Below are 55,653 nucleotides of genomic sequence, written 5' to 3'. Positions count from 1 at the left end.
GCGCTGGCGCTGGCCGCCGGACAGCGCGGCGGGCTTGCGGGACAGGAACTGCTCAAGGCCGAGCATCTTGGCGGCCTCGTGGACCTTCTGCTTGATCTCGGACTTGGGCGTGCCGCGCAGTTTGAGGCCGAACGCGAGGTTCTGCTCGACGGTCATGTGCGGGTAGAGGGCGTAGTTCTGGAAGACCATGGCGATGTCGCGGTCCTTGGGGGCCAGGTCGTTGACGATCTGGTCGCCGATGGAGATCTTCCCGTCGGTGATCTCCTCCAGCCCGGCGATCATGCGCAGCGCGGTGGACTTGCCGCAGCCGGACGGGCCGACCAGCACCATGAACTCGCCGTCGCGGATCTCCAGGTTGAGGCCGTCCACGGCCTTGACGCCGCCGGCGTACACCTTGTCGACCCGGTCCAGCACGATCTTCGCCATCGGAACCTCTCATGGAAACGTTTCCAGTAGCCCCTGTCGAGCAGGGGTTTTGCCCAATAAGTGGAGTAAACATCATGGAAACGTTTTCATGGCAGCTAGGATCGGAAGAAGATCAACAGAGGGGGCGAATCGGGGCATGACGGACGGGCGACCCGCGACGATCAAGGACGTGGCGGCCTCGGCGGGCGTCGGCATCGCGACGGTGTCACGCGTGTTCTCCGGGGCGGGCTCGGTCAGCGCCGCCACCCGCGAGCGCGTGCTCGCCGCGGCCCGTGCGCTGGACTACCGGCCGAGCGCCCTCGGCCGCGGCCTCAAGACGGGCGGCAGCGGCGGGATCGGGCTGGTCGTCCCCGACGTCACCGACCCGTTCTGCGCGGAGCTGGTCGCGGGCGTGCTGGCCTGCGCCCGGACCCTCGGCGAGCACGTCATCGTGGACGCCGCGGGCGGCGACCCGGCCCGCGAGGCCGAGATCGTCGAGCGGCTCACCGAGCAGCGGGTGGACGGCATCATCGCGATGCCCGCCGGGGACGAGGCCGACTGGCGCGCCGCCGCCCGGGTCTGCTCCAGCGTCGTGTTCGCCGGACGCGCCCTGGCGGGGCCACCGAGGGTGCCGGGGGTGCCGTCCGTCCTGGCCGACGACGCGGGCGGCGTCCGGTCCCTCACCGAGTACCTCGCCGGGCTCGGGCACCGCCGCATCGGGTTCCTGGGCGCCGCGCCCGGCGGTTCCGCGCGGGTGCGCGAGCGCGCGTTCCGCGACACCCTCGCCCAGCTCGGCGTGCCGGTGGAGGAGGACCTGGTCGTCGCGGCCCGGCCCGCCCGCGACGCCGCCTACGCGGCCGCCGCCGGGCTGCTCCAGCGCCGCGCCGACGTGACCGCCGTCCTGGCCGCCGGGCACCTGCTCGGCGAGGCCGCCGTCCTGGTGGCCCGCGAGCTGGACCTTCGGGTGCCCGCGGACGTGTCCATCGCGATGGTCGACGACGTGGCGTGGGCGGAGCTGTGCGACCCGCCGCTGACCGCCGTCGCCCGGCCGGGCCGCGACATCGGCTACCGGGCCTGCGAGCTGCTGCTGCGCGAGCCGGGACGGCGCGGCCGGGCGGGCCCGGTGCTGCTGCCGACCGAGCTGGTCGTGCGCGGCAGCTGCGGGCCCCCGCGCGCCCAGCGCCGCTGAATCGGCCCGAAGCGCGCAGATAAGGCCGATCCGTGACCTGAGTGGGCCCGGGCAGCGACCCCGGCGCGCTAGATTTCCCGCGTGGAGGAGATCGATCGTCAGATCATGGCGCTGCTGGCCGACGACGGGCGGATGAGCTTCACCGATCTGGCCAAGGAGACGGGCCTGTCGGTGTCGGCGGTCCACCAGCGCGTGCGGCGGCTACAGAAGCGCGGGGTCATCACCGGGTTCGCCGCCCAGCTCGACAGTACCCGGATCGGGCTGCCGCTGACCGCGTTCATCTCGATCAAACCGATCGACCCGGCGGCGCCGGACGACGCGCCCGACCGCCTCGCCCATCTGCGGGCGATCGAGGCGTGCCATTCGGTGGCGGGGGACGAGAGCTACATCCTCAAGGTGCGCGTGGCGTCCCCCAACGAGCTGGAGGACCTCCTGCAGAAGATCCGCGCCGCCGCGAACGTCGCGACGCGGACGACGGTCGTCCTCAGTACGCCCTGGGAGTCGCGCCGCCCCCCGCTCTGAAGAACGTCAGCCGGGCCGGCGGAATCCGGTGCGGAGCGTGTCGTGGGCGGCGGGCGGGGCGCCGGTGTGGTCCAGGGCGAGGAGCGCGGCGCCGAGCAGCGGGGGGTCTTCGGGGACGAGGAGCCGGGCACGGGGCGCGAGGTCGGCGTAGCGGGCGGCGACGGCGTCCATCAGCAGCGGACGGCGCGCGGCCAGCACCCCGCCGCCGAGGACGACGTCGGCCGGTTCGTCCAGCAGGTCCAGGCGGCGCAGCGCCACCGACCCGAGCACCGCGACCTCGTCGGCGAGCCGGGACACCACCTCGCGCGCCACGGCGTCGCCGTCCTCGGCGACGTCGAGCAGGACGGGCGCGAGTTCGGTGAGGCGGCCCTCGTCGAACTCGCCGAGATGGATGCCGAGACCGACGTCGATGGCGCGGGCGACACCGAAATAGGCGGCGACCGCGCCGGTCAGCGCCGTCTCGGGGCCGCGTCCGTCCTCTCCGCGGATGCCGTGCCACAGCGCCGCGCGGCCCAGCGAACCGCCGCCGCCCCAGTCGCCGGTGTGGTGCCCGAGCGACGGGAAACGGGCGGTGCGGCCGTCGGGCCCGACGCCCGCGCAGTTGATGCCCGCCCCGCACACGACGGCGACGCCCCAGCCCGCCGTGACGGCGCTGCGCAGCAACGCGAACGTGTCGTTGCCGACGGCGACGTTCGCCGCCGCGCCCCGGCTGAGCAGCAGTTTCTGGAGACGTTCCTCCTCGCCGGGCAGGTCCACGTTGGCCATGTAGGCGGCCAGGTGCGTCACCTCTCCGGGCAGGGCGCCCGCGCGGCGCAGCGCGGCGTCGATGACGGCCGACAGCGCGTCGAGCGCGGCGTCCAGCCCGGTGGTCTGCGGGCGGAACCCGTCGCCGCGGACGGTGGCGAGCAGCTCCCCGCCGGACCCGACGACGGCCGCGTCGGTCTTGCTGTTGCCGCCGTCGACGGCGACCAGCACGCCGCCCGGCGTCTTCTCGTCGACGTCCATCACACGGCCCAGGGGAGGTGGGCGCGGTTGGCGGCCACCAGGTCGCGGGCGAGACGGTCGGCGACGTCGGTCTGCCCGATCAGGGGGTGCGCGAGGAGCGCCGCGGCGACACGGTCCACGCCGCCGCGCAGGGCCGCGTCCAGCGCCAGCTCCTCGTAGGCGGACACGTGCGCGATCAGCCCCGCGAACAGCGGCTCGATGGGCGGGACGGGCAGCGGCACCGCCCCCGACGCGGTGATCCGCGCCGGGACCTCGATGACCGCGCGGTCGTCCAGGAAGGGGAGCGTGCCCCGGTTGCGGACGTTCACGACCTGCGCGTCCCCGCGTCCCGTCAGCAGGGACGCGGCGAGCTGCACGGCGGCCTCGGAGTAGAACGCGCCGCCGCGTTCCTCCAGCCGCGCGGGCTTGGTGTCCAGCGCCGGGTCGGCGTACAGGGTGAGCAGGTCGCGTTCGAGCGCGGCGACCTGCTCGGCCCGCGACGGCGCGCCCCGCTGCTCCTCCACCACACGGTCGTGCTGGTAGAAGTACCGCAGGTAGTACGACGGGACGGCGCCCAGCCCCCGCAGGAACTGCGCGGGCATCCCGGACAGCTTCGCCAGGTCGTCGGGATGGTCGGCGAGGATGTGCGGCAGGACGTCCTGACCGTCCAGCAGCACCGACCGCACCCACGTGAGGTGGTTGAGGCCGGCGTGGCCGAGGCTCACCCGGTCGGCCGGGACGTCCAGCAACGCGGCCGCGCGCCGCTGGAACCCGATCGCGACGTTGCACAGCCCGACCGCGCGGTGGCCCGCGTCCAGCAGCGCGCGGGTGACGATGCCGACCGGGTTGGTGAAGTCGACGATCCAGGCGTTCGGGGCGAGGTCGGCGACGCGGGCGGCGATGTCCAGGACGACCGGGACGGTCCGCAGGGCCTTGGCGAGCCCGCCGGCTCCGGTCGTCTCCTGCCCGACGCAGCCGCACTCCAGGGGGAGCGTCTCGTCGACGTGGCGGGCGGCCTGCCCGCCGACGCGCAACTGCACCAGCACCAGCGTCGCGTCGGCGACGGCCTTGTCGAGGTCGGACGTGGTCGTCACGGTCGCGGGATGCCCCGCGCGGGCCAGCATCCGGGCCGCGACGCCGCCGACGAGCCCGAGCCGTTCGGCGTCCGGGTCGTGCAGCACCAGCTCCGACACCGGCAACGCGGTGTGCGCCCGCGCGAGCCCGTCGACGAGTTCCGGGGTGTAGGTGGACCCACCCCCGATGACAGTCAGCTTCAACCCTTCACTCCCGTCAAGGTCACACCCTGGATGAACACGCGCTGGGCGAGGAAGAACACGATCAGCACCGGCAGGATCGTCAGGAGCGTCGCCGCCATGGTGAGGTTCCACTCGACGCGGTGCGCCTGGCGGAACGTGGCGACGCCGATCGCGAGGGTCCAGTGGTCGGGGTCGGCGTAGACGAGCGGCCGGAAGTAGTCGTTCCAGCAGTAGAAGAACTGGAACAGCGCGACCGCCGCCAGCGCCGGTTTCGCCATCGGCAGGACGACCCGCAGCATCGTGCGCAGCTCCCCGCAGCCGTCGACGCGGGCCGCGTCGGCGTACTCGCCGGGGATCGTCACGAGGAACTGGCGGAGCAGGAAGATGGAGAACGCGTCCCCGAACAGCTGCGGGATGATCAGCGGCCACAGCGTGCCGGTCAGGTCGAGCCGCGCCCACACGATGTACAGCGGCACCATCGTGACCTGCGGCGGGAGCATCATCGCCGAGATCACCACGACGAACGCCGCGTTGCGGCCGCGGAACCGGAACCGGGCCAGCGCGTACGCGACCGGGACGCTGGACACCAGCATGAACACCGTCGACAGGCTCGCGTACACGAGGCTGTTGACCGTCCAGCGGACCATGTCGCCGCTGAACACGTCGACGAAGTTCCCGAAGTGCCACTCACGCGGCCACAGGTCGTCGCTCAGCGCCTGCCGGTCGCTCATCACGGCCGTCAACGCCATGAACACCAGCGGCGCCAGGAACATCACGGCGATGGCGACGGCGGTCGCGTGCACCGCGACCCACAACAACATCCGGCGGCCCCTGCCGCCCGCCCTCAACGAGGCTGAGTGGCTCATCGGGCCTCCTCACCAGCAAAGGCACGGAACCTACGGAGCAGGAAAAGGGTGAACACCATCGCGACAGCGAAGATCACCAGTGCCTGGACGCAGGCGTAGCCCATGTTGAACTGCCGGAACCCCTGGTCGTACAGGGTCTGGGGGAGGGTCAGCGTGGACCCGTCCGGGTAGCCGGGCGCGTACTGGGTGCCGGGCAGGTCCGCGCGCCCGGACGCGACCTTCCCCGCCACCATCGGCTGCGTGAAGTACTGCAACGTCTCTATGACGCCGGTGACGGCGGAGAACGCCAGCACGGGCGAGATGGTCGGCAGAGTGATGTGCCGGAACCGGTGCCACGCGCCCGCGCCGTCGATCGAGGCCGCCTCGTACAGCGAGCGCGGCACGTTCAGCAGCGCCGCCAGCATGATGATCATGACGTCGCCGACCGCCCAGACCGCGAGGAGGGCCAGCCCCGGTTTGGCCCAGGCCGCCTCGTTGAAGAAGTCGGGCAGCGAGATCCCGAGCCGGTCGGTGATCGTCTGCGCCGGGCCGGTGCCGGGGTTCAGCAGGAACACGAACACGACGGTCGCCGACACCGGCGGGATCAGGTACGGCAGGTACAGGATGGAGCGCAGCACGCCCCCACCCGCCTTGATCTTGGTGAGGAGCTGCGCGACGCCGAGCCCGAACAGGACCCGCAGCGGCACCAGCACCACGACCAGCCACAGCGTGTTCCGCATTCCCTCCCACGCCTGGTCGTCGCGCAGCAGGTAGGAGTAGTTGTCCCACCCGACGTACTCCAGCGTGAACAGGTTGTAGCGGGTGAAGGAGAAGTAGACGGTGGCGGCCAGCGGGTAGGCGAAGAACAACCCGAAACCGACCAGCCACGGAGACAGGAACGCCAGCACGCGGAGCCGCCGGCGGCGGCGCGCCCGCGCCGCCGCCGTCCCGGTCCGCGTCCCGCCGGTGAAGGGGAGGCGCAGTGAGCCGGGTGTCACGGATCAGCCCCCGGCGAGCTTCAGCGCGTCGTCGACCTCGCCGTCGAGCTTGGTGAGCGCGGGCTTGAGGTCGCCGACCTTGCCGGGCTCCCATTCCTCCTGGACGAACTTCTGGAACCGCACCACGTAGTCGTTGCCGTTCGGCGTGGGCGGGGTGGTGGTGCTCGCCTGGTGCTTGAACACGTCCAGGAACGTCTTGAACTGCGGCGGCAGCGTCAGCTTCGGCGACGACAGCGACGCGATCGTGGACGGGACGTTGCCCAGCGCGTTGGCGAACGTGACCAGCGCGTCGGTGTTGGTCGTGAGGTAGTTGAGGAACTCCCAGGCGGCCTGCGCGTGCTTGGCGCCGCGCGGGATCCCGATGACGGTGCCGATGACGAACCCGCCCCCGTACGCGGTGGCGCGGGAGTCGGAGACCGGCGCGGGCGCGGTGCCGTAGTCCAGCTTGGGCGCCTCCTCCTGGATGAACTTGGTGCGCCACTCACCGTCGACGGCCATCGCGACCTTCCCCTTCTGGAAGGGGTTGGACGCCTCGAACTCCTGGCCCAGCGACCGCAGGAACTTCTTGACGTTGTCGTAGCCGTACCAGTCGATGAGCTCCTTGTTCCACTTCAGGTACTCGGTGAAGGCGGGGTCGTTGGCGAAGTTCGCCTTGCCCTGACCGTCCAGCCACGTCACGCCGAACTGGGACGCGAGGTGCTGCGCCTGGTGCTCGTAGTACTGCGCGGACGGCATGAACCCGGCGACCTTGATGGTGCCGTCGGGGTTGCGGACGGTGAGCTTCTTGGCCAGCGCGGTCAGCTCGCTCATCGTCTTCGGCGGCTGCTCGCCCTTCATCAGCGCCTTGTTGTAGTAGAGGCCGTAGGCGTCGGCGAGCAGCGGCATCGCGCACCGGGTGCCCTTGTACTCGGTGTACTGCTGGACGGCCTGCGGGAACTGGTTCAGGTCCAGTTTCGACTTGGCGATGTAGGGGCCGAGGTTCTGCCAGGCGCCGCTCTTGCACCACTGCCCGACGCTGTCGGTGGTGAACGACGACACCACGTCCGGCGGGTTCCCGCCGCGGATGGCGTTGGTGATGCGCTCGTCGGTCTGGCCCTTGACGAGCTTGACGGTGATGTTGGGGTGGATCTTGTTGAACCCGGCGACGGCGTCCTCGAACGCCTTGACCTCGTGGGGGGCGTTCCAGCCGTGCCAGACCTCGATGGTCTGCTTCTCGTCGGCCTTCGGCCCCCCGCTGGAGGAGTCGTCGCTGCCCGCCGTACAGGCGGCGGTGAGGCCGAGCGTCACGGCGGCCAGTGCCGCCGTGACCCGGCGCGTGATGGTGGTGGGAGGCACTCCGGTTCTCCTTCAGGGGTGGGACGGCCGTCGCGGTCGTCAGGGGACGGGGGCTCTAGGGGACGGTGCTGGAGAACATCTCGTCGCGGGTCTCCCGGAGCGCCTGTTGCAGCGCCCCGGCCAGGACCGGGTTGCCCCGGACGGTGCTGAGCCGCACCCCGGGGCGGGGGATCGTCAGGCTGTGCAGGTGCTGCTCGACGCGGTCCCGGAGCGGTTCACCCCCCGCGAGCAGGACGTCTCCGGTGAGCACGACGAGGGCGGGGTCGAGGACGCCCACGACGGTGGCGAGCGTGACGCCGAGCCGCGTGGCCAGTTCGGTGAGGGCCCGTTCGGCGCGGGCCCCCGCGTCAGTGGCGGTGCGCCGCGCCCCGGTAGATGTGGTGCCGACGTCGGCGGCGGCGCGGCCGAGCGCGGTGGCGGCGTCGCGGCCGCGGAACCCGTGCTCGCGCATCAGCTTCAGGACGGCGGCGCCGCCGGTGAGGCTGTGCACGGCGCCGGTGTGGGTGCGGCGCACGTCCCGCATCAGCGGGGCGCCGACGGCGGGCATGTAGCCGATCTCGCCCGCGCCGCCCGTCGCGCCGCGGTGCAGGGCGCCGTTCAGCACGATGGCCATGCCGACGCCGTCGGCGACCCACAGCAGCACGAAGTCCCCGGCCCCGGCGGCCTGCCCCCGCGCGCGTTCCGCGAGCGCGGCGAGGTTGACGTCGTTCTCGATCGCGATCCGCACGCCGAGGCCGCCGCCGAGCGTCGCGACCAGGTCGGGGATGTGCCAGCCGGGGATGTGGGAGGCGTAGCCGAGCCGTCCCGTGGCGGGGTCGACGGCGCCCTGGATGCCGATCACGGCGCGGCCGAGGCCGGTCCGGTCCAGCCCGGCCGCGGCGGCGGCGCCGTCGAGCGCGGCGGCCATCCGGGCGACGACGTCCACGCCGGTGCGCTCCGGGGTCGGGAGGGTGTACTCGCCGACGACGGTCCCCTCCAGGTCGGCGACGCTGACGCGGATCCGCGCCGGGGTGACGTCGGCGCCCGCTACGTGCGCGGCGGACCCGTTGATCCGGTACAGCCCGGCGGTGCGTCCCGGGAGGCCCTCCCGGATGCCGTCCCGGACGACGAGCCCCGCCGCCTCCAGCCGCACCAGCAGCTGCGAGGCGGTCGGCTTGGAGATCCCGGTGAGGTCGGAGATCTGCGGCCGGGTCAGCGGCCCCCGGTCCAGCAGCGCCTCCAGCGCCGCGCGGTCGTTGATCGCCCGCAGCAGGCTGGGCGTCCCCGGGACGGGTGCCGGCACGGCGCCTCCGTGATGAGAGTCCGCGTTAAGAAGGTTTCCTAACTATGGAGGGCAAAAGTAAGGACTCTTAACGATCACGTCAACACCCGCGGCCGAATCAGGGCGCGGTGACGATGAAGCTGGAGTTGCCGAATCCGACCTCGTCGCCGGGCCGCACGCGCGACGGGCCGGTCAGCCGCCACCCGTTCACGCGGGTGCCGTTCATCGACCCGAGGTCGGAGATCATCCAGCCCTCGTCGGCGCGGTAGATCTCGGCGTGGAACCGGGAGACGGTGAGGTCGGTGAGGACGAACTGGCAGCCGGGGGCGCGGCCCACGACGATGCGCCGGAGGTCACCGGGCGGCAGCGTGAAGCGGGGCAGCCGCGGCGCCCGCCAGGCCGCCTCGATCCGCGCCGTCACCTGCGACAACGACGACACGATGCCGGTCAGCCGGTTGATCACCCGGTTGCCGGGCGGCAGGTCGTGGACGATGTCGGCCAGCTCGGCCTGGCTGCGGGCCCGCAACACCTGGTCGACGCGGCGCTCGAACGTCTCGTCCGACATCCGGCCCTCGGCGACGCGGTCGCTGAGGGCGCGCAGCGCGCGATCCCGTTCCGTGTCGGACGCTCTCACCGGGAATGAGGGCTGACCGTCCATAGTCGTGAGTATCCAGTCCCCATCGTCGGCTGTCCAGAAATGGCCGTGGCATGGGGGCGCGCGGGCTCTCCGCCCGCCCTCCACCTCTTCGACGCCGGACGCGACCCGAAAGTTCGCGCCACGACCACTCGGCGCGACTACCCGGGGAGGGTCACGACGTCGGCGAGGACACCGCCGCCGGTGGTGAGCCGCTTCGGCGACGGGCTGTCGTAGACGATCAGGACGCGGGTGCCGGGGCCCTCGTCCAGGACGGCGATGCCCTCGGCGTGGTCGTCGCCGTCGCCGTGCGGCAGGTCGCCCAGCACCTCCAGCTCGCCGGCGGGGACGATCTCGGCCGCGTCGGTCCTGGCCGCGTTCCGCCACCGCACGACCCGCACCGGGCCGTCCAGGTCCATGCTGGGGCCGGTGAGGACGAGCAGGTCGTCGCCGTGCGGGCACAGGTCGCGGATGCCGAGGCCGCGCAGGTCGAGAAAGTGCGTCCGGTACAGGTCCCTGCCGTCGCCGACGGGCAGGGGCCGCAGTTTCCGCGGGTCGCTCGGATCCGCACCGGGACGGATCTCGACCAGCACCGCCCAGCCGCGCAGCACCGGCCCGCGCAGCCCGATGTAGAGGCGGTCGCCGTGCGCGGCGACGCCCTCGATGTCGATGCCGTTGTCCTTGCTCGGGATCGACAGGAACGGCGCCAGGTGCGGGTCGTCGGCGAGCAGGTCGGTGATGGAGTCGCCGTCCAGGCCGAGGACGGCGGCGGTGCGGTCGCCGTCCTCGCGGACGACGCGGGGCAGCCCGTCGTCGCCGGTCACCAGGGGGAGCCGCGCCAGGATGTACCGGTTGTCCTCGCGGACGACCGTGGCCAGGCGCTTGCGGGACTTGGCGTCGCTCTGCCCCGGCTTGATCTTCTTGCGCTTGAGGCTGTGCGAGCCGACCGCCCACAGCCAGCCGTTGGACCGGCCGAGGCCCTCGATGTCGGCCTCCTCGTCCGCCCCGGCGGGCAGCGGCACCAGGTCGGCCAGCGCGATCGTGGCCTGGGCGTCGTAGCCGGTGACGCGGCCGTCGGCGTCGACGGTGGCGGTGAGCCGCTCGATGGTGGCGGTCTCGTCGCCCGCCACCCACAGGCAGCGGCCGTCCTGGCGTACGGCGGACAGATTGGTGTGCGTCTCCGCTTCCCGGCTCTCGACTCCGAAGCGCAGTTCGACCTGGCGTTCCACGATCATTCGCAAATGCTCCCATAACGGGGAGGGTCAGGTGTCCCACCGGACATGCAGATACATCGGCTTGCGGAAGACGAGGCCGTGCGGGCGCGCCGGGCGGGACGGGTCGAGCCGGAGGCCGGGCAGCCGGTCCAGCAACGCGGTGAGGGCGGTGCGCGCCTCCAGCCGGGCCAGGGGAGCGCCGAAGCAGAAGTGCGGGCCGTGCGCGAACGCCAGATGGTCGGCGACATTGCTCCGCCGCACGTCGAAGCGGTCGGGGTCGGCGAACACCGCCGGGTCGCGGTTCGCCCCGGCGATCGACACGCGGACGAGGTCACCGGTGCGCACGGCCGTCCCGCCGAGGTCCGCGTCACGGGTGGCGTACCGGTCGAGGACCGACGCGGACGGCTCGATCCGCAGCGACTCCTCGATCGCGGCGGGCAGCAGCTCGCGGTCGGCCAGCACGAGCCGCAGCTGGTCGGGATGTTCGAGCAGGTGCAGCACCGCGTTGGCGATCATGCCCTCGGTGGTGTCGATGCCGCCGAACATCAGGATCGCGGCGTTCGCGACGACCTCCGCCGTGGTCAGGCCCGCCTCGTCCCGCGCGGCCCCGGCCAGCGGCGAGTCGGGACGGGACGCGCGGATCGCGTCCTCCACGGCGGCGGTGAGCAGCTCGTACGCCTCGCCCGCCGCGGGCGGTGCCGTGCCACCGGCGGTGATCGCCGAGACGGCGTCGACGAACGCGCCGTACCAGGCCCGGACGGTCGCCGCGTCCACCCCGTCCAGCCCGAGGGCCTCGGTGACGACCGCGACGGCCAGTGGCCCCGCCAGCTCGCCGCGCAGCTCGGCGCGGCCCGCCGGGGCGAGGCCGTCGACGAGCCGCGCCGTCTCGGCCTCGACGAACGCGGTGAACCGTTCGCGGGTCCTGGCGGGACGCAGCGGGCGGGCGAACGGGTCGCGGTGCCGGGCGTGGACGGGCCCGTCCAGCGACAGCATGCTCGGCCCGACGACCTGCGCGGTGGAGAAGCGGGGGTCGTCCACGGTGAACGTCTCGGCGTCGCGGAGCACGCGCAGCGCCAGCGCGTGGGAGGTCACCAGCCAGCCGCCGAGCGCGGGGAGCCAGGAGACCGGTTCGCGGGCCCGCAGCCGCGCCAGATGGGGGTGCGGGTCGTCCTCCAGTGCGGCGGCGGTGACGGCCGCGCCGAGCGGGAACCGGCAGGTCAGATCGGAGGTCACCGGTCCGAGCATAGGCGTCCCGCTTAATGATCTACAATGTAAAGGCATCGGGCGGTGGGCGCGATCTCACGCGGCCTGGGTCTGGTCCCGCCACCACTCCTGACCGCGCTCCGGAAGCGTGTAGATCGGGTCGTGGTACTCGTACCGGCGGGTCAGCGCGTCCGGGTCGGAGGCCTCCAGGCCAGTGCGGTAGTTCTTCGTCCAGTAGGAGACGCCACGTTCGCGGTCGTACCCGGCGAGCTGGTGCACCCAGCGTTTGCCAACGTAGGGGACGTCGCACACGATCCGCGGGGTGGCGAAGCCGGGCAGGTAACCCATGATCGCGTGCTGGAGTTCCTGGGCCTCCCAGACCGCGAGCCGCCAGTGCTCGCTGTAGGGGATCATGTCGCACATGTACAGGTAGTACGGCATGATCGCGGCCTCGTCGAGCAGCGCGAACGACAGGTCGAGCAGCGCGGCGGGGGAGTCGTTCACCCCGCGCAGCAGCACGCCCTGGTTGCGGACGTCCCGGATCCCGGTGTCGAGCATCGCGCGCGCGGCCTTCGCGACGAGCGGCGTCACCGACTGCGCGGCGTTGACGTGGGTGTGGATCGCGATCTGGGCGCCGCGCTCGTGGGCCTTGGTGGCGAGGCGTTCCATTCCGGCGCGGACGTCGTCCTGGAGCCAGTGCTGCGGCAGGCCCATGAGCGCCTTGCTGGCCAGCCGGATGTCGCGGATGTTGTCGATGTCCAGCAGGGACGCGACGAACGACTCCAGCCGGGGCCACGGCATGTTGGCGACGTCGCCGCCGGACACGACCACGTCGCGGACGCCGGGTGTGCGGCGCAGGTAGTCGAGCATCGCGCCGAGCCGGTCCGGCGGCCGGACGGTGAACTTGTGCTTGTCGACGTTGGCGGTGGAGTTGCCGACGAGGTCCATGCGGGTGCAGTGGCCGCAGTACTGCGGGCAGGTCGGCAGGATCTCGGCGAGCACCTTGGTGGGGTAGCGGTGGGTGAGGCCCTCGACCGCCCACATCTCGGCCTCGTGCAGCGAGTCGCGGGCGGCGTGCGGGTGGGACGGCCAGTCGGTGCGCCGGTCGCTGAACACCGGCAGCATGTAGCGGCGGACGGGGTCGGCGTAGAAGGCGTCGGTGGACGAGACGTCCATCGTGTTCAGCATCTGCGGGGGCAGCAGCATCGACATCGTGGCGCGTTCGGCCTGGTCGCGTTCCAGGTCGGCGTAGAACCGCTCGTCCAGCAGGTCGCCCATGAGCTGGCGGAGCTGCCGCAGGTTCTTCACGCAGTGGGCGCGCTGCCACTGCGCCGACTCCCACTCGTCGCGGGTGACGTCGCGCCATCCGGGCAGGCGCCGCCAGTCGGGCTCCTCCAGGGGGCGCCGCCGGTAGACGTAGGGCTGGGGTTCGGTCCCGTCGGACGGGGCGGTGCCCGCGTCCGGATGCAGAGCAGTGGCCATGGTCGACCGTCTCCTCGCCTCACTAGGTCGCATAAAAATCTTGTATAAGGCCGACGTTACGGGAAGACTTTCGCTGAAACCAGTAGCATCCAGAATATCTTACGTAAGGAGGGGTGGGGGATGGGGATGCGTGACGGCTCCGCCGTGGGCCTGCACCGGGTACTGGAGCCCCAGGGGGTGCTGCCGCAGGCCGCGCTGCGGCTGGACACCGACCCGGCGATCCGTCCGGACGAGGTCCGCGTCGCGGTCGAGCGCCTCAACCTGGACGCCGCGTCCTACCGGCAGTTGCACACCGCGCACGGCGGCGACCCGGACGCGATCCGCGCCGAGGTGCTGCGGATCGTCACCGAGCGCGGCAAGATGCACAACCCGGTGACCGGGTCGGGCGGCATGCTCGTCGGCGTCGTCGACGCGGTCGGCCCGGACTCGCCGCTCGGCCTAGCGCCCGGCGACCGGATCGCCACCCTGGTCTCCCTCACCCTCACGCCCCTCGCGATCACCGACGGGCTGGCCCGCTGGGACGGCCGGTCCGAGCAGGTGCCCGCCGAGGGCCACGCCATCCTGTTCGCCCGGTCCATCGCGGCCGTGCTGCCGGATGACCTGCCCGTCCCGCTGGCCCTCGCCGTGATGGACGTGTGCGGCGCGCCCGCCCTCACCCACCGGGTCGTCGCGTCCCATGAAGGCGGGCCCGTCGTCGCGGTGCTGGGCGCGGCGGGCAAGAGCGGCTGCCTGTCGCTGGCCGCCGCCCGCCGCGCCGGAGCGTCCCGCCTGATCGGGCTGGTGCCCACCGCGGCGGAGGAGGAGCGGCTCGCCGCGACCGGCCTCGCCGACACGGTCGTGCGCGCCGACGCCCGCGACCCCGTCGCCGTCGCCGCCGCCATCGGGGAACCGGTGGACGTGACCGTCGTCTGCGTCGACGTGCCGGGCTGCGAGCACGGCGCGATCCTGGCGACCGCGCCCGGCGGGACCGTCGTGTTCTTCTCGATGGCGACGTCGTTCCCGGCCGCCGCGCTCGGCGCCGAGGGGCTGGCCGCCGACGTCACGATGCTCATCGGGAACGGCTACGTCCCCGGGCACGCCGCCGCCGCGCTCGACCTGGTCCGGTCGGAACCGGGCGTCCGTGCGCTGTTCACCTCCCGGACCGGCGGCGATTCGGCACAATGATCGGGAACGCCCCGGAAGCGGCGGGGTGCACGATCATGAGGGAGACAGCATGGGGAGCATCATCGAGGATCTGCGCGGCCGTGACGCGAAGGCGCGGCAGAAGCAGATCGTCGACGTCCTGGTCGAGACGTTCTCGGACCTGATGGAACGCAGCCCCGCCGAGTTCCGCCGCCGCTTCCGCAAGATGGCCTCCGACCCGTTCGCGTTCTACCGGGGCAGCGCCTGCCTGTTCTACGCCGACATCGTCCACGACGACGACCCGTGGGCCGACGAGCGCACGTCCCGCGTGTGGATCCAGGGCGACCTGCACGCGCAGAACTTCGGCACCTACATGAACGACGACGGCGTGTTCGTCTTCGACGTCAACGACTACGACGAGGCCTACGTCGGGCACTTCACCTGGGACGTCAAGCGGCTCGTGGCGAGCCTGGCGCTGCTGGCGTGGCAGAAGGCGATCTCCGACGCCGACATCCGGCGGCTCATCGAGACCTACGTGCGCGCCTATGTCGACCAGGTCCGCAAGTTCGCGGCGCACGGTGAGGACGACAGGACCGACGAGAAGTTCGCGTTGACGCTCGACACCACCGACGGGTACGTCCGGGACGTGCTGGTCGCCGCGATGGGCGGCACCCGCATCGGGCTGCTGGAGGGCATGACGGTCGTGGACGGCCCCGACCGCCGCTTCCGTGACCGGGCCGGTGTCCGCCGTCTCGGCGACGAGGAACGCGCCAAGGTCGAGGCCGCCTACCGGGAGTACCTGGCGACCATCCCCGCCGAGAAGCGGTTCGGCAGCCTCACCTACGAGATCAAGGACATCGTCGGCGCGTCCGGGTTCGGGATCGGGTCGGCCGGGCTGTCGGCGTACAACATCCTGGTCGAGGGCAACACGCAGGCGCTGGAGAACGACGTCGTGCTGTCGATGAAGCAGGGCAACGTCGCCGCGCCCAGCCGAGTCGTCGACGACCCGCGCATCGCCGAGTACTTCCAGCACCACGGCCACCGCACGGCCGTGTCGCGCCGCGCGTTGCAGGCCAACAGTGACCCGTGGCTCGGCCACACCCAGATCGACGGCGTCGGCTACGTCGTCCAGGAACTGTCCCCCTACGAGGAGGACCTGGACTGGGGCGGCCTCACCGAGCCGGACGAGATGCTGTCGGTCCTGGACGACCTCGGCCGCGCCACCGCGAAGGTGCACTGCGTGTCCGACAGCGACTCCGACCACACCCTGGTCGGCTTCCAGGTCGAGGACGCCATCGACGCCGTCATCGGGCCGGACGAGTCGGCGTTCGTCGAGGCCATGGTCGCGTTCGGCACCGGCTACGCCGACATCGTCCGCGACGACCATGCGTTTTTCGTCGACAGTTTTAGGAATCACGAGATCACCGGCCTGTAGCCCAGGCGCGCCGTCCCGCGCCGCCAGGCCATCGGGCCGTCCCGCGCCACCAGGGCGCCGGGCCAGTCCGTCCCGCCGGGTCAGACGGGGCGGATGAGCAGCAGCGCGATGTCGTCCCGGCCCTGCTGGTCGGACAGCAGGGCCAGGACGCCGTCGGCGGTGTCCTCCAGCTCGGCCGACTGCGAGGCGACCAGCGCCGACGCCAGGCGCGCGATGCCCTCGTCGACGCTGCGGCGGCGGCTCTCGACCAGCCCGTCGGTGTAGAGGGCGAGGGTCGCGCCGGGCGGGACCGCCGCCGGGACCTGCTGGTACGCGGGCGGGTGCGCCGGGTCGGACACGCCGAGCGGGAGGCCGTGCGGGACGGCGAAGTGCCGCACCGTCCCGTCCGGGAGGGCCAGCAGCGGCGGCGGATGCCCGGCGGACGCCACCTCGCAGCGCCGGTTCGCCGGATCGCACACCAGGCACAGGCAGGTCGCGAACTGGGCGGCGCGCAGATCCTGCGCGATCGCGTCGAGGCGCTCCAGCACCTCGGCGGGCGGGAACCGGCAGCCGACCAGGGTGTGCGCGGCGACCCGCAGCTGGCCCATCGCCGCGGCGGCGGTGACCCCGTGCCCGACCGAGTCGCCGACCACCACGGAGATCCGGCCGCCGGGCAGCGCCACCACGTCGTACCAGTCGCCGCCGACGCCGCTGCCCGCGGGCAGGTAGCGGTGCGCGATCTCCAGCCCGGGCGGCGCGGCGATCGCGGTGGGCACCAGGCTCGCCTTCAACGCCGTCGCGGTGCGGTGCTCGCGCCGGAACAGGCAGGCGTTGTCGATGCACGTCGCGACGCGCGCGGCGAGCTCGGCGGCCAGCGCGGTGTCGGCCCCGGTGAACGGCGGGCGGCCGCGTTTGCGGCTGAACACCGCGAACCCCAGTGGCCGCCCCCGCGCCACCAGCGGCACCGCCAGCAGCGACACATGGTCGAGGAGCCCGTCGATGAGGCGGCCGGTGCGGTGCGCGAGGGTGTCCTGGACGGCGTCGCCGCCGAACTCGACCATCCGGCCGGTGGCCAGGCACCGCGCGTACGGCGTGGACGGCGGGTAGACGATCACCTCGTTGACGGGGAACTCGCGGGCCCAGCCGCGCGGGTCGTCGTCGGCGAAGGTCACCGCGATGCGGCGCACGACGGCCGACCCGTCCGCCTCGGGCGCGGGCCCGTCGTCGTCGGCGAGGAGCCGTTCCAGCACGTACACGGCGCAGGCGTCGGCGAACCGGGGGACGGTCACCGCGACCGTCTCGCGGGCCGTCAGGTCGAGTTCCAGGGTGGAGCCGATGCGGCGGCCCGCCTCGGTCAGCAGTTCCAGGCCCCCGGCCCACGGCGGGGTCACGGTCAGCGCGACGGCGACGTCGCCGCCCTCGACGGTCATCGGCTCGCACGCCACCGTCACGCCCTCGGCGGCGCGTCCGGGTGTGCCCGCCGCGCCGCCGTTCGCGCGGCCGTCCGGCGCGTCGCCGTCGTCCGGGGGCAGCACGCCCGTCCAGGGGCGGCCCCGCGCGGCCCGGCCGAGCGCGTCAAGGAGCGGCCCGGCGGCGGCGGGCCCGCACGGCAGTTCGGCCAGCAGGTCGGTGAACGGCGTCCCGACGGCCTCGCCGGGGCTACGGCCGAACAAGCGGGCGGCGCCCTCGCTCCATCCGGTGATCCGGCCCTGCGGGGTCAGCAGCACGGTCACCGGCGCGGCCTGCCGGAGGAGTCGTTCGGACATCGGTGTTCACCGTTCCGGTAGGCCGGGCCCGTCCGGGCGGAACCGCGTACGCTGGGTCCCTCCCGCGAACGGTGCCCCTCGGTCAAAGGGAGACGGATGCATGGGCTCTGAGTGGATTCCACCCGAAGTCGACGGTCAGAGACCCAGCGTCGCACGGGTGTACGACTTCCTGCTCGGCGGTGACCACAATTTCGTGTCCGACCGCGAACTGGCCACCGGTCTGCTGCGCGTCGAACCGCAGGCGCGGGAGCTGGCGCTGGCGAACCGGGCGTTCCTGCGGCGCGCCGTCCGCGTCGCCGCCGAGGCGGGCGTCCGCCAGTTCGTCGACATCGGGTCGGGCATCCCCACGCAGGGCAACGTGCACGAGGTCGCGCAGGGCGTCGACCCGTCCGCGCGGGTGGTGTACGTCGACAACGACGACGTGGCCGTCGCGCACAGCCGCGTGATCCTGACGGGCAACGACCGGGCCACGGTGCTGCGCGCCGACATGCGGCGCCCGGCCGGCATCCTGGCCGACCCCGCCCTGCGGGGCCTGCTCGACCTGTCCGAGCCGGTCGCGTTCCTGCTGGTCGCGGCACTGCACCTGCTCACCGACGCCGACGATCCCGGCGCGGTCGTCGCCACCCTGCGGGACGCCTGCGCGCCTGGCAGCCATCTGGTCATCTCGCACATCACGCACGAGGCGCGGCCGGGGAAGGCCGCGGCGATCGGGAAGCTCTACGACCGGGCCAGCTCCCCGGCGGTGTCGCGTTCCCACGAGGAGATCCTGCGGTTCTTCGACGGCTGGGACCTGCTCGACCCCGGCCTGGTGTACGTCCCGCTGTGGCGCCCGGACGACGGCGAGTCGGTGGCCGAGCCGGAGCGGTTCCTGATGCTCGGCGGCACGGCCCGCCGCTAGCCCCGCCGTCAGCCCCGCGATGGGCCGCGCCGCGCTCATGGCGTTCCGCCGGTGATCATCGCGCCGTGGTCGGGGTCAGCGGGCGAACGCGACGGCGGCGCCCGCGCTGATGACGATCGCGATGACCACCACGACCAGCGTCGTGCGCAGCGGATCACGGCGTTGCGGCGGTTTGCTGTGGGCCTGCGGCATCGTGTGCGCCGCGGTCGTGGCGGGCGGGGACGGCCGTTGCCGCGTCGGCGTCGGCCGTGGGGGAGCGGGCGTCACGGCCACGGCCCGCCGGGTCGGTGTGGGCCGCGTGGTGGGCTGCGGTTCGGTCGGTGGCGGTGGCGGCGGCTTCGTCACGCTCGGCGTCACGGTCGGCGGCGGCGGTGGTGGTGGAGGGATCGGCGTTGTCGGTGGGGGAGGTGGCGGCGGCGGCGGGTGTTGTGGCGGGGGCGGGACGCAGGGGTGCCCGGGATGGTCGGGATGCCCGAGGTGGACGCCGATTCCCAGGTCGATCTCGACGTGGACGCAGATGCTGATCCGCGGGTGCGGGATCGGCTCCGGTCGCGGGTGTGGGTGCGCGTCGGTGGCGAGCGCGGGCGCGGGGAGCGCCAGCGCGGCGGCGGGCAGGACCGTCAGCATCGCCAGGGTGAGGGCACGGGCGCGGGCGCGGCGCACGGTCAGCCTCCCGCCTGGATGCGTTGCAGGTCGGTGTGCAGGCTCGTGAAGGCGTCCGGGCCCACGGCGAGGGCCCCGTTGAACACGTGCGAGATGTCGACCGTCAGGTACGTCCCGGCGGCCAGCAGCGCGGCCATCAGCGACAGCGGCACCAGCGTCATCCCGCGCGGCCGGGCCCCGGAGAAGAACGGCAGCAGCATGACCACGACGCCGGTGGCGATCGTGACGACGAGCAGCCCCGCGGGCGGGGAGGTGTCGGCGTCCACGGCGCGCTGGCGGCGTGCCGCGGAGATCTCGCCGAGGTGGATCAGGACGGTGCCGCGCGCGTCCTTGATCTCGTCGTCGCCGCTCGGCTGGATGGCGATGACGTCGCGGCGCAGCCCGTCCAGCCGCGCCCAGCCCTCGGGGCTCAGCTTCCCGTCGGAGCGCATCAGCTTCCACTCGGGGCCGCGGACGAGGTCGACGTACTCGCGCAGTTCCAGCCGGACGCGCTGGGCGTCGGCCGGAGGCAGCCGCGCGGCGGCCCAGTACGCCTCGGAGACCGCCTGGCTCTCGGTGTAGGTGTTGGACGACGCGGCGTCGGCCGTCGTCCACGGCACGATGACGGCGATGGCGATGGCGAGCAGGAAGAGCGCCGACAGCATCGCGCCGGTGTGGCCGGTGGTGGGGCCGTCGGGGTCGCCGTCGGCGATGCCCGCGCGGGCCCTGCGCAGCAGCACGCTCGCCGTGAGTACGACGCCGACGGCGCAGGTAGCGGCCGCTAAATAGATGATCATTGCTCTCCCTGGGCGGACCCGCCATTACTTCGCGTGATTGTAGTTTTACTTATGGTCGCGGAGGGCGCTTCGGTGCGTTACTCACCAACAGGTGAGGTGACCGGTCAGTCAGGAAAGGGGGATCTGGCCCCTGTTGGCTGTAACGGGGGACCAACTGATAGTTCTTGTTAAATACTGGGTTCATGCCGGAAAATCTTCGGTAGAGATCTCGATATGGCGGATGATTGACGGATCCCGCCCGTTACGGGCGGCCGTGTGAGGGGAGACGGCGATGACGCCCCAGGGAAAGCTGGACCTCGATCCGGAGGCGGTGCGCACCGCCCGGCGGCTGGCCGCCCGCGCCGCCGAGCCCATCATCGAGATGGCCCGCACCCACACCACCGTGTCCGTCGAACGGGCCCTGCTGCGCCTGGCCGGGCTCACCGGCGCCGACGACGCCGGACGCCCCTGGGCCAACCACCTCGCCGACGCCGTCCGCGACCAGGTCGGCCTGGAGCACGGCGTCGCCCTGCCCGTCTGGGACGCGCTGCTCACCGGCCCGCACCGCACCCTCGGCGACCTGGCCGGAGCCGCCGCCCGGGGCCGCGTGTCGTTCCGCCTGCCCACCGGATCCGACGCGACGCGCGCCCACACGGCGGCGACCGGGGCGGCGCGGGCCGGGATCGGCCGCATCGACCGCCGCCGCGCCGAACGCGACCGCCTGCTGCGCGAACTGCCGCCGCCCGACGCCGCCGACCCGCCCCGGCCGCTGATCTACCTGATCGTGGCGACCGGCGACATCTACGAGGACATCCCGCAGGCGCAGGCCGCCGCCCGCGAGGGCGCCGACGTCGTCGCGGTGATCCGCTCCACCGGCCAGTCGCTGCTCGACTTCGTCCCCGAGGGCGCCACCCGCGAGGGCTACGCGGGCACCTACGCGACCCGGGAGAACTTCCGGCTGATGCGGGCCGCGCTGGACGAGGTGTCCCGCGAACTCGGCCGCTACGTGCGGCTGACGAACTACGCGTCCGGGCTGTGCATGCCGGAGATCGCGACGCTCGCCGGTCTCGAACGCCTCGACATGATGCTGAACGACTGCATGTACGGGATCATCTTCCGCGACATCAACCCGCGCCGGACGTTCATCGACCAGCGGTTCTCGCGGCAGATCCACGCTCGCGCCGGGATCGTCATCAACACCGGCGAGGACAACTACCTCACCACCGCCGACGCCGTCGACGCCGCGCACACCGTCGTCGTCAGCCAGTTGCTCAACGAACGGTTCGGCCACGAGGCGGGCCTGTCGGACGCGCAGCTCGGCCTCGGTCACGCCTTCGAGATCGACCCCGCGGTGCCCGAGTCGTTCCGGCTGGAACTCGCGCACGCCCAACTCGTCCGGGAGCTTTTCCCCGCCGCGCCGCTGAAGTACATGCCGCCGACCAAGCACATGACCGGCAACATCTTCGCCGGGTACCTGCTGGACGCCTTCTTCAACCTGGCCGGGGTGCTGACCGGGCAGTCGATCATCCTGATCGGGATGATGACCGAGGGCATCCACACCCCGTGGCTGTCGGACCGCGACCTGGCGCTGGAGAACGTCCGGTACGTCCGCGGCGCCTGCGGCGACCTCGCCGAGGACTTCATGCCCCGCCCGGACGGCATGCTCGTCCAACGCGCGAAGCGGGTGCTGGCCGAGTCGGTGGACCTGCTCGGCCGCGTCGCCGACGACGGCCTGCTGAACGCCATCGCCGAGGGCACGTTCGGCATCACCCGCCGTCCCCCGGACGGCGGCAAGGGCCTGGACGGCGTCGTCCCCCGCGCCGACGGGTACGTCAACCCCGCGATCGAGATCCTCGACACCGAGGACCCGCACGCCGCCCGCCCGACCGCCGCCGACCAGGAGGTGCCCGTATGACCATCGAGAGCCCCGGGCCCGGCCTCGGCACCGGGACGAAGGCCCCCGCCGACCCGGCCGCACCCACCGAACCGGCCGACGCGCGGCAGGTGATCCGCCCCTACGGCGACACCACCGGCGACGGCATGGTGCAGATGTCGTTCACCCTGCCCGTCCCTGCCGGGAAACGCGCCGAGGCCGCCGCGCTGCAACTCGCCGGGAAGATGGGCCTGGAACCCGCCAGCGTCGTCCACAGCAAGCCGATGGGCCCCGACTACACGTTCTTCATCGTGTACGGGAAGGCCGGGCACCTCATCGACTACGCGTCCATCCCCGTCCCACCGGAGCGCGCCTACCCGCTGCTGACGTCCCAGGAGGTGAACCTGGCCATCCGCGGCGCCCTGAACCGGCGGCTGGTCGTCGTGGGCGCCTGCATCGGCACCGACGCGCACACCGTCGGGATCGACGCGATCCTCAACGTCAAAGGATTCGCGGGGGAGAAGGGCCTGGAGTACTACCGCGAGATCCAGGTGGTGAACATGGGCGCGCAGGTGACCGTCGCGGAACTGGTGGAACGCGCGAAGGCCGAGAACGCCGACGCCGTCCTGGTGTCGCAGGTCGTCACGCAACGCAACGCGCACCTGCACAACACCAAGCAGATGGCCGCCGCGTTCCACGCCGAATACCCGACCGCCGTCGCCGGGGGGATGGGACGGCCGCTCCTGGTCGTCGGCGGCCCCCGCTTCGACACCGTCACCGAGGCCGACCTCGGCGTCGACCGGATCTTCGGCCGGGGCACCACGCCCGCCGAGGTCGCCAGCTACCTCGTGCACGCCCTGCTGCCCAGCGAGCCGCGCGAGGACGAGGAGAACGAGGAGGACGCGGGCCAGTGAGCGATCCGCGCGAGGGGCTGACCGTCACGCACCGCCGGTACATCCCCTACTCCCACGCCCACTACGCGGGCGACCTGGTCGACGGCGCCTACGTCCTCGGGCTGTTCGGGGACGCCGCGACCGAGCTGTGCGTCCGCACCGACGGCGACGAGGGGCTGTTCGCCTCCTACTCCGACGTGCAGTTCCGCGCCCCCGTCCGGGCCGGGGACGTCCTGGAGACCAGCGCCGTCCTCGTCCGCGCCGGGACCCGCAGCCGCGTCATGGACTTCGAGGCCCGGGTGGTGTGCCGAAGCCGTCCCGGCGGGTCCGGATCGGCGGCCGAGGCGCTGCCCGAACCGATCGTCGCGGTCACCGCGACCGGTACCGTCGTCGTGCCCCCGCCGGCCAACTGACCACCCGGTCGCATATCATGATCGCCCAGCTCCGGGGGCCAATTCGACCCTCCTTGCGATCATGGTGTTGAGCTGGGAAAACACGGAGTCGCCGCAGAACATGAGGCGGTTGACAAGGTGGCGGAAGCCGGTAGTTTTGCTCCAGTCCAGCACGGGACTCACCGATCGGCTGCCCGAGGCGCCGCCGGGCACCGCGCACGCGACGGGACGGGGATCATGCGAGTGGTCGACTGCCGTGTCCGCCCGAGCCAGCACGGTGTTCCGAGGCCGTGCCCTGGGCGGAGCCGCCCGATCGGGCGGGGGGTTGGACCCGGGAAGGGCCCCGACATCCAGTAGAAAACGGAGCCTCGCTCCCACCGCCTGTGGGACGACTCCGGCCCGATGGATGTCGCGGGCCCTCTTCCGTGTACGCGCGAGGCGGTGCGGTCGCCGTGGTCGCTGTGGGCCGGTAGCGTTCCAGCCATCGGACCGAGCGAACGAGGTGGGACGTGGCCCAGGAGACCCTTCCCGACCGGTCGCCCGCGAAGGGCCCGGACGAGGGCCCAGGCGGCGAACCGGGCGGCGAACCGGGTGCGGCCCGCCCGGGACGGCTCGGCCGCGCGTCCGGCTGGCTTCGGCGTGGCGGCCGCGCGGGCTGGCCCCGCACGCTGCTCGCCGTCGCGTCCGGGCTGGTCATGTGGCTGGCGTTCCCGCCCCACGACCTCACGCCCTGCGCGCCGGTCGGCGTCGCCATGTTCACCCTCGCGCTGCGCGGACGTCCCGCCCGGACCGGCGCCTGGCTCGGCTTCGTCGGCGGCGCCGCGTTCTTCCTGCCCGTCCTGGACGGCATCTCCGCCATCGGCGCGGACGGGTGGATCGCGCTCAGCCTGGTCCAGGCCCTGTACTTCGTGCCGCTCGGCGCCGGGATCTCCCTGGTCACCCGGCTGCGCGGCTGGCCGGTGTGGACGGCCGCGCTGTGGATCGGGGAGGAACTGATCCGCGGGCACGTCCCGTTCGGCGGGTTCCCGTGGGCGCGGCTGGCGTTCAGCCAGACCGCCACGCCCCTGACGCCCTACGTCGCGTACGGCGGCGCGCCCCTTGTCACGTTCCTGACCGCCCTGATCGGCGGGCTCCTCGCCTACGCCGCCGTCACCGTCCGCCGCGCCCAGCGCGCCCGCGCGGCCGGTTCCGAGGCCGAGGGTGACGACGGGCGGCGAATCCCGTGGCGCGTGCTGGTGCCCGGTGGGGTCGCGCTCGCCGTGACGGGCGCGCTCGTCGGGGGCGGCGCGCTGATCCCGACGCCCACGTCGGGGCGTCCGGTGACCGTCGCCGTCATCCAGGGCAACGTGCCGCGTCTCGGCCTGGACTACCTCGGGCAGCGCAAGGCCGTCCTGAACAACCACGTCAACGAGACCCACAAGCTCGCCGAGCAGGTCCGGGCGGGCAAGGTCGCCCGGCCCGCGCTGGTCGTGTGGCCCGAGAACGCCAGCGACCTGGACCCCTACGCCGTGCCCGACGCCTACGCCTCCATCGACGGCGCGGTGAAGGACATCGGCGTCCCCGTCCTGGTCGGCGCGCTCACCGACACCCCCGACGGCAAGAAGGTCGAGAACCGCGGCATCGTGTGGGACCCGCGGATCGGGCCCGGCGACTACTACGTCAAACGGCATCCCGTCCCGTTCGGGGAGTACCTCCCGTTCCGCGACGTCCTCACCAAACTGATCACCCGGTTCAACCGCGTCCCCCGCGACTTCGCCAAGGGCGAACGCTCCGGAGTCATGCGGCTCGGCCCGGTCACCATCGGCGACGTGATCTGCTTCGAGGTCGCCTACGACCGGGAGGTCCGCGACGTCGCGGACGGCAGCCTGCTGGTCGTGCAGACCAACAACGCCACCTACGGCCGCACCAGTCTGCCGCCCCAGCAGATCGCGATGTCCCGGCTGCGCGCGGTCGAACATGGCCGTACGATCTTGGTTGCCGCGACGAGCGGCATCAGCGCGATCGTCGCCCCGGACGGCCGGATGATCGACAAGTCCCGGGAGTTCGTCCCGGATTTGCAGGTCGCGACCGTCCAGGCGCGGACGTCGCGGACGGTGGCCGACCGGGTCGGCGCCGTGCCCGAATGGGCGCTCGCGGCGCTCGGGCTCGGCGCGCTCTGCGCGGCGGCATGGACCCCGGCCCGCCGTCGGGCCGGGAACGACGAGGGGAACTGACGACGATGGAGATCCCAGCCGACCTCGGCCGGGTGCTCGTGATCATCCCGACGTACAACGAGCGGGACAACATCGAGCGCATCGCCGGGCGGGTGCGCGAGGCCGTCCCGGCCGTGGACGTCCTGGTGGTCGACGACGCCAGCCCCGACGGCACGGGTGACGTCGCCGACGCCATGGCCGACCGGGACGAGCAGATCAGGGTCCTGCACCGCGCCGGGAAGGACGGCCTCGGCCCCGCCTACATCGCCGGGTTCCGGTGGGCGGCCGAGCACGGCTACGACGTCATGGTCGAGATGGACGCCGACGGCTCCCACCAGCCCGAGGAACTGCCCCGGCTGCTGACCGCGCTACAGGACGCCGACCTGGTCATCGGGGCCCGCTGGGTGCCCGGTGGCAAGGTTGAGAACTGGCCGAAGCGGCGCGAGGCGCTGTCGCGCGGCGCCAACACCTACGCCCGGCTGATGCTCGGCATCCCCCTACACGACGCCACCGGCGGCTACCGCGCGTTCCGCGCCGCGACCCTCGACAAGATCGGGTTGGACGGCGTCGACTCGCGCGGCTACTGCTTCCAGATCGACCTGGCGTTGCGCGCGCTGCGGCAGGGCCTGCGGGTCGTGGAGGTGCCGATCACGTTCGTCGAGCGCGTCCACGGCACCAGCAAGATGAGCCGGGACGTCATGGCCGAGGCGGCGCTGCGAATCACCCAGTGGGGCGTGTCGGACCGCGCCCGTAAGCTCCGCCCGCCCCGCTGAACCCGTCCCCCCGAACCCGCGCACGCTGAACCCGCGCACGATGAGCTTGCGCCGCCGAACCCTCGCCCTTGGGGAAACGTTCGGGGGGGTCCTGGCGTTGTACCAGGGGAGAGGGATTTTCCCGACCCGAAGCTGGAGTCATGCTGCCGCTGCTACTGGTCCTGGTGCTGCTGGGAATGCCCGTCCTGGAGATCTTCGTGATCATTCAGTTGGGCGGGGCGATCGGTGCCTGGCCCACGGTCGGGCTGCTGGCCGCCGAGTTCCTGCTCGGCGCCTGGATCGTGCGCCGGGAGGGCCGCCGCGCGTGGCGGGCCCTCCAGGACGCGGTGGGCCGCGGCGTGATGCCCGACCGGGAACTCGCCGACGCCGCGCTGATCATGGCGGGTGGCGTGCTGCTGCTGACGCCCGGGTTCGTCACCGACGTGTTCGGGCTGCTGTTCATCCTGCCGTTCACCCGTCCGCTGGTGCGCCGCGCCCTGTCGGGGTGGGCGTCGCGGCGGATGCGGGCGGCCGCCGACCGCGAGGCCTACGCGATCTTCCCGCCGGGCTTCGGCCCCGGCCCTGGTCGCGGCCCCGGACCCGGGCCCGGTTCTGGTCCCGGTTCTGGTCCAGACCGCGACGAGACCCCGCCGGGACCGGTGGTCCGCGGCGAGGTCGTCGACTGACCGCGCCAGGCGCCTCACGGGGCGAGACGCCTGACACGGTCAGGCATCGCGGACGGCGAACAACACCGCGCCGACCAGCAGCGCCGCCGCCGTGTACCCGGCGAGGACCGCGAGGCCCGGCCACGGCCCGATCGGAAGCCGTTCCAGGCCCCGCGTCGACTGCACGGCCAGGCCCGCCGACATCGGCGCGACCTTGTTCAGCCTTTCCCGCCAGGTCTCGTCCCCCACGAACTGGACGATGATCGGCACGATCCACAGCAGCCCCAGCACCGACGTGATCGCCGTCGCCTGCTCCCGCACCGCCACGGCGACGCCCAGGGACAGCAGCGCCACCAGCACCAGGTACAGGACGGTCCCGCCCGCCGCGCGGGCCGTGGCGCCGTCCAGCGGCGACAGCGGCGGGTACCCGTTGGCGGCGGTGAACCCGTTGCGGGGCAGGATGCCCCGGCCCGCCGCCAGCGACGCCAGCACCCCGACCGTGCCCGCGGCGGCGACGGCGGCCGCGACCACGGCGGCCTTGGCGGCCAGGACCCGGCCGCGGCGCGGGACCGCCGCCAGCGTCGCGGTGATCGTCCCGGTGGCGTACTCGCCGCCGACCGCGACGACGCCGAGCACGATCGCGGCGACCTGCCCGAGCCGCACTCCCGACAGCACCAGCTTCGGGGTGTCCTCCTGGCATCCGGCGGGCGTCGGGCAGTGCGCGGTGTCGACCGACCCGGCCATCGCCACGCCGACCGCGACGGTGAGCCCGGCCAGGGCCAGCAGCAGCCACCCGGTGCTCGGCAGCGTGCGCAGCTTCGTCCACTCCGCGTGGACCGTCCCGGCCCTCACGGGTCGCGCCGCCCGTTCAGCCACAGCGCGGCGGCCAGCGCCACCGCCGTGTAGGCGCACAGCACACCGAACCCGGCCCACGGGTCGATGGCCCGGTCGAACCGGTGGACGGTCTGCTGGACGGCGAACCCCGCCGCCGGGGTGATCCGCTCCAGCCACCGCGCTGCCGACAGCGGCAGCCCCGTCGCGACGATCTGCGGAAGCAGCAGGAGCAGCAGCACGATCGTGATCGCGGGCGCGCTGCGCCGCACGATCGACGCGACCGCCACGGCGAACACCGCGATGACGCCGAGCAGCGCGGCCGTGCCGACCATCGCGCGCAGCACCGCCGGGTCCGCCAGCGGCGGCGGCGACACCCCGGACGAGCGCAGCAGCGGCGACGCCAGCCCCATCGACCCGAACGCCGCGACCAGGCCCGCGACCAGCGCCGCCGTCCCCGCCACGATCGCCTTGGCCGCGAGGACCCGGCCGCGCCGGGGGCTCGCCGCGAACGTCGTGCGGAGCATCCCGCGCCGGTGCTCGGACGTCACGAACAGCACCGCCAGCGCGATGATCGCGGCCTGCCCGACCAGCACGCCGGTGAGGGTCATGCGGGTGGTGTCGTCGACGAAGGCGTTGTGGCCGATGTCGCCGGTCCCGGTCAGCGTGAACGTCCCGCCGGACCGGGTGGTCTCGCCCGCGTCGCCCTGGACGGCGGGCCCGCCGAGGGCGCCACGGTCGCGCCACGCCGCGCCGGGCTGTGCCGGGGACAGCGACACGTTGTCGAACGCGGCCCGCGTGTCGGCGGGTTCGGTGCTGACGCTCTCGCCGCCGAACTGCCGCTCGACCTTCGCGGCGTCCGGCGCGGCCACGAACACCCCCGCCAGCGCGGACCGGGGCAGGCCGTCCAGAGTCACCGACCCGACGCGCCGCCAGTCGCGTCCGTCCGCGGACTCGTAGCCGGTCACGGTCGTGCCCGAGCGGGTCAGCCGCAGCCAGCGCGGCGTGGTCGCCACCCCGGGGTTCGCGCGGCCCTGCCCGTCGCCCTTGTAGCCGGTCTGGAGGCGGACGCCGTGACCGGGCGTCACCATCAGCGCCGCGTACGGGGTGGCGCGCTCCGCGCTGCCCCGGATCATCAGCCCGGCCTTCGCCCACGCGCCCCCGCCCTGCTGGGACGTGACCCGCGCGACGACCGCGCCGTCCCCGGCGAGCGGCTGGTAGGTGTACTGCCCGAGGTCGTAGATCTGCACGCGGTCGGGGTCGGCGGTCCCTTCCCCGGACCCGCTCGACTGGGTGGACGTCGCGGTCAGCAGCGCCACCAGCACGGTCAACGCCACCGCCAGCAGCAACGCCAGCATCCAGCGGGGGACGGTCCGCAGCTTCGTCCACTCCGACAGCAGCAGCCGCCCGAACCCGTCGCTCGCGTCCTGCTCGACGGTGCTGCGGTACGGGGTCACCGCAGTGGAACCCGAGGGCGCGGTCACGGTGCCTCCCGTCCGGCCACGGCGCGGAATTCGACGGCGTCGCGGGTGAGCTCCATGTAGGCCTCCTCCAGTGTCGCGCGGTGCTCGGAGATGCCGCTGAACGCCACGCCCGCACCCGTGAGGAGCGTGATGATCCGTTCGGAGCCGAGGCCCGCGACGGTGACCGCGTCCCGGCCGTTCGCCGTGACGGTCGCGCCCGCGTGGGCCAGCACCGTCATCGCCTCCTGCCGTCGCGCGGTGCGCAGCTCGACGCGGCCGCCGGACGCGGCGTCCAGCAGCTCCCCGACGCCGGTGTCGGCGATCAACCGGCCCCGGCCGATCACGACGAGATGGTCGGCGCCGCCCTCCAGCTCGCTCATCAGATGGCTGGACACCAGCACCGCGCGGCCCTCGGCGGCCAGCGACCGCAGCAGGCCCCGGATCCACGTGATGCCCTCGGGGTCCAGGCCGTTCACCGGCTCGTCGAACATCAGCACCGGCGGGTCGCCGAGCAGCGCCGCCGCGATCCCGAGCCGCTGCCGCATGCCGAGCGAGAACCCGCCCGCGCGGCGCCGGGCCGCGCCGGTCAGGCCCGTCAGCTCGATCACCGTGTCGACGCGGCGGGCCGGGATCCCACCCGCGTGCGCGAGCCACAGCAGGTGGTCGCGGGCCCGGCGCGCCGGGTGCAGGGCCGCCGCGTCCAGCATCGCGCCGAGACGGCACAGCGGCGTCCGCAGCGACCGGTACGGCTTCCCGCCGACCAGGGCGGTGCCCCCGTCGGGCCGGTCCAACCCCATGATCATCCGCATGGTGGTGGACTTGCCGGCGCCGTTGGGGCCGACGAAGCCCGTGACCCGGCCGGGGCCGACGGTGAACGACAGGTCGTCCACGGCGACGGTCGGCCCGTACCGTTTGCGGAGGCCCCGCACTTCGATGGTTGCGTCCATGGCCAGGGAGATTACGGACCGTCGCGGCCCGGCGTCGTCCCGCTGCGGAGCCGTTTCCGGCGGCGGGCGTCGGGGGAGGCCCCGTCCCTCCCCGGGGGGACGCCGCCGCGCCGCCGTTCACGCCACAATGACAGGCGTGCGGCGGAGCGGGACGATCACGGGGTGGGGGCTGTGGCCCGCCATCGGCGCCGCGCTGGCCGTGGCGGGGACCGGCGAGGCGGTGTGGCGGACCGGCGGGTCCGGGGCGTTCCTGTCCCTGGCCATCGTGGTGGACGTGTGCGCGACGCTCCCGCTCGTCCTGGCCCGCGACCGGATCACCGCCGCCGCCGCGATCGTCACCGTGGCGACCGCAGCCGCGTGTGTGTTGCACCAGGGAGTGGCCGTCGCGGCGGTCGTCGCGCTGGTCACCGTGTGGTCGGTGCTGCTGCGGCGGCGGATGCTGCGGCGCCGCGCCGACGCCGCCGAGCGGGACGCCTCCCGCCGCCGGTTCGAGCACACGCTGCTGGAGCACACCGCGCGGGGCGAGCGGGCCCGCATCGCCCGCGAGCTGCACGACGTCGTCGCGCACCACATCTCGATGATCTCCGTGCAGGCCGAGACCGCGCGGCTGGCCGTCCCCGGCATGCCCGCCGAGGGCGCCACGCGGCTGCTGGCCATCGGCGACACCGCGCGGACGGCGCTCACCGAGATGCGGCGGCTGCTCGGCGTGCTGCGTGAGGACGCCGGGGCCGAGCCGACGCGCCGTCCCCAGCCGGGTCTACAGCAGCTCCTGGACCTGATCGACGAGACCCGCGAGTCGGGCGCGTCGGGAGTCCGGCTGATCGTGCGCGGCGGTGTCGCCGTCCTGGACCCGGGCGTCGAGCTGGCCGCCTACCGGATCGTGCAGGAGGCCCTCACCAACGCCCGGCGGCACGCGCCCGGCGCCGCCGTCGACGTTGACCTCGACTACGCGCCGGGGGAGCTGCGCGTCAGCGTCCGCGACAACGGCCCCGGCCCCCTGCCCGACCCGGACACCCGGACGGCCGGGCACGGGCTGCTCGGCATGCGGGAACGCGCGGCCGCCGTCGGCGGTGACCTGCGCACCGGCCCCGGCCCGGTCGGCGGTTTCCTGGTGGAGGCGACGCTGCCGGTGGGTGCCCCCGATGAGTAGGCCGATGGGTAGGCGGCCGTGAGCGTGCGCGTCGTGGTGGCCGACGACCAGGAGGTCGTCCGCGCCGGATTCGGGGCGCTGCTCGGCACCCAGCCGGACCTGGCCGTCGTCGCGACCGCCGCCGACGGAGCCGCCGCCGTCCGGGTCTGCGGCGAGCACCGGCCCGACGTCGTGCTGATGGACGTTCGGATGCCCCTGATGGACGGCATCGAGGCCACCCGCCGCATCGCCGCCGCCCCCGACGCCCCGCGGATCCTGATGCTCACCACGTTCGACCTCGACGAGCACGTGTACGACGCGCTGGTCGCCGGGGCCAGCGGGTTCCTGCTCAAGGACGTCACGGCCGAGCGGCTGTTCGACGCCGTCCGGGTCGTCGCGGCGGGGGAGGCGCTGCTGGCGCCCGCCGTGACGCGCCGCCTCATCGGTGAGTTCGCCCGGCTCCGTCCGCGTCCGCCGTCGCACCGGCCGGACGGCATGGACGCGCTGACCCCCCGCGAGACCGACGTCCTGCGCCTGGTCGCCGAGGGCCTCAACAACGCCGAGATCGCCGCCCGGCTCACCGTGGGGGAGGAGACGGTCAAGACGCACGTCAGCCGCGTCCTGCGCAAACTGGGGCTGCGCGACCGCGTCCAGGCCGTCGTCACCGCCTACGAGAGCGGCCTGATCCGTCCCCGCTCGGGCCGCTGACCCCAGCCACTCAGGCCTGCTGCGCGTGGTGGTCCAGGAGGCGGGTGAGGAGCCGCACGAACTGGTCGCGTTCGGCGGGGAGCAGTGGGGCGAGCAGCTCGTCGTGCAGCTCGTCCAGGACCGTGTCGAGGCGCCGCAGCTGCCGGCGGCCCTGCTCGGTGATCGTGATGACGTTGCGGCGCCGGTCGTCGGGATCGGGCGCCCGCTCGACGAGGTCGCGTTCGGACAGCTCGTTGAGGACGCCGACCATGTCGCTGCGGTAGATGCCGGTGCGCCGGCTCAGCGTCGCCTGGCTGCCCGGCCCGTACTCCAGCAACGAGGCGAGCACGGCGTAGTGCCACTTGCGCGCGTCCGCCCGGGCCAGGCCCTCGTTGATCAGCCGATCCGACTGCGCGGACATCAGCGACAGAAGGCGGCTGGTCCGTCGCAGCCTGTCCGGCGTCCTCGTCTCGCCGTCGACGGGCATGTCCGCGGCATCGGCTCTACTGCTCATGACGCCGACCCTACCCCGTTGCGTTAGTCCAACTAACGACCTGCCCGCCCGCCTGGACGCGCGAGAACTGAGACCCCCCGGAAAGCGCGAACGCCACTGGCGGCCGGATGTGGCCGACAGTGGCGTCGACGTTTGGTTCCCCCTTCGGTCGCTCAGGAACTCACGCGGACTTCTTGCGTCCCGCGCGCAGGATCTCCAGCCGTTCGGCCAGGACCTCTTCGAGGTCTTCGAGCGTCCTGCGTTCCATGAGCATGTCCCAGTGCGTGCGCGGTGGTTTGCCCTTCTTCGCCTGTGGCAACTCCCCGTCGACCCGCAGGGCCGTGGCGCCGCAGTTGCGGCATTCCCAGGTCATCGGCACCTCGGCCTCGGCTGCGAGCGTCACGGTGAACCTGTGGCCCTTGGTGCAGGTGTAGTCCACCTCTTGCCGAGGGGCCAGATCGGTGTTGCGATCGTTCTCGTAGCTCGTCGCTCCGAGTCGGGTGCCGCGAAGTGCGCGCTCGGCCATCGTCACGTGCCTCCCAGACGGCTTGCGGTCTTGCCCTTGCCAACGCTGAATCCGGTGACAAGATTCCCCGGGGCGGCATGATCCAACCCTGTCGTTTCCGGTCATGCCACGCCGTGCCGGTGAGATTTTCCGGTGCGGGACGTCAGCGGCGGGCCGTGAGCACCTCGTCGATCAGGCCGTAGTCCTTGGCCTCAGCGGCGGTGAAGTAGCGTTCCCGGTCCAGGTCACGGCGGACGGTCTCGGGGTCGCGCCCGGTCGCCTCCGCCACGATCTCCTCGGTCTGCCGCCGCAGCCGCAGCACCTCCCGCGCCTGGATGTCCAGATCGGTGGCGTAGCCGCTGGACACCTCGATCGCGGGCTCGTGCAGCAGGATCCGCGCTCCGGTCAGCGCCGCGCGGCGTCCAGGCGACCCCGTCGCCAGCAGGACCGCCGCCGCCGACCCGGCCTGCCCCACGCACGTCGTCTCGATCGGCGGACGGACATAGCGCATGGTGTCGCAGATCGCCAGCATCGCCGTCAGCGACCCGCCCGGCGAGTTGATGTACAGGGCGATGGGCCGGTCGGGGTCCATGCCCTCCAGCGCCAGGATCTGCGCGGTGACGTCGTTGGCGCTGATGTCGTCCACCGGCGCGCCGAGGAACACGATCCGGTCCTCGAACAGCTTGTTGTAGGGGTCGGTGTCCTTGCGCCCGTAGGTCGTCTGCTCCTCGAACTGGGGGACGAGGTAGCGCCGCTCGTCCCGCGTGCCGTTCCCGGTCATGTGCCCACCCGGTCGGTGTTGTCGATGACGTGGTCCACGAAACCGTAGTCGCGTGCCTGCTCGGCTGTGAACCAGGCGTCGCGGTCCCCGTCGGCCTCGATCTGCTCGAGCGTCCGCCCGGTGTGGAACGCCGTCCGCTCCGCCAGGGTCCGCTTGAGGTAGAGGGACTGCTCGGCCTGGATCCTGATGTCGGACGCGGTCCCGCCGATCCCGCCGTGCGGCTGGTGCATCATCACCCGCGCGTGCCTCAGCGCGTACCGCTTGCCCCGCGTCCCGGCGCACAGCAGCGTCTGTCCCATGGACGCCGCCATGCCCATCGCGACCGTGGATATGTCGTTCGGGACGAACTGCATCATGTCGTAGATCGCCATCCCGGCGTCCACGACCCCGCCGGGCGAGTTGATGTAGATCGTGATGTCGCGCCGGGCGTCCTGCGCCGCGAGGAGCAGCAACTGCCCGTTGACCCGGTTGGCGACCTGGTCGTCGATCTCGGTCCCGAGGAACACGATCCGCTGGGCGAGCAGCCGCTCGTACAGCTGCGCCTGCGCCAGCTGCGGTACCTCGGTCGCCACGGCCCGCGTCCTGCCCACGAGCGTCTCCGCCGGTTCCATGAACCCTCCCTTGACCGCTATGTATAAAACGTACGTTTTGAGTGTATGACCACCGAGTCGGATTTCCAGGTGTTCGCTATAGGATGAATGATGTGGAAATCGCGGTGACAAAGGCCCGGAAGATCTTCGCGGAGCTGGTCAACCGGGTCGTCTACGGCGGCGAGGAGGTCGTCCTCACCCGGCACGGCAAGACGGTCGCCGGGCTCGTCTCAGCGGCGGACCTGGAGCTGTTGCGGCAGATCAGGGCGGCGCGACTCGACCTGACGCGCGCCGACCTGCCCGTGTCGGAGGAGCGGCCGCGCGGCCTGTCCGAGGAGGCTCCGCTGCCGGTCGCGGCGCGGTACCGTCCGCCCGGCGGTCAGCGCCCCGGCTTCGGCCGCTGATCCCGCGCGAGCCCGGCGCCGGGCCAGTGGCCGCGGGACGCCATGACGTCCCGGAGCGTCAGCAGCTCGTCGGTCATGATTCCGTCGACGCCGAGGTCCAGGAGCCGTTCCATGTCGGGACGGTCGTTGACCGTCCAGGCGTGGACCTGGAGCCCGAGTTCGTGGGCGCGGGCGATGAACGACTCGGTGACGAACGGCAGCGGCCCGAGCCCGTAGGGGACCTGGGCGCAGGCGACGCCGGTGGCGGCCAGGCGGATCAGCTTGGCGGCCGGGCCGCCGTACGACCGGGCCCGCAGCGCCATCACGCCGCGCGGGCCGAGCGCCGTGCACACGCCGCCGTCGGTGAACAGGGGGAGTCGGGCGCGCATCTGCGCCAGCCTGCGGGTGGAGAACGAGGTGAGGCACACCCGGTGCCAGGCCTTCGTGCGGTGCAGCGCGGCGGCGAGCGGGCCGATGACGGGGGCGTCCTTGAGGTCGATGTTGACCCGCGCGTCCGGGAAGGAGCCGAGGAGTTCCTCCAGGCGGGGGATCGGCTCGGTGCCGCCGATGCGGGCCTTGGCGACCTCGGAGTACGGCAGCTCGGCGATGGTCCCGGCGCGGTCGGTCACGCGGTCGAGGGTGCGGTCGTGGAAGGCGACGACGACACCGTCGGCGGTGGCGTGCGCGTCGGTCTCCAGATAGCGGTAGCCGAGGTCGACGGCGCGCTGGAAGGCGGCCATGGAGTTCTCGGGCCGCCCGCCCGCGCCGCCGCGATGGGCGAAGGGGATCGGGCCCGGATGGTCGAGGAACTCGTACGTGCGGCGCACCCGTCCGATTATGGCGGACCCCGAACCCAGCCTTGACCTTACTACGTAAAGGCGACGGGCGGGAACACCCCAGTGCTACCGTCAGCCCGGCAACCGATCAACGAGGGAGCAGGCCAGTGGCGGACGTGAACGACTACCGGGCGACGTTCGAGCTCGTGGACGTGGACGGCGACGGGTACATCTCCACGGCCGAGCTGAAGAACCTGATGACCAAGCTCGGGCAGGACATCACCGAGACCCGCGCGGTCGAGGTGGTCGTGGCCGCCGACGCCAACCGTGACGGCCGGATCTCCCTGGAGGAGTTCACGGCGCTGATGGAGCGGACCGCCGGTCGCTGACGGCCCGCCCCTGGCTCAGCCCCTGCGGCGGAGCTTGAGCGCGTTGTCGGTGCGGGTCATGGTGCGCCCGTCCGGGGCGGTCTGGATCCGCTCGTGCTCGTCGCTGACCAGCACCTCCCACACGTCGTCGGGGAGCCGCAGCGACGCCAGGACCTCGTCGGCCGTGGGCAGGTGCACGCCCGGGTGCGCGTCGGGATCCCACGGCGGTGGCCCGGCGTGCCCGACGACCAGCAGGACGCCGCCGGGCGCGACGGCCGCGGCGGCGGCGCGCAGGATCGCCTCGCGCGGCATGCCCTCCTCGGGGGAGTGCAGGAACGCGGCGGAGACCAGGTCGTAGGTCCCTTCGGGGAAGGACGCGGCAAGGTCGTGCCGCTGGAACTCGATCCGGTCGGCGACTCCCGCGGCCTTGGCGTGGTGGGCGGCGCGATCGAGCGCGACACCGGAGATGTCTGCTGCGGTGACGCCCCAGCCGCGCCGGGCGAGCCAGATGGCGTCGCCGCCTTCGCCGCAGCCGAGGTCCAGGGCGGTCCCGGGTTCCAGGTCGGTGATCTCCCGGACGAGGACGGCGTTGGGTTCGCCGCTCCACAGGTGGTCGTGCTCGGAGTAGCGCCCGTCCCAGAACGCCTGGCCAGTGCTGGTTTCGTCCATGCCCCGATGGTGCCCCCTCCCACCGCCCCCCAGCGAACCTCGTTGCCGTTCCAGCAAACCCGAACCCCGGCAGCAGTCGCGGAAGATCCAACGAACCCGCCTTTGAGGTGGGATTTTCGGGTTCTCAAGACGGGCTACGATCTCCAGCGTCACGGTTCGTGCTGATCCCGGTACGCCCGTTGTCGACAAACTGGAACGTGGCGGTGGGCGGAGCCCGGCGGCGAGGCTTGGGCTGTGAAGGCCGAGGCCAAGGACTCCTCGAAGGCCCGGCGGTAGCCCGGACTACCGGGAGCCCGCCCCATGCCGCTGCTTGTAGAAGGACTCCTCCAGGTAGGCGGCCTCGTGCGGCTGGTAGGGCTCCTCCAGGTAGGCGGCCTCGTCATCGTCGAGTTCGACGTCCACGGCGGCGACCGCGTCGGCCAGCTGGGCCGGCTTGGTGACCCCGACGATGGGCGAGGTCACCGCCGGGTTGCGCATGACCCAGGCCAGGGCGACCTGGGCCGGGGACAGACCCCGCTTGCCCGCGATCTCGTGGACGCGCTCGGCCACTGCCTGGTCCTCGTCGCGGTAGAGGATCTTGCCGCCCTCGTCCGTCTCGGCACGCGCCGTGGCGGTGTCCTGGACCCGAGTCAGCTTGCCCCGCGCCAGCGGGCTCCACGGGATCACGCCAATGCCCTGGTCGGCGCAGAGCGGGAACATCTCCCGTTCTGCTTCTCGGTGAATGAGGTTGTAGTGGTCCTGCATCGACACGAACCGGGTCCAGCCGTTCAGGTCAGCCAGATACAGGGCTTTGGCGAACTGCCAGGCGTACATGGAAGAGGCTCCGATGTAGCGGACCTTCCCGGACTTGACCGCGTCGTGCAGCGCCTCGAGGGTTTCCTCGATCGGGGTGCCGTAGTCCCAGCGGTGGATCTGGTACAGGTCGATGTAGTCGGTCCCCAGTCGCTTCAGGGAGGCGTCGAGCTCGGCGAAGATCGCCTTGCGGGACAGCCCGGCGCCGTTCGGGCCGGGGCGCATCCGCATCCAGACCTTGGTGGAAAGAACGACCTCCTCTCGCCGGGTGAAGTCCTTGACCGCCTGGCCGACGATCTCCTCGCTGCTTCCGGCGCTGTACCCATTGGCCGTGTCGAGGAAGTTGACGCCGCCATTGAGGGCCTGCTTGATGATGTCCCGGCTGGCGTCCGCGCCCAGCGACCAGGGCTCGCCGCCCCGGTCTGGCTCGCCGAAGCTCATGCAGCCGAGGGCGACGGCGGAGACTTCCAGTCCGGTCATTCCGAGTTTGATGTATCGCATGCTCCGGAACCTAGGAGCTGGAGTGCGCTCCGACGCAAATTCGGCGGCGCGGGGCATGTGCACCCTGTCAGGTTCCGACCGTTTGGGTCAGACGTACCAGAGAACCCATTTGGCCAAGGCGCTGAACCTACCCACCCCGGCAGTGCGGAAGCCCGGGGCGGGTGGGTCGAGCTGCCGCGTCCGTCGGCCGTCGGCGCCGGACCGGCCGGGCAGACGCGGATCAGCTACGCCCGCGCCTCCATGAGACCCACCCCACACTTACACCCCTTGCGTTAGTCCGACTAACGACATAGTTTCATTAGTGTCATAAACGTTTGTGAGACAAACGGTTAGGGGTCATCATGACGACCGACGCACGTCCCTTCGGCACCGCGCTCATCGGCCAGACCGAGAAGGCGCTCAACGCGATCCTGGACCGGCACCTCGCCGGGACCGGCATCTCCGAGCCCCAGTGGGTCACCCTCACCCTCGCTGCGGCCAGCGGCGGGACAAACGAACGCGACGACCTGATCCGCCGGGTCATCGGCGCCGCGCGGATCAGCCGGGAGTCGGCGGAGACGCGCATCGCCGAGCTGGCCACCTCGGGTTTCCTGCGCGAGAACGATGGCCGCGTCGAGGTCACCGGCGAGGGCCAGGCCCGGTGGTCGGACGTCCGCGCCGCCCTCGCCCCGATCACCCGCGAGCTGTGGTCCGGCCTGCCGGACGGAGACCTCGCCACGGCGGGCCGCGTGCTGGGCGTCGTCCTGGACCGCGCCAACGCCATCCTGTCCGCCGCCTGAACCCGTCAGCCGCCCGGATCGGTGACGGCCTGGCGCACGCGCGCCGTCCGGTGGACGAGGTTCTCATCGGGATCCCGATAGCAACCGCCGAAAATCCAACGGATAGTGGCCTGACCTGCTCCCCGGGCGGCCGTGGCAGGCGTTGGCGCCGGTGGTGGCCGCCGACCCGGGCCCGGCCGCCGAGCCGATCCGGATCGGGTACGCGCGCTGTTCCACCAAGGGGCAGGAGCTCATGATGTCACCAGCGGTCGAAAGGCCAGGCGGGCCAGACGGTTGATCGCTGGGGCGGTTGGGGCACTCTGTGGCCCGTAGGGGAGCACGAGCCCGGCGGCTCGACGCCGACGTCCCCGCGTTTGCCGGCGCGTCACATGTCCCGGCGTGGGGAGAGGCCGCGGCCGAGGAAGGCCAGCAGCCGCCGGTGTGCGGGTGCGTCTGTGGGCTGGTGGAGTTCGGGGCCGAACATTCCGGGGCGGCGGAAAGCGTCGAAGTCCATGCCACGCATGGTGGTGAGTAGTGCATCGCAGTCCTGCTCGTCGACGAGCCTCTCCTGGGCGGTGGCGATCGCCAGGTCTGCGCCGTGCACCAGGACCTCGGTGAGATGGATGACTGCGGCCATCGGCCCGGGGACGGCGCCGAATCCCAGCCGTACGGTGGTTTCCAGGGCGCCCGGGCGGTGCCAGGCCGCGCGGTCGAGTCGGGCGGCGTCGGCGAAGGCGGCCTGCGGGTCGGTGCCCAGCCAGTCGTCCTCGTGCTCGCCGCCGGGGTCGGTGCCGGTGAGCTCGGCGGCGAAGATGTGCATGCCGCCGACCAGGTGGTTGAGTTCGGTGCGCACGTCCCATCCCTGGCAGGGCGTGGGGGCGGCGAGGTGGTCTTCGGCGATGCCGTTGACGATGGCCGCGGTCCTGTCGATGGCCCGGTCGATAAGGACTCGTCCTCGAAGAGGAACTTCATGGCAGACTCCCGTCACTAACCGAGACGGAACGGGACCGTCTCGACATTGCCCGCACACTAGCCCAACCCTAAGACGAGACGCAACCGTTCCGTCTCGGGTATGCTCGGCGGCATGAGCCGATCGCCAGCAGTCCGCCCGCCCGGCGGGCCCATACTTCAGGACGCCGTCACCGACGCGATCCGCACCGCCTTCTTCGAAGAGCTCGCCGAGGTCGGCTACGGGCGGTTGTCGTTGGAGGCCGTGGCCCGGCGTGCCGGTTCGGGCAAAGCCGCCATCTACCGGCGCTGGCCGTCCAAGGAAGCCATGACCATCGACCTGATCACCCAAGTCTCCATCGCCGCAACCGACACCCCCGACACCGGGACCCTGCGCGGCGACGTCCTGGCCTTCCTGACCGCAGTCGACGCAGCGCTCCGGCATCCGCTGGTGTCGCGAATTCTGCCCGACCTTTTCGCCGCAGGCGTCCACCACCCCAACATCGCCGCCTCCCTGGGCGACAGGGTCGGCGGAGCCCGACGCGAGAAAGCGGTCAACGTCCTGCGGCGGGCGGTGGAACGCGGAGAACTCGCTCCCGGCACCGACTTCGAACTCGGCCTGGACCTGCTGGCGGGACCCCTCTACTGGAGCACCACCATTCGCCAAGCCCCCGCCGACCCGGCTCGCCTGGAACGGCTCGCAGACAAGGTGGTAGCCGCCCTCGCGGCGTAAACGGGCGATCCATCACACCACCCGTGGTGATCATGGTTCAGCATGAAGGTGGTGCCGGTCTCGTTGACGGTGGTGGGACGCAGCGGTCGCCAGCCTTCGATGAGCTTGGCGCCACTACCAGCGGCACAAGTCGGTGTGATCGCGCGCGGTGTGGGTCAGGCGGTCCAGTCGCGGCGGCGGGCCTCGGCGAGCGCGATGGCGGTGGCGACGGCGACGTTGAGGGAGCCGACCCGTCCGACCTGCGGGATGTAGGCGACGGCGTCGGCGGCGGCCAGCAGGGCGGGGGAGCAGCCGTGGTCCTCGCCGCCGACGGCGAGGCAGACGTCGCCGTCCAGGGGCGCCTCATGCAGCGGGACGGCGTCGGAGGTGAGCTCGACGGCGACCAGGCGCAGCCCCTTCGCGCGGACGGCCGCGGCGGCGTCGGTGACGCTTCCGGCGTGTTCCCAGGGCACGAGGCGGGTGGTGCCGAGGGCGGTCTTGTCGACGCCCTTCTGGGTGGGGGGCGTGGCGTTCCCGGCGAGCCACAGGTGCTCGACGCCGAACGCGGCGGCGCTGCGGATGATGGAGCCCATGTTGAACGGCTGGGTCACCGACTCCACCAGAAGGCCGAGGCGGGCGTCGGTGCGGCGCCGCCAGTCGCGGTTGAGGCGTTTGACGTCGGTGCCGCGCAGCTGCCTGCGTCCTTGCGTGGTCGGCTGCGAGCCGTTCATCGGGAACTGCCTTCCATGCGAGGGGCGACGCGCAGGACGCGGTACGCCGATCGCGACGCGATCCGTTCGGTGGGGTGGCCCTGACCGTCCAGCCAACGTTGCAGGGAGTCGGAGCCGAGGTGTTTCTGCACGACGAGGTACGCGAGCCCGGTGGGGGTGAGGCGGGAGAGCCAGGTGAGGAGGAGGTCGTGCAGGGCGTTCTTGCCGATGCGGATCGGTGGGTTGGACCAGATCGTGGCGAAGCGGAGCCCGGGGTCGAGGTCGTCGATCAAACTGAACCTTACATTGTCAAGGTGGGCGGCGTGAGCATTACTCTCAGCCAGTGCCAGGGCCCGCTCATTAACATCCACGCCCCAGACCCTCGCCTGCGGCGAACGCTTGGCCAGGGTGAGGGCGATGGGTCCGTATCCGCAGCCGAGGTCGAGGAGGTCGCCGTCGGGTGGCGGTGGGGGAGCGGTCTCCAGCAGGACGCGGGTGCCGAGGTCGACGCGGTCGGGGGAGAACACGCCGCTGTCGGTGTCGAGCCGCAGGTGCAGGTCGGGCAGGACGAGGTCGATGGTGCGGCGGCTGGTGGCGGCGCCGGGCCGCGCGGCGAAGTAGTGTTCCCCCACGTCGGCCGACCGTATCAGCGTTCGGTGGGTTCCGCGTCCGCCACGGCGGGGCCGACCGTGCGGGCCGTCGTGGCTGGACGGTCAGGGCAGGCGGGAGAACCAGGCCAGGGAGGCGCCCGCGGCGGCGAGCCCGAACAGCAGCGCGATGCCGGTGTAGCGGGCGGCGACGTCGCGGTGTTCGGTGCGGAAGCCGAGGCTGGTGCCGATGTTGGCGTAGACGTCGCGGAGCTGCTCGGAGTCGGCGGCCTCGTAGGCCTTGCCCTCGGTGCTGTCGGCGAGGGCGCGCAGGGTCTCCTTGTTGACGGAGACGCTGGTGGTCTCGCCCTCGATGTCGACGGTGCCGTAGGGGGTGCCGAACGCGATGGTGGAGACCGGGACGTGCGCGGCGCGGCTGGCGTCGATGGCCTCCTGGACGGTGCGTCCGGTGGTGTTGTCGCCGTCGGAGAGCAGCACGATGTGGGCGGGCGGCGGGTTCTGACTGGCCTGGGCGTCGAAGGACCGGACGGCCTGGAGGCTGGTGAAGACGGCTTCGCCGATGGCGGTGCGTTTGGCGAGGACGAGCTGGTCGATGGAGGTGGTGGCGGCGTCGCGGTCGGCGGAGGGGGCGGCGATGAGGTTGGCGCTTCCGGCGAAGGCGACGACGCCGACGTTGAAGCGGGCGGGGAGTTCGTCGATGAACTTCTTGGCGGCGGACTTGGCGGCGTCGAGGCGGCTGGGCGGGACGTCCCTGGCCATCATGGACAGGGAGACGTCGATGGCGACCATGATGGTGGCGCGGTCGCGGGGGACCTTGACGGAGTCGGCGGGCCGCGCGAACCCGACCATCATCAGGGTGATCATGATGAGGAAGAGCGTGGCGGCGACGTGGCGGCGCCAGCCGGGTCGTTTGGGGGCGACCTGGGACAGCAGGGCGAGGTTGGTGAACCGGACGGCGTAGTGGCCGCGGCGCATCTGGAGGATGACGTAGACGGTTGCCAGGAGGGGCAGCAGGCCGAGGAGCCAGAGCCGTTCGGGTGACAGGAAGGTCATGGGCGCACTCCCGCGGTGGTGACGGTTCGGCCGGCGGCGCGGCGTTGGCGTAGCGCGAAGCGGGCGATGTCGGCGATCCAGTCGCGGTCGGTGCGCAGGACGAGGTGGTGGGCGCCGCTGCGGCGGAGGGCGGTGCGGGTGTGGTCGCGTTGGGCGGCGGCGGCCGCGGCGTACTGTTCGCGGACGCGGCGGCTGAGGACGATCTCGTGGGCGGTGCCGGTCTCGGGGTCGGTCATCTCGACGAGGCCGACGTCGGGGAGGTCGAGTTCGCGGGGGTCGATGATCTCGATGGCGAGGACCTGGTGGCGGGCGGTGAGGCGGCGGAGGGGGCGTTCCCAGTCGGGCCGGTCGTGGGAGTCGCGGGGAGCGAGGACGGGGTGGGTGCCGTCGGGGGCGAGGAAGTCGGAGATGACGACGCGCAGGCCGCGGCGGGTCTGGCCGCGGCCGAGGGAGTCGATGGCGGTGGCGAGGTCGGGGGGGCCGGTGCGGTGCGTGGCGTTGGTGGGGGGCGCGGTGCGGGGGGTGCCGTGGTCGACGGACTGGGCGTCGAGGGCGGCTTGGAGGAGGGCGTAGAGGGCGGCTTTGCCGGTGCGGGCGGGCCAGCGGCGGGTGCCGTCGGTGTGTAGGAGGTAGGCGCCGGCGCGGTCGCCGAGGCGGATGGTGAGGAATCCGACGGCGGCGAGTGCGGCGACGGCGAGGTCGCGTTTGGTCATGGTGGCGGTGCCGAAGTCCATGCTGGGGGTGAGGTCGAGGAGGGTCCAGGCTTCGAGTTCGTGGTCGGCGATGAGGTCGCGGACGTGGGGGGTGGTGGTGCGGGCGGTGACGGCCCAGTCCATGTGGCGGACGTCGTCCTCGCCGGGTTGGTAGAGGCGGGCTTCGGCGAGTTCGGTGCCGGGGCCGGGGAGGAGGCCGAGGTGTTCGCCGTTGAGGAGTCCGTCGAGGCGGCGGGTGACCTGGAGTTCGAGGCGGCGCAGGGTGCGTTCGGGGGCGAGGTGGGCGAGTTTGCCGCCGTGTCTGCGCCGGGGGCGGGGGGCGGGGCCGCGGGGTGTCATGCGGTGGTCACCGCGGCGGCGCCGTGGTTCCAGACGACGCGGGGTGGTGGGACGGCGGCGAGGATCTGGGCGACGACGTCGGCGGCGTCGACGCCGTCGGCGAGGGCGTCGAAGGTGAGGACGAGGCGGTGGGCGATGACGTCGCGGGCGACGGCGCGGACGTCGTCGGGGAGGACGTAGTCGCGTCCGGACAGGAGGGCGAGGGCGCGGGCGGTGGCTGCGAGGCCGAGGGTGGCGCGGGGGCTGGCGCCGATGTCGATGACGCCGCGTAGGTCGGGGAGGCGGTACTGGTCGGGTTCGCGGGTGGCCATGACGAGGCGGACGATGTAGTCGGCGATGAGTTCGTGGACGGAGACTTCTTCGGCGGCGCGTTGGAGGCCGGCGAGGCGGTGGGTGTTGAGGATCTGGGTGGCGGCGGGTGGGTCGACGCTCATGCGTTGGAGGATTTGGAGTTCTTCGTGGGCGGCGGGGTGGTGGACGTCGATTTTCATGAGGAAGCGGTCGCGTTGGGCTTCGGGGAGGGGGTAGACGCCTTCGGATTCGATGGGGTTCTGGGTGGCGAGGACGATGAAGGGGGTGGGGAGGGGGTAGGTGTTGCCGCCGAGGGAGACCTGGTGTTCGGCCATGACTTCGAGGAGGGCGGACTGGACTTTGGCGGGGGCGCGGTTGATTTCGTCGGCGAGGACGAAGTTGACGAAGACGGGGCCGAGTTCGACGTCGAACTGTTCGGTGGAGGGGTGGTAGATGCGGGTGCCGACGATGTCGGAGGGGACGAGGTCGGGGGTGAACTGGAGGCGGGCGAAGGTGCCGCCGACGACGTGGGCGAGGGTGTCGACGGCGAGTGTCTTGGCGACGCCGGGGACGCCTTCGACGAGGCAGTGGCCCTGGGCGAGGAGCGCGACGATCATTCGTTCGACCATGTGGTCTTGGCCGACGATGACTTTTTTGACTTCGGCGAGGGTGTTCTGGAGGAGCGCCGCGGCTTCGTCGATGTCGGTGGCGGCGATGGTCATGTGGGTTTCCCTCACTAGTGCCTTGGTGCCGGGCTGGGCGCGTTTCGACCCTACGCGATCGCTTGTACCCGTTCGCTGGGGATACGTGCGTGGCTGGGGTGATCGGTTCGGGGCGTGTCGGGGCTGATCGTAGGGGCTGGTTGTTAGTGTTGCGGCCATGTCGAGGCCGTTGCCCCCGGGTGATCCTGATCGGTTGGGGCCGTTTCGTTTGTCGGCGCGTTTGTCGGAGTCCGCGGCCGGGATCGTGTTCCTGGGGGTGGATGAGGCGGGGCGGCGGGCGAGTGTGGCGGTGTTGAACCGTGGTGCGGCGGGTGACGCGGCGGCGCGGGACAGGTTTCGTGCGGCGATCAATGAGGCGGTTCCGGGCCGGGGCGGGTCTCCGTCCCCGTCTTCGGGGGCGTCGGGCGGCGGGACGGGTGGGGTGGCGCCGGTGGTGGCGGCGCAGCCGGATGGTCCGGCGCCGTGGGTGGCGACGTCGTATGAGGCGGATCGGGTGGGTGCGGAGCGGTTCTTGGAGCCGGTGGAGTTCCAGGGGGCGGGGCGGTCGTGGTGGGGCGGTCGGCGGCGGGGTCCGCAGTTTCAGCCGTACTGGTTGGGGTCGGCGGAGCCGGCGTTGGAGCGTCCGATGCCTCCGCCGGATCTGGTGGGCCCGGTGGGGGAGCGTCCGCCGGATCGGAGTTTGGTGCGGACGGTTGTGGGTTTGTTGGCGGTGTTGGCGCTGCTGGCGGTGTTGATGGGGGTGTTGTTCGCGTGTCAGCCGGAGGCGAAGGATCCGCCGCCTCCGCCACCGGAGCCGACGCCGTCGTTTCCGCAGCCGTCCAGGCCGCCGACGTCGCCGTCTCCGGTTCCGCCGGGGCGGTCGCCGACGCCGGTGCCGCCTGGTCAGCCGACTCCGGTCCCGCCGCCGACGGGCCCGGGTGGTGGCGGTGGTGACGGCCCGCCGCTGTAGGACGCGCGATTACGACGCGCGACAGGGCCGGGTGGGAAATGGCTTTGCGGGTGGTCGTGGACGCGGTCCTATCGGTTGGGTCTGGTGACGAATTTCGCCAATCCGAAAGCCGGGGTGTTCGCGGTGTCGTTCCTGCCGCAGTTCGTCCCGGAGGGGTGGCCGGTCGCGGCGGCGCTGGTGGGGTTCTCGGTGGTGTGGGCGTTGATCGACCTGGCCTGGTACGGGGTGGTGGTGTGGCTGGTGGGGGCGGCGCGGCGGGTGTTGGAGCGGCCGGTGGTGCGGCGCCGGTTGGACCAGGTGTCGGGTGTGGTGCTGGTGGGGTTGGGTGTGCGGTTGGCGGCCGAAACACGTTGATGGGGCCGCCGCTTTGGCACATTTTCATGATCGCCTATCGGGTTGGCTGGCCGTAGCCTGGGTCGGTGACCGCACTGGATGGCCTCGCAGACCGGTATGTGGACGAGTTCGCCGCGCTGGACCCGTGTCTCGCGGCGATGATGGGGATCGCCGGGCAGGACGCGCGGTTGACCGATTTCGGTCCGGACGGGGCGGCGGCGCGGGCGGGGTTGGCGCGGCGGATGTTGGCGGAGTTGGCGGCGACGCCGGTTGTGGGTGACGCGGAGCGGGCCGCGGCGGCGATGTTGCGGGAGCGTCTTGAGGTGGACGTGGCGGCGGAGGAGTCGGGGGTGCGGGAGTGGTCGTTGGAGACGATCGACGGTCCGGTGCAGCGGTTGCGGACGGCGGTTGAGCTGCTGGATCAGGGGCCGGAGACCGACTGGGAGTCGGTGCGGTCGCGGGTGGCGGCGGTGCCGGGGGTGCTGGCGGGGTTGCGGGTGAGTCTGGAGCGGGAGTGCGGGCGGGGGCGGGTGGCGGCGCGGCGGCAGGTGGTGCGGAACGCGCGGGAGTGCCGGGAGGTGCCCGCGTATCTGGTGGGGTTGGCGGGACGGTACGGGGACGGGCCGTTGCGGTCCGGGTTGGACGCGGCGGCGCGGGAGGCGTCGGCGGCGTTGGTGGAGTTCGCGTCGTTCCTGACGGGCGCGCTGGCGGGCCGGGCCCCGGAGCGGGACGCGCTCGGCGTGGAACGGTACCGGGCGGGGGTGCGTGACTTTCTGGGGACGGAGCTGGATCCGCTGGAGACGTACGCGTGGGGGTGGGAGGAGCTGGCGCGGATCCGGGCGGAGATGGCGGACGCGGCGGAGCGGGTGATGCCGGGTGAGCCGTTGCCGGTGGTGCTGGCGGCGTTGGACTCCGATCCAGCGTACCGGGTGAAGGGCGCGGAGGCGTTCCAGGCGTGGATCCAGGAGTTGGCGGATCGGGCGATCGCGGATCTGGACGGGGTGCATTTCGACATTCCGGAGGCGTTGCGGCGGATCGACTGCCGGATCCCGCCGGTGGAGTCGGGTGTCTACTATCTGGCTCCGGCGGAGGACTTGTCGCGTCCGGGGACGGTGTGGTGGACGGTCGACGACCCGTCCGGTGACATCGTGACGTGGAGCGTCCCGGCGACGATGTTCCACGAGGGTGTGCCGGGCCACCATCTTCAGCTGGGTGTGACGACGTTGAACCCGGTGTTGAACCGGTTCCAGCGGGTGTCGAGTGAGTTGCACCCGGGGCACTGCGAGGGCTGGGGCCTGTACGCGGAGCGGTTGATGGACGAGCTGGGCCACTACGAGGACCCGGCGCACCGTCTGGGGATGCTCGCGGGCGGGCAGCAGTTCCGCGCCGCCCGGGTGATCCTGGACATCGGGATGCATCTGGAGTTGGAGATCCCGGCGGGCACGGGCTTCCACGAGGGTGAGCGGTGGACGCCGGAGCTGGGGTTCGAGTTCCTGCGGGCGCACAGTGGCCCGGTCCCTGACGCGGACGTGGCGTTCGAGATCGACCGTTACCTGGGCCGTCCAGGGCAGGCGATCGCGTACAAACTGGGCGAGAAGATCTGGCTGGAAGCACGAGAGGAATCCCGGCGCCGCGACGGCGCGGCGTTCAACCTGAAGGACTTCCACCGCCGAGCCCTGGACCTCGGACCGATGGGCCTGGACCTGCTCCGCACCGAACTGGCCCGCCCCTGACCCGCCCGGCAGACCACCAGACGGCGGCTCGGACGGCGGGTCACACGGCGGGGCGGGTCACACTGCTCCGGAGGGCCCGAGCCGGGTCCCGGCGGGCGGCGGTGGCACAGGCCGCTTCACGTTCACGGGCGTTGGCGTTGGCGGTGCCGGCGGGGATGCGGGTGGGGACGAGGGCAGGGAGTCGACGCCGGTCTCGCGGAGCCAGCGGCGCGCGCTGTGCCACCGCTGCTCGTCGCTGACGTCCTGGGCGGGGAGCGGTGTGTCGGGAGGTTCGGCGGGTGTGTCGTCGGCGGAGCTGCCGACGTGGCAGGCGCGCTGGTCGCCGGGTTCGACGATCTGTTTCTCGTAGTTCGGGGGCCAGCGCAGGAGGATCCGGCGGCCGCAGGTGGGGCAGGCCCACTCCTCTCGCCCGGACTCCTCGGTCCGGGTCTTCCGCATCTCGTGCGTTCGGAACACGATGGGTCCTCCTTGACCTCGGCGGGTTCCGGCTACCGGGGGTTGTGGGTTTTGTCATTGCCCACGTCAAGGCGGTTAAACGGGATGGACATCGGGCTTTAACGTCCGGTCATGCCCGGCTTGGTGGAACCGGTGGGGGCGGTGAGTCAGAAGGGAGCCGGGAGTCAGAAGGGGTAGGTGGGGATGGTGTCGCGGACGGTGACCCACTGCGACTCGGTGAACGCCTCGATGTTGGCGTCGGGCCCGCCGAACCGTGATCCGTTGCCGGAGGCGCCGACGCCGCCGAACGGGACGTTGGGTTCGTCGCTGATGGTCTGGTCGTTGATGTGGACCATGCCGGTGGGGACGGCGTCGGCGATCCGCATGGCCTGCCCGACGTCGCCGAGGATGCCGAGCGACAGGCCGTACTCGGTGGCGGAGGCCAGCGCTATGGCCTCCTGCGTGGTGGTGAACGGCACGACGGGCGCGACGGGCCCGAACACCTCGCGGGCGTAGGCGGGCATGCCGGGGGTGACGTCGGCCAGGACGGTCGGCCGGTAGAACAGGCCCTCGTGGGTGCCGCCCGCGGCGAGGCGCGCACCGGCGGCGACGGTGCCGCGGACGAGGTCGTCGACGCGGGCGAGCTGGGTGGCGTCGATGATGGGGCCGAGCGCGACGGGTCCGGTGGCGGGGTTGCCGACGGGGAGTTTGTCGGCGTGGTCGGCGAGGGCGGCGACGTACTCGTCGTGGATGCTGTGGTGGACGAGGTGCCGTCCGGCGGTGAGGCACACCTGTCCCTGGTGCAGGAACGAGCTCCAGGCGCCCGCGGACACGGCGTCGGCGACGTTGGCGCCGGGCAGGACGATGAGGGCGTTGTTGGCGCCGAGTTCCAGGTGGGCGCGTTTGAGGTGGCGTCCGCAGACCTCGCCGATGGTGCGTCCGGCGGCGGTGGAGCCGGTGAACGACACGACCCGCACCTCGGGTGCGGCGACGACGGCCTCGCCGGTGGCGCGGCCGCCGGGCAGCAGGTGCAGGAGCCCTTCGGGGAGTCCGGCCTCCTGGAGGATCCGGGCGATGGCGACGCCGCCGCACACGGCGGTGCGCGGGTCGGGTTTGAGGAGGACGGCGTTGCCGAGGGCCAGGGCGGGGGCGACCGACCGCATCGCGAGCAGGAGCGGGAAGTTGAAGGGGGCGATGACGCTGACGACGCCGGAGGGGCGGCGCCGCGACAGGCTCCACCGGGGCTGCGTCGACGGCAGGACCAGTCCCTGGGGGTGGGCGGCGAGGGCGGCGGCCTCGTGGCACAGGTCGGCGGCGTAGCGGACCTCGACCTCGGCCTTGGGGGGGATCGATCCCGATTCCCGCACGATCCAGCCCTGGACCTCGGCGGCGTGGTCTTCGAGGATCCGTCCGGCGCGGCGCATGACGGCGGCGCGTTCCTCGTAGGTGCGGGTGGCCCAGTCGCGTTGCGCGGACGCGGCGGCTTCGGCGGCGTGCTGGACGTCGGTGTCGGCGGCGAGGCCGACGATGGCCAGGGTCGCGCCGGTGGCGGGTTCGGTGACGGTGTGGACGCCGCCGTCGGCCGCGGCCCAGCCGCCGTCGAAGAGCTTCCCCGTCCACGGGGCGGGGTCGAGCAGCGCCATCGGTTCCTCCTCGCGCGGGGTCCCCCCGCGTGCGGCACGCAGATCCCCGGTTACCACCCTCATGGTGCGGGTGGCGCGCGGGAACTTCACCGTTCCACTCAGTGGAAACGCCCGGCGTCGCCGATATTGCGTTGCGGCGGCGGCGCGGCGGGAGCACCCTGGGAAACGCATCGGACGGACAGCATGCCCGTCGCAGATAACGATCTCGTCGCTCTGTGGTCAGAGGTCCGGCACGCCGCGCCGGTCGCCGCGGGTCCGATTCCCGCCGGGATCACCGCCCCGCCCCCGCTGTCACCCTGGGGGCGGGGTCCGTCGCGTGACAGGACGGTCTGGTCGTCGTCTCAGTGTCCGTCGCGGACCACCGCTGACCCGCCGACCCGGGTCGTTTCGCTGGAAACCACGACCGGGCCTCAGGGGCGGTCGGGCAGGGCGTCGGGTGGGTCGGGGGTGGGGTGGTCGGGGGTGGGGAGGGCGCTGGCGATGCAGTCCAGGACGCGGTCCAGGCCGTAGCGGAACTGGTCGTCGGGGGACATGTGCGGGAGCTGCGCGTCCATGACGATGCGTTCGAACATCGGGTAGTCGCCGGTTTTGAGGAGGTCGGTGACGTAGGGGGCGCTCCGCGCCATCCAGCGTTCGGGGGTCAGGCCGCTGTGCGCGATCTCGCGCTTCCATTCGATCTCGTCGCGGACGACTCGCTCGACGTAGCCGGTCAGCATGTCCAGCAGCGCGAACATGGCGTCGATGGGGACGCCGACGTCCAGGGCGCCGAACGCGAACTCCATCAGCCGGAGCCGCTGGGGGCCCAGGGACGCGCGGGGGCGGTGCAGGGCCGCCATCCAGGGGTGCGCGCGCCACACCGCGCGGGTGCGTTCGGCGATCAGGGTGAGGTCGGCGCGCCAGTCGCCGGAGGGACGGTCGGGGACGTTCATCTCGCCGAGGACGTGGTCGGTCATCAGGTCGAGGAGGTCGTCGCGGGAGGGGACGTAGCGGTACAGCGACATCGCGCCGGTGCCGAGGTCGGCGGCGATGCGGCGCATGGACGCGGCGTCCAGGCCGTCGGCGTCGGCGATGCGGATCGCGGCCTCGGTGATCTGGGTGCGGCTGTAGGCGGGCCGTGGGCCGCGTCCCTGTCGTTCGGGCACCGCCCAGATGCTCACGTCGTCGCCGCTCAAACGGGCCTCCTCGTCGTCGTCCCAGAATCCTAGTTGCGTACGTCGTACCCAGTTGTTTACCCTGGCACTCCCAGCAGTTGCGTACATCGTACTCAGAGGAGTGTCCGTGACGGACGAACCGATCGTGGTCGCCGAGGCGCTGCGCAAGCGCTACGGCGACACCCAGGCCCTCGACGGCCTGGACCTCGCCGTCCCCGCCGGGACGGTCTGCGGCATCCTCGGCCCCAACGGCGCGGGAAAGACAACCGGCGTGCGGATCCTGGCGACGCTGGCCGACGCCGACTCCGGCAGCGCCCGCGTCGCCGGGTTCGACGTGGCGGGCCGACCCGACCAGGTGCGGGCCCGGATCGGGCTGGCCGGGCAGTACGCCGCCGTCGACGAGAAACTCACCGGCCGCGGCAACCTGCGCATGTTCGGCCGCCTCTACCACCTGTCGCGGCGCGCCGCCCGCGCCCGCGCCGACGAGCTGCTGGACCGCTTCGACCTCGCCGACGCCGCCGACCGTCCCGTGTCCGGCTACTCCGGTGGGATGCGCCGCCGCCTCGACCTGGTCGCCAGCCTGATCCTGCGGCCCCAGGTGCTGTTCCTGGACGAACCCACCACCGGCCTGGACCCCCGCAGCCGCGGCGAGATCTGGGACAGCATCCGCGAGCTGGTCGCCGACGGCACCACCGTCCTGCTCACCACCCAGTACCTGGACGAGGCCGACCGGCTCGCCGACAACATCGCCGTCGTCGACCACGGCCGCGTCATCGCCACCGGCACCCCCGACGGGCTCAAGGCCTCGATCGGCGACCGCCTCGACGTCGTCCTGGCCGACCCCGCCACGGCGGGCGCCGCCGCCGACACGCTGCACACCCTCACCGGCACCTACCCGGCCCTGGACGGCGCCCGGCTGACGGTGCCGCTGGCCGCCGGGACGGTCCGCCTCGCCGACGTCGTCCGGGAACTGGACCGCGCGGGCGTCACCACCGCCGACGTCGCGGTGCGCCGACCCACCCTCGACGAGGTGTTCCTCCGCCTCACCGGCGACCGCACCCGCGACCCCATCACCGCCGCCGAACAGACCTCAGCCGAGCAGCCACGCGAGGAGGCCGTGCGATGACCCCAGCGACGACCCCGGCGACCACCACGACGATCACCGCGCCCGCGACCCGCGCCGCGCGGGCGCGGTGGGCGCTCACCGACGGCGTCACCCTCATCGGACGCGAGTTCGGCCGGCTGCGGCAGGAACCCGGCGAACTCATCGCCGCCCTGATCTTCCCCGCCATCATGGTCGTGCTGTTCGGGTACGTGTTCGGCAGCGCCATCGCGGTCCCCGGCGGCGGCAACTACCGCGAGTACCTGATGCCCGGCCTGTTCGCCATGGTCACCTTCACCTCCACCGTGGCCGTGACGCTGCGGGTGGCCACCGACGCCTCCCGCGGCGTCATGGACCGGTTCCGGTCCATGCCCGTGGCGCGGTCGGCGGTCCCGTTCGGGCAGACCGGCGCCGACGCCCTGCACGGCGTCCTCGCCCTGGTCATCATGGCCGCCGCCGGGCTGGTCGTCGGGTGGCGCGCCCACCGCGGCATCGTCCCCACCGCCGAGGCGTTCGCGTTGCTGGCGCTGACGCGGTACGCGCTGAGCTGGGCGGGCTGCTACCTCGGGCTGGTGGTGAAGAACGAGCAGGTCGCCGACCAGCTCGTGCCGCTGGTGTTCCCGGTCACGATGCTGTCCAACTCGTTCGTCCCGACCGGCGGGATGCCGACCGTGCTGCGCGTCGTCGCCGACTGGAACCCCGTCAGCGCCCTCACCGCCGCGTGCCGCGACCTGTTCGGCAACCCCGGCGCGCCCGCCGCCGACGCCGCCTGGCCGCTCGCGCACCCCGTCACCGCCACGCTCGGCTGGTCGGTGCTGCTGCTGGCGGTGTTCGTGCCGCTGTCGGTGCGGACCTACCAGCGGCGCGGACGGTGACGCCGGACCGCGACCCGCCGCGACCCCCGGTGACGGGGGCGGACGGGTCGCGGTCCGGTGCTCACACCCCGAACGGAGCCGGGTACTCCACCGTCCCGGACGGGACCTCACCCGGGCCGTCCAGGACCAGCGCCATCAGCGCCTCGTCCGGCACCGGGAACCGCACCGACACCCCCAGCGACGACGCCCGGACGAACCCGAACCGCGGGTAGTACTCCGGATGGCCCAGCACCACCACCAGCCGCTCGCCCCGGCCCGTGGCCGCGCGGGCCGCCGCCGCGTCCAGGGCGGCGCGGACCGCCGCGCCGCCCCCGCCGCGCCGCTGCCAGCGCGGCAGCACCGCCACCGGCGCCAACGCCAGCGCCGCGTCCCCACCGACCCGGCAGCGGGTGACCAGCGCGTACGCGGCGACACCACCTTCCGCCGGACCTGCGGACTCCGCGGGTTCCGCGGGCTCGGCGACGATCGACAGGTCCGGGATCCACGCCGGGTCGGCGCGCAGCGCGTCCACCAGGTCCGCCTCGGCGGGAGTCGGGAACGCCGCCGCCACCGTCGCGCGGACCGCGTCGCGGTCACCGGCCGTCTCCGGCCTGGTCGTCCACCTCATCGGTCTCGCCCCTCCCGCCGGTCCTGCTGATATTTCTGCCGTTGCAGCAGGGTGATGGCCCTGCGGCGGTTCTGGAGTTCGGCGTGCAGCCGCGCGTCGGTCCGCGCCGCCGCCCACTCGTTCTCGCGCTGAAGCTTGCGGTAGCTGTCCAGGCGGCGGCGAGGCAACGCGCCGTCCTCGACCGCGGCCAGCACCGCGCAGCCCGGTTCGGTGTCGTGCGCGCAGTCACCGAACCTGCACCCGGCGGCCAGGTCCTCGACGTCGGCGAACGCGCGTTCCAGGCCCGTGGACGCCTCGAACAGGCCCACGCCGCGCAGCCCCGGCGTGTCGATCAGCACGCCGCCGCCCGGCAGCGGCAGCAGCTCCCGCCGCACGGTGGTGTGGCGGCCCTTGCCGTCCCCGGCGCGGACCGCGCCGGTCGCCAGGACCTCGGCGCCCAGCAGCGCGTTGCCGAGCGTGGACTTGCCCGCGCCGGACGGGCCGACCAGTACGACCGTCCCGGCCAGTACGGCGCGGACGGCGTCGACGCCGTCACCGGTCGCGGCGCTGCACATCGCCACGTCCACGCCCGGCGCGGCCCCGGCGACCCGGTCCCGCGCCTGGTCGGCGTCCGCGGCGGACCGGGCCAGGTCGGACTGGGTGAGCACGACCACCGGCCGCGCGCCGCTCTCCCAGGCCAGCGCCAGCAGCCGCTCGGCGCGGCCCAGGTCCACGGCGACGGCCAGCGACACCGCGATCGCCACGGTGTCGACGTTGGCGGCCAGCACCTGGCCGCGTGAGTCCCGCGCCGCCGACGACCGCACGATCGCGGTCCGGCGCGGCAGCAGCGCCGCGATCGCCGGGCGCCCGTCCGGGCCGTCCGGACGCAACGCCGCCCAGTCGCCCGTGCACGGCGGATCCGATGTGATGGATCCGGTGGCTCCGGTGGAGGCGCGGGTCGGGCCGGTGTCGGTGACCACGTCGCACAAGCCGCGGTCGACCGCCGCGACCCGACCCGGGATCAGCCCGGCGGCGCGGTGGGAAGTGAACTCGTTCTCCAGGGACGTGTCCCAGCCATAGGCGGCCAGGGGCGACGACCCCGCTGAAAAGGATGAAGACAACGGTGGAACCTTCGTGTGAAGGGGCCCCGGCGCGGACGCGTCGCACACACAGAAGAAAAGGGTGCGGGAACCTGTCAGCCGGAGGCCCGGGACATGAGGACGGGCCTGGTGCCGTGTACGGCAACCATCGCAACGACGGCCATGCGTCCTCACCTCCTCACGGGTTCATCCGCGACCTTACCCCCGGCCACGCCGCCGCGCCAACCGAATTACCGGCCGGGACGGATTCGGCGGGGCGCGCCGGAACCAGCGGCGGTGTTCGGAAGTTATGGTGATTTGTGGGGCGGGTCGCGATGAGGGGTCGTGAGACGTGAACGACATCGACGACAAGGGCACCGAGGGCGACGGCACGCCGGACGGGCCCACCGAACCTTCCGGGGTCACCGGGTTCACCGCGGGCACCGGGTTCGGCGCGCGCGCCGGACGGGCCGACCGGGCCGCCGCCGACCTGCTGGAACAGGTCTGGGGCGGGCTGGGCCCCGCCGCCGCGACCGCCGCGCGCACGGCCGCCGGAGCCGCCGAACCCGTCACCTCCGCCGCCCGCGACGCCGCCGCGCTCGCCGCGTCCCGCGTCCTGGAACAGCTGTCGGGGACGCCCGCGATGACCGCGATCGAGCAGGCCGCCCGCGACGCCGCCGTCAGCGCCGCCAGAGCGGTCGCCGAACGCGCCGTCACCGAGGCCCGCGCCGCCGCCGCGACCAACCCCGCCACCGCCGGGGCGTTCGAGGCCGCCACCACCGCGATGACCTACGCCGAACAGGCCGCCCGGCACCCCATGGCGGTCGCCGCGCGCCGCCTGGCCAAGGACAGCCCCCTGGCCCGCACCGTCTCGGCGACCATCTCGGCCGGAGTGTCCGCCACCGTGTCCGCCACGGTGTCGGTCACCGGGTCCTCGCCGGTCGTGCAGGCCGCGACCAGGGTCGTCGTGGACGCCGCCGTCGACACCGTCGCGGGCGCCGCCGCCGACGCCGCCATGATCGTCGGACGGGACGTCGTCGCCCGCGTCGTCCGCGAGACCGCCGAACAGGCCGCCCGCGACCTGGCCGCCGCGCTCCGCGACCGCGCCCGCGACAGCGGGGTCGCCGCCGAACTCGCCCCGCTCACCGACGCCGCCCGTCCCGCCGCCCAGACCGCGGCCCGCGCCGCCGGGGGGCTGCTCGCCGCCGCCACGGGCAGCGCCGTCGCCCGCACCGCCCGCGAACTGGCGCTGCGGACCGTGTCGCGCGCCGCGTCCGCCGCGATC

Annotated in this window: 57 protein-coding genes, 1 tRNA gene and 1 pseudogene (2 of these 59 cut by a window edge); 24 read left to right on the top strand and 35 right to left on the bottom strand. The window is 72.7% G+C overall.

Annotation, left to right across the window (positions count from 1 at the left end):
• Window positions 1-426 carry the beginning of an ABC transporter ATP-binding protein gene (locus ABD808_RS06465; protein WP_344891314.1) on the bottom strand. 768 nt of this gene lie to the left of the window's left edge, so 426 of the gene's 1,194 nt are visible here — the first part of the coding sequence; it begins with the start codon at window positions 424-426; the stop codon falls past the left edge of the window.
• A gap of 136 nt (window positions 427-562) precedes the next feature.
• On the opposite strand from ABD808_RS06465, the gene ABD808_RS06460 reads away from it, so the two are divergent.
• Window positions 563-1,594 (top strand): LacI family DNA-binding transcriptional regulator, encoded by a 1,032-nt coding sequence (locus tag ABD808_RS06460; RefSeq protein ID WP_344891311.1) that lies wholly within the window; start codon window positions 563-565, stop codon window positions 1,592-1,594.
• Between the two features lie 81 nt (window positions 1,595-1,675).
• A complete protein-coding gene (locus ABD808_RS06455; protein WP_344891308.1) occupies window positions 1,676-2,116 on the top strand; it encodes an Lrp/AsnC family transcriptional regulator in 441 nt (146 codons plus the stop codon).
• A 6-nt stretch (window positions 2,117-2,122) separates the two neighbouring features.
• On the opposite strand, the gene ABD808_RS06450 is transcribed toward ABD808_RS06455, so the two are convergent.
• The 10 genes from ABD808_RS06450 to ABD808_RS06405 all read right to left on the bottom strand — a co-directional run bounded on the left by ABD808_RS06450 (window position 2,123) and on the right by ABD808_RS06405 (window position 13,328).
• Window positions 2,123-3,121: an N-acetylglucosamine kinase gene (locus ABD808_RS06450; protein ID WP_344892853.1), complete on the bottom strand. Its 999-nt coding sequence runs from the start codon at window positions 3,119-3,121 to the stop codon at window positions 2,123-2,125.
• The gene (locus ABD808_RS06445) at window positions 3,121-4,377 is read right to left on the bottom strand and encodes a 6-phospho-beta-glucosidase (protein WP_344891305.1); all 1,257 of its coding nucleotides are present in this window, start codon (window positions 4,375-4,377) and stop codon (window positions 3,121-3,123) included. The genes ABD808_RS06450 and ABD808_RS06445 overlap by 1 nt, the downstream gene beginning before the upstream one ends.
• Window positions 4,374-5,222, bottom strand: coding sequence for a carbohydrate ABC transporter permease (locus ABD808_RS06440; RefSeq protein WP_344891303.1), 849 nt, complete (start codon window positions 5,220-5,222; stop codon window positions 4,374-4,376). The genes ABD808_RS06445 and ABD808_RS06440 overlap by 4 nt, the downstream gene beginning before the upstream one ends.
• A complete protein-coding gene (locus ABD808_RS06435; protein ID WP_344891300.1) occupies window positions 5,219-6,199 on the bottom strand; it encodes a carbohydrate ABC transporter permease in 981 nt (326 codons plus the stop codon). The genes ABD808_RS06440 and ABD808_RS06435 overlap by 4 nt, the downstream gene beginning before the upstream one ends.
• A gap of 3 nt (window positions 6,200-6,202) precedes the next feature.
• Window positions 6,203-7,534, bottom strand: coding sequence for an ABC transporter substrate-binding protein (locus ABD808_RS06430; RefSeq protein ID WP_344891297.1), 1,332 nt, complete (start codon window positions 7,532-7,534; stop codon window positions 6,203-6,205).
• 55 nt (window positions 7,535-7,589) lie between these two features.
• Window positions 7,590-8,816 carry an ROK family transcriptional regulator gene (locus ABD808_RS06425; protein WP_344891294.1) on the bottom strand — a complete coding sequence of 409 codons (1,227 nt, stop codon included), beginning with the start codon at window positions 8,814-8,816 and terminating at the stop codon, window positions 7,590-7,592.
• 97 nt (window positions 8,817-8,913) lie between these two features.
• A complete protein-coding gene (locus ABD808_RS06420) occupies window positions 8,914-9,453 on the bottom strand; it encodes an FHA domain-containing protein (protein WP_344891291.1) in 540 nt (179 codons plus the stop codon).
• Between the two features lie 137 nt (window positions 9,454-9,590).
• Window positions 9,591-10,664 (bottom strand): DUF3616 domain-containing protein, encoded by a 1,074-nt coding sequence (locus ABD808_RS06415; RefSeq protein ID WP_344891288.1) that lies wholly within the window; start codon window positions 10,662-10,664, stop codon window positions 9,591-9,593.
• A gap of 27 nt (window positions 10,665-10,691) precedes the next feature.
• Window positions 10,692-11,876, bottom strand: a complete 1,185-nt coding sequence (locus tag ABD808_RS06410) for a cytochrome P450 (protein ID WP_344891285.1) — start codon at window positions 11,874-11,876, stop codon at window positions 10,692-10,694.
• Window positions 11,877-11,942: 66 nt separating this feature from the next.
• On the bottom strand, window positions 11,943-13,328 hold the full coding sequence (locus ABD808_RS06405) for a KamA family radical SAM protein (RefSeq protein ID WP_344891282.1): 1,386 nt from the start codon (window positions 13,326-13,328) through the stop codon (window positions 11,943-11,945).
• Between the two features lie 120 nt (window positions 13,329-13,448).
• On the opposite strand from ABD808_RS06405, the gene kdd reads away from it, so the two are divergent.
• Window positions 13,449-14,492: an L-erythro-3,5-diaminohexanoate dehydrogenase gene (gene kdd / locus ABD808_RS06400; protein ID WP_344891279.1), complete on the top strand. Its 1,044-nt coding sequence runs from the start codon at window positions 13,449-13,451 to the stop codon at window positions 14,490-14,492.
• A 49-nt stretch (window positions 14,493-14,541) separates the two neighbouring features.
• On the top strand, window positions 14,542-15,885 hold the full coding sequence (locus ABD808_RS06395) for a DUF2252 domain-containing protein (protein ID WP_344891276.1): 1,344 nt from the start codon (window positions 14,542-14,544) through the stop codon (window positions 15,883-15,885).
• A gap of 80 nt (window positions 15,886-15,965) precedes the next feature.
• Here ABD808_RS06395 and ABD808_RS06390 read toward each other — a convergent pair whose 3' ends face one another.
• The gene (locus ABD808_RS06390) at window positions 15,966-17,630 is read right to left on the bottom strand and encodes a SpoIIE family protein phosphatase (protein ID WP_344891273.1); all 1,665 of its coding nucleotides are present in this window, start codon (window positions 17,628-17,630) and stop codon (window positions 15,966-15,968) included.
• Window positions 17,631-17,730: 100 nt separating this feature from the next.
• On the opposite strand from ABD808_RS06390, the gene ABD808_RS06385 reads away from it, so the two are divergent.
• Window positions 17,731-18,528 carry an SAM-dependent methyltransferase gene (locus tag ABD808_RS06385; protein WP_344891270.1) on the top strand — a complete coding sequence of 266 codons (798 nt, stop codon included), beginning with the start codon at window positions 17,731-17,733 and terminating at the stop codon, window positions 18,526-18,528.
• A 75-nt stretch (window positions 18,529-18,603) separates the two neighbouring features.
• On the opposite strand, the gene ABD808_RS06380 is transcribed toward ABD808_RS06385, so the two are convergent.
• Window positions 18,604-19,191: a hypothetical protein gene (locus tag ABD808_RS06380; RefSeq protein ID WP_344891267.1), complete on the bottom strand. Its 588-nt coding sequence runs from the start codon at window positions 19,189-19,191 to the stop codon at window positions 18,604-18,606.
• A gap of 2 nt (window positions 19,192-19,193) precedes the next feature.
• A complete protein-coding gene (locus ABD808_RS06375; protein WP_344891263.1) occupies window positions 19,194-19,967 on the bottom strand; it encodes a bestrophin-like domain in 774 nt (257 codons plus the stop codon).
• A gap of 271 nt (window positions 19,968-20,238) precedes the next feature.
• Between ABD808_RS06375 and kamD the strand changes: the two genes are divergently transcribed.
• From kamD to ABD808_RS06345, 6 genes are all read left to right on the top strand, one after another.
• The gene (gene kamD / locus ABD808_RS06370) at window positions 20,239-21,861 is read left to right on the top strand and encodes a lysine 5,6-aminomutase subunit alpha (protein ID WP_344891260.1); all 1,623 of its coding nucleotides are present in this window, start codon (window positions 20,239-20,241) and stop codon (window positions 21,859-21,861) included.
• Entirely contained in the window at window positions 21,858-22,733 is an 876-nt protein-coding gene (gene kamE / locus ABD808_RS06365) for a lysine 5,6-aminomutase subunit beta (protein ID WP_344891257.1), read from the top strand. Before kamD ends, kamE begins: the two co-directional genes overlap by 4 nt.
• Window positions 22,730-23,125 carry a 3-aminobutyryl-CoA ammonia lyase gene (gene kal / locus ABD808_RS06360; protein ID WP_344891254.1) on the top strand — a complete coding sequence of 132 codons (396 nt, stop codon included), beginning with the start codon at window positions 22,730-22,732 and terminating at the stop codon, window positions 23,123-23,125. Before kamE ends, kal begins: the two co-directional genes overlap by 4 nt.
• 488 nt (window positions 23,126-23,613) lie before the next feature.
• Window positions 23,614-25,317, top strand: coding sequence for an apolipoprotein N-acyltransferase (gene lnt / locus ABD808_RS06355; RefSeq protein ID WP_344891251.1), 1,704 nt, complete (start codon window positions 23,614-23,616; stop codon window positions 25,315-25,317).
• A gap of 5 nt (window positions 25,318-25,322) precedes the next feature.
• A complete protein-coding gene (locus ABD808_RS06350) occupies window positions 25,323-26,069 on the top strand; it encodes a polyprenol monophosphomannose synthase (RefSeq protein WP_344891248.1) in 747 nt (248 codons plus the stop codon).
• Window positions 26,070-26,209: 140 nt separating this feature from the next.
• Window positions 26,210-26,734 (top strand): FxsA family protein, encoded by a 525-nt coding sequence (locus tag ABD808_RS06345; protein WP_344891242.1) that lies wholly within the window; start codon window positions 26,210-26,212, stop codon window positions 26,732-26,734.
• A gap of 39 nt (window positions 26,735-26,773) precedes the next feature.
• On the opposite strand, the gene ABD808_RS06340 is transcribed toward ABD808_RS06345, so the two are convergent.
• Genes ABD808_RS06340 through ABD808_RS06330 form a run of 3 tightly spaced genes read right to left on the bottom strand, consistent with a single transcriptional unit; the run spans window position 26,774 to window position 29,954 of the window.
• Window positions 26,774-27,565: an ABC transporter permease subunit gene (locus ABD808_RS06340; RefSeq protein ID WP_344891240.1), complete on the bottom strand. Its 792-nt coding sequence runs from the start codon at window positions 27,563-27,565 to the stop codon at window positions 26,774-26,776.
• On the bottom strand, window positions 27,562-29,028 hold the full coding sequence (locus ABD808_RS06335) for a DUF1349 domain-containing protein (protein ID WP_344891237.1): 1,467 nt from the start codon (window positions 29,026-29,028) through the stop codon (window positions 27,562-27,564). The genes ABD808_RS06340 and ABD808_RS06335 overlap by 4 nt, the downstream gene beginning before the upstream one ends.
• Entirely contained in the window at window positions 29,025-29,954 is a 930-nt protein-coding gene (locus ABD808_RS06330) for an ABC transporter ATP-binding protein (protein ID WP_344891234.1), read from the bottom strand. The genes ABD808_RS06335 and ABD808_RS06330 overlap by 4 nt, the downstream gene beginning before the upstream one ends.
• A gap of 136 nt (window positions 29,955-30,090) precedes the next feature.
• Between ABD808_RS06330 and ABD808_RS06325 the strand changes: the two genes are divergently transcribed.
• The gene (locus ABD808_RS06325) at window positions 30,091-31,104 is read left to right on the top strand and encodes a sensor histidine kinase (protein WP_344891231.1); all 1,014 of its coding nucleotides are present in this window, start codon (window positions 30,091-30,093) and stop codon (window positions 31,102-31,104) included.
• Between the two features lie 18 nt (window positions 31,105-31,122).
• Entirely contained in the window at window positions 31,123-31,791 is a 669-nt protein-coding gene (locus tag ABD808_RS06320) for a response regulator (protein ID WP_344891228.1), read from the top strand.
• A gap of 10 nt (window positions 31,792-31,801) precedes the next feature.
• Here the strand turns inward: ABD808_RS06320 and ABD808_RS06315 are convergent, their stop codons facing one another.
• The 4 genes from ABD808_RS06315 to ABD808_RS06300 form a co-directional block, all read right to left on the bottom strand.
• On the bottom strand, window positions 31,802-32,284 hold the full coding sequence (locus tag ABD808_RS06315; RefSeq protein ID WP_344891225.1) for a MarR family winged helix-turn-helix transcriptional regulator: 483 nt from the start codon (window positions 32,282-32,284) through the stop codon (window positions 31,802-31,804).
• Window positions 32,285-32,444: 160 nt separating this feature from the next.
• Window positions 32,445-32,789 carry an RNA polymerase-binding protein RbpA gene (locus tag ABD808_RS06310; protein WP_344891223.1) on the bottom strand — a complete coding sequence of 115 codons (345 nt, stop codon included), beginning with the start codon at window positions 32,787-32,789 and terminating at the stop codon, window positions 32,445-32,447.
• Window positions 32,790-32,931: 142 nt separating this feature from the next.
• Entirely contained in the window at window positions 32,932-33,549 is a 618-nt protein-coding gene (locus ABD808_RS06305) for an ATP-dependent Clp protease proteolytic subunit (RefSeq protein WP_344891220.1), read from the bottom strand.
• Window positions 33,546-34,160: a ClpP family protease gene (locus ABD808_RS06300; protein WP_344891217.1), complete on the bottom strand. Its 615-nt coding sequence runs from the start codon at window positions 34,158-34,160 to the stop codon at window positions 33,546-33,548. Before ABD808_RS06300 ends, ABD808_RS06305 begins: the two co-directional genes overlap by 4 nt.
• A gap of 83 nt (window positions 34,161-34,243) precedes the next feature.
• On the opposite strand from ABD808_RS06300, the gene ABD808_RS06295 reads away from it, so the two are divergent.
• Window positions 34,244-34,543, top strand: coding sequence for a type II toxin-antitoxin system Phd/YefM family antitoxin (locus tag ABD808_RS06295; RefSeq protein WP_344891214.1), 300 nt, complete (start codon window positions 34,244-34,246; stop codon window positions 34,541-34,543).
• Here the strand turns inward: ABD808_RS06295 and ABD808_RS06290 are convergent.
• Window positions 34,519-35,349, bottom strand: a complete 831-nt coding sequence (locus ABD808_RS06290) for a glycerophosphodiester phosphodiesterase family protein (RefSeq protein WP_344891211.1) — start codon at window positions 35,347-35,349, stop codon at window positions 34,519-34,521. The two genes, ABD808_RS06295 and ABD808_RS06290, sit on opposite strands and share 25 nt — an antisense overlap.
• A 116-nt stretch (window positions 35,350-35,465) precedes the next feature.
• Here ABD808_RS06290 and ABD808_RS06285 point away from each other — a divergent pair, with 116 nt between their 5' ends.
• Window positions 35,466-35,687 carry an EF-hand domain-containing protein gene (locus tag ABD808_RS06285; protein WP_344891208.1) on the top strand — a complete coding sequence of 74 codons (222 nt, stop codon included), beginning with the start codon at window positions 35,466-35,468 and terminating at the stop codon, window positions 35,685-35,687.
• A 15-nt stretch (window positions 35,688-35,702) separates the two neighbouring features.
• Here ABD808_RS06285 and ABD808_RS06280 read toward each other — a convergent pair whose 3' ends face one another.
• A complete protein-coding gene (locus ABD808_RS06280; RefSeq protein WP_344891205.1) occupies window positions 35,703-36,335 on the bottom strand; it encodes an SAM-dependent methyltransferase in 633 nt (210 codons plus the stop codon).
• Between the two features lie 282 nt (window positions 36,336-36,617).
• On the bottom strand, window positions 36,618-37,628 hold the full coding sequence (locus ABD808_RS06275) for an aldo/keto reductase (RefSeq protein WP_344891202.1): 1,011 nt from the start codon (window positions 37,626-37,628) through the stop codon (window positions 36,618-36,620).
• A 341-nt stretch (window positions 37,629-37,969) separates the two neighbouring features.
• Here ABD808_RS06275 and ABD808_RS06270 point away from each other — a divergent pair, with 341 nt between their 5' ends.
• A complete protein-coding gene (locus ABD808_RS06270) occupies window positions 37,970-38,407 on the top strand; it encodes a hypothetical protein (protein WP_344891200.1) in 438 nt (145 codons plus the stop codon).
• Between the two features lie 364 nt (window positions 38,408-38,771).
• On the opposite strand, the gene ABD808_RS06265 is transcribed toward ABD808_RS06270, so the two are convergent.
• Complete coding sequence (locus ABD808_RS06265) at window positions 38,772-39,374, bottom strand: TIGR03086 family metal-binding protein (protein WP_344891197.1); 603 nt, start codon at window positions 39,372-39,374, stop codon at window positions 38,772-38,774.
• Between the two features lie 96 nt (window positions 39,375-39,470).
• Between ABD808_RS06265 and ABD808_RS06260 the strand changes: the two genes are divergently transcribed.
• Window positions 39,471-40,067, top strand: coding sequence for a TetR/AcrR family transcriptional regulator (locus ABD808_RS06260; RefSeq protein ID WP_344891194.1), 597 nt, complete (start codon window positions 39,471-39,473; stop codon window positions 40,065-40,067).
• Window positions 40,068-40,222: 155 nt separating this feature from the next.
• Here ABD808_RS06260 and ABD808_RS06255 read toward each other — a convergent pair whose 3' ends face one another.
• From ABD808_RS06255 to ABD808_RS06235, 5 genes are all read right to left on the bottom strand, one after another.
• On the bottom strand, window positions 40,223-40,777 hold the full coding sequence (locus ABD808_RS06255) for a TrmH family RNA methyltransferase (RefSeq protein ID WP_344891191.1): 555 nt from the start codon (window positions 40,775-40,777) through the stop codon (window positions 40,223-40,225).
• Window positions 40,774-41,388 (bottom strand): class I SAM-dependent methyltransferase, encoded by a 615-nt coding sequence (locus ABD808_RS06250; protein WP_344891188.1) that lies wholly within the window; start codon window positions 41,386-41,388, stop codon window positions 40,774-40,776. Before ABD808_RS06250 ends, ABD808_RS06255 begins: the two co-directional genes overlap by 4 nt.
• Window positions 41,389-41,469: 81 nt before the next feature.
• Window positions 41,470-42,417 (bottom strand): VWA domain-containing protein, encoded by a 948-nt coding sequence (locus ABD808_RS06245; protein WP_344891185.1) that lies wholly within the window; start codon window positions 42,415-42,417, stop codon window positions 41,470-41,472.
• Complete coding sequence (locus ABD808_RS06240) at window positions 42,414-43,469, bottom strand: DUF58 domain-containing protein (protein ID WP_344891182.1); 1,056 nt, start codon at window positions 43,467-43,469, stop codon at window positions 42,414-42,416. Before ABD808_RS06240 ends, ABD808_RS06245 begins: the two co-directional genes overlap by 4 nt.
• A complete protein-coding gene (locus ABD808_RS06235; RefSeq protein ID WP_344891179.1) occupies window positions 43,466-44,482 on the bottom strand; it encodes an AAA family ATPase in 1,017 nt (338 codons plus the stop codon). The genes ABD808_RS06240 and ABD808_RS06235 overlap by 4 nt, the downstream gene beginning before the upstream one ends.
• A 750-nt stretch (window positions 44,483-45,232) precedes the next feature.
• On the opposite strand from ABD808_RS06235, the gene ABD808_RS06230 reads away from it, so the two are divergent.
• The 3 genes and pseudogenes from ABD808_RS06230 (at window position 45,233) to ABD808_RS06220 (ending at window position 47,497) form a co-directional block, all read left to right on the top strand.
• Entirely contained in the window at window positions 45,233-45,415 is a 183-nt protein-coding gene (locus tag ABD808_RS06230; protein ID WP_344891176.1) for a hypothetical protein, read from the top strand.
• Between the two features lie 82 nt (window positions 45,416-45,497).
• Window positions 45,498-45,785, top strand: a pseudogene (locus ABD808_RS06225) (LysE family translocator); the annotation flags it as partial.
• Window positions 45,786-45,850: 65 nt separating this feature from the next.
• The gene (locus ABD808_RS06220; RefSeq protein WP_344891173.1) at window positions 45,851-47,497 is read left to right on the top strand and encodes a DUF885 domain-containing protein; all 1,647 of its coding nucleotides are present in this window, start codon (window positions 45,851-45,853) and stop codon (window positions 47,495-47,497) included.
• Between the two features lie 57 nt (window positions 47,498-47,554).
• Here the strand turns inward: ABD808_RS06220 and ABD808_RS06215 are convergent, their stop codons facing one another.
• Window positions 47,555-47,953 (bottom strand): hypothetical protein, encoded by a 399-nt coding sequence (locus tag ABD808_RS06215; protein WP_344891170.1) that lies wholly within the window; start codon window positions 47,951-47,953, stop codon window positions 47,555-47,557.
• 164 nt (window positions 47,954-48,117) lie between these two features.
• A complete protein-coding gene (locus tag ABD808_RS06210) occupies window positions 48,118-49,575 on the bottom strand; it encodes a benzaldehyde dehydrogenase (RefSeq protein ID WP_344891167.1) in 1,458 nt (485 codons plus the stop codon).
• A gap of 201 nt (window positions 49,576-49,776) precedes the next feature.
• Between ABD808_RS06210 and ABD808_RS06205 the strand changes: the two genes are divergently transcribed.
• Window positions 49,777-49,849: transfer RNA gene (locus ABD808_RS06205), tRNA-Gly, on the top strand.
• Between the two features lie 136 nt (window positions 49,850-49,985).
• Here ABD808_RS06205 and ABD808_RS06200 read toward each other — a convergent pair.
• A complete protein-coding gene (locus ABD808_RS06200; protein ID WP_344891164.1) occupies window positions 49,986-50,747 on the bottom strand; it encodes a TetR/AcrR family transcriptional regulator in 762 nt (253 codons plus the stop codon).
• Window positions 50,748-50,853: 106 nt separating this feature from the next.
• On the opposite strand from ABD808_RS06200, the gene ABD808_RS06195 reads away from it, so the two are divergent.
• Window positions 50,854-51,852, top strand: coding sequence for an ATP-binding cassette domain-containing protein (locus ABD808_RS06195; protein ID WP_425548891.1), 999 nt, complete (start codon window positions 50,854-50,856; stop codon window positions 51,850-51,852).
• On the top strand, window positions 51,849-52,703 hold the full coding sequence (locus ABD808_RS06190) for an ABC transporter permease (RefSeq protein ID WP_344891160.1): 855 nt from the start codon (window positions 51,849-51,851) through the stop codon (window positions 52,701-52,703). The genes ABD808_RS06195 and ABD808_RS06190 overlap by 4 nt, the downstream gene beginning before the upstream one ends.
• Before the next feature lie 61 nt (window positions 52,704-52,764).
• Here the strand turns inward: ABD808_RS06190 and ABD808_RS06185 are convergent, their stop codons facing one another.
• Complete coding sequence (locus tag ABD808_RS06185) at window positions 52,765-53,310, bottom strand: GNAT family N-acetyltransferase (RefSeq protein ID WP_344891157.1); 546 nt, start codon at window positions 53,308-53,310, stop codon at window positions 52,765-52,767.
• Complete coding sequence (gene rsgA, locus ABD808_RS06180) at window positions 53,307-54,410, bottom strand: ribosome small subunit-dependent GTPase A (protein WP_344891154.1); 1,104 nt, start codon at window positions 54,408-54,410, stop codon at window positions 53,307-53,309. Before rsgA ends, ABD808_RS06185 begins: the two co-directional genes overlap by 4 nt.
• Before the next feature lie 310 nt (window positions 54,411-54,720).
• On the opposite strand from rsgA, the gene ABD808_RS06175 reads away from it, so the two are divergent.
• A protein-coding gene (locus tag ABD808_RS06175) for a hypothetical protein (protein WP_344891151.1) crosses the window boundary here: on the top strand, window positions 54,721-55,653 show its 5' portion. Its footprint extends 312 nt past the window's final position; the window shows 933 of its 1,245 coding nt (coding positions 1-933); its start codon is at window positions 54,721-54,723; the stop codon falls past the right edge of the window.

The organism is Actinomadura meridiana (assembly GCF_039537545.1).
Lineage (GTDB): Bacteria > Actinomycetota > Actinomycetes > Streptosporangiales > Streptosporangiaceae > Spirillospora > Spirillospora meridiana.
Note: the sequence above shows the minus strand (reverse complement) of the source record. Positions and strands in the feature narration are given on the sequence as shown.

Coding starts and splice junctions, on each gene's coding strand:
- ABD808_RS06460 (WP_344891311.1), top strand. CDS start 563: ATGACGGACGGGCGACCCGCGACGATCAAGGACGTGGCGGCCTCGGCG.
- ABD808_RS06450 (WP_344892853.1), bottom strand. CDS start 3,121: ATGGACGTCGACGAGAAGACGCCGGGCGGCGTGCTGGTCGCCGTCGAC.
- ABD808_RS06440 (WP_344891303.1), bottom strand. CDS start 5,222: ATGAGCCACTCAGCCTCGTTGAGGGCGGGCGGCAGGGGCCGCCGGATG.
- ABD808_RS06420 (WP_344891291.1), bottom strand. CDS start 9,453: ATGGACGGTCAGCCCTCATTCCCGGTGAGAGCGTCCGACACGGAACGG.
- ABD808_RS06415 (WP_344891288.1), bottom strand. CDS start 10,664: ATGATCGTGGAACGCCAGGTCGAACTGCGCTTCGGAGTCGAGAGCCGG.
- ABD808_RS06405 (WP_344891282.1), bottom strand. CDS start 13,328: ATGGCCACTGCTCTGCATCCGGACGCGGGCACCGCCCCGTCCGACGGG.
- kdd (WP_344891279.1), top strand. CDS start 13,449: ATGGGGATGCGTGACGGCTCCGCCGTGGGCCTGCACCGGGTACTGGAG.
- ABD808_RS06395 (WP_344891276.1), top strand. CDS start 14,542: ATGGGGAGCATCATCGAGGATCTGCGCGGCCGTGACGCGAAGGCGCGG.
- ABD808_RS06390 (WP_344891273.1), bottom strand. CDS start 17,630: ATGTCCGAACGACTCCTCCGGCAGGCCGCGCCGGTGACCGTGCTGCTG.
- ABD808_RS06385 (WP_344891270.1), top strand. CDS start 17,731: ATGGGCTCTGAGTGGATTCCACCCGAAGTCGACGGTCAGAGACCCAGC.
- ABD808_RS06375 (WP_344891263.1), bottom strand. CDS start 19,967: ATGATCATCTATTTAGCGGCCGCTACCTGCGCCGTCGGCGTCGTACTC.
- kamD (WP_344891260.1), top strand. CDS start 20,239: ATGACGCCCCAGGGAAAGCTGGACCTCGATCCGGAGGCGGTGCGCACC.
- kamE (WP_344891257.1), top strand. CDS start 21,858: ATGACCATCGAGAGCCCCGGGCCCGGCCTCGGCACCGGGACGAAGGCC.
- ABD808_RS06350 (WP_344891248.1), top strand. CDS start 25,323: ATGGAGATCCCAGCCGACCTCGGCCGGGTGCTCGTGATCATCCCGACG.
- ABD808_RS06345 (WP_344891242.1), top strand. CDS start 26,210: ATGCTGCCGCTGCTACTGGTCCTGGTGCTGCTGGGAATGCCCGTCCTG.
- ABD808_RS06330 (WP_344891234.1), bottom strand. CDS start 29,954: ATGGACGCAACCATCGAAGTGCGGGGCCTCCGCAAACGGTACGGGCCG.
- ABD808_RS06315 (WP_344891225.1), bottom strand. CDS start 32,284: ATGAGCAGTAGAGCCGATGCCGCGGACATGCCCGTCGACGGCGAGACG.
- ABD808_RS06310 (WP_344891223.1), bottom strand. CDS start 32,789: ATGGCCGAGCGCGCACTTCGCGGCACCCGACTCGGAGCGACGAGCTAC.
- ABD808_RS06305 (WP_344891220.1), bottom strand. CDS start 33,549: ATGACCGGGAACGGCACGCGGGACGAGCGGCGCTACCTCGTCCCCCAG.
- ABD808_RS06300 (WP_344891217.1), bottom strand. CDS start 34,160: ATGGAACCGGCGGAGACGCTCGTGGGCAGGACGCGGGCCGTGGCGACC.
- ABD808_RS06295 (WP_344891214.1), top strand. CDS start 34,244: ATGAATGATGTGGAAATCGCGGTGACAAAGGCCCGGAAGATCTTCGCG.
- ABD808_RS06280 (WP_344891205.1), bottom strand. CDS start 36,335: ATGGACGAAACCAGCACTGGCCAGGCGTTCTGGGACGGGCGCTACTCC.
- ABD808_RS06275 (WP_344891202.1), bottom strand. CDS start 37,628: ATGCGATACATCAAACTCGGAATGACCGGACTGGAAGTCTCCGCCGTC.
- ABD808_RS06270 (WP_344891200.1), top strand. CDS start 37,970: ATGACGACCGACGCACGTCCCTTCGGCACCGCGCTCATCGGCCAGACC.
- ABD808_RS06260 (WP_344891194.1), top strand. CDS start 39,471: ATGAGCCGATCGCCAGCAGTCCGCCCGCCCGGCGGGCCCATACTTCAG.
- ABD808_RS06255 (WP_344891191.1), bottom strand. CDS start 40,777: ATGAACGGCTCGCAGCCGACCACGCAAGGACGCAGGCAGCTGCGCGGC.
- ABD808_RS06245 (WP_344891185.1), bottom strand. CDS start 42,417: ATGACCTTCCTGTCACCCGAACGGCTCTGGCTCCTCGGCCTGCTGCCC.
- ABD808_RS06240 (WP_344891182.1), bottom strand. CDS start 43,469: ATGACACCCCGCGGCCCCGCCCCCCGCCCCCGGCGCAGACACGGCGGC.
- ABD808_RS06235 (WP_344891179.1), bottom strand. CDS start 44,482: ATGACCATCGCCGCCACCGACATCGACGAAGCCGCGGCGCTCCTCCAG.
- ABD808_RS06210 (WP_344891167.1), bottom strand. CDS start 49,575: ATGGCGCTGCTCGACCCCGCCCCGTGGACGGGGAAGCTCTTCGACGGC.
- ABD808_RS06190 (WP_344891160.1), top strand. CDS start 51,849: ATGACCCCAGCGACGACCCCGGCGACCACCACGACGATCACCGCGCCC.
- ABD808_RS06185 (WP_344891157.1), bottom strand. CDS start 53,310: ATGAGGTGGACGACCAGGCCGGAGACGGCCGGTGACCGCGACGCGGTC.